Below are 57,671 nucleotides of genomic sequence, written 5' to 3' on the forward strand. Positions count from 1 at the left end.
TCCCATGCCGAACTCAGAAGTGAAACGCGGTAGCGCCGATGGTAGTGTGGCATTCGCCATGCGAGAGTAGGACACTGCCAGGCACCCAATACAAGAAACCCTGCTCAATGAGCGGGGTTTTTTATTGCCTGAAAATCAGCAAATCGTCTGATTATTGACCTTTTATTACCTCTTCTTTTGCTGTTTAGTCTGTTTTCACTCCTCAATTTTCTCCGCAACTGCCATCGCCGCTGGCGGTGGTTGTCGCTATAATGGCCGCCCTCAAGCAAGGTGGTGGTATGAAAGCAGAATATTTACAGCGATTCGGGGGCATTGCCCGTCTTTATGGTCAGAACGCCCTGCGTTCCTTTAGCCAGGCCAAGGTCTGTGTGGTGGGGATCGGCGGTGTGGGCTCTTGGGCGGCCGAGGCGCTGGCCCGTGCCGGTATCAACCAGATCACCCTGATCGACATGGACGATATCTGCATCACCAACATCAATCGCCAGATCCACGCTATGCAGGGTACGGTCGGTCGCCTCAAGACCGAGGTGATGGCCGAGCGTATTCGCGCCATCAACCCGGATTGCGAGGTGATCGAGGTGGATGATTTCGTCACCACCGATAACCTGGCCGAGCATATCAAGCGGGAGTTTGACTATGTGGTGGACGCCATCGACTCGGTCAAGGCCAAGGTGGCGCTGATTGCCTTCTGCAAGCGCAACAAGATCCCGGTGATCGTCGCGGGTGGTGCCGGCGGGCAGATGGATCCGACCCAAATCACCGTGGCCGATCTGGCCAAGACCATTCAGGATCCGCTCGCTGCGAAGGTTCGCTCCGACCTGCGCCGGTTGCACAACTTCAGCAAGAATCCGGCGCGCAAATTCGGGGTGGAGTGTGTCTTCTCAACCGAGCAGCTGAGTTATCCGGATGGCAATGGCGGTACCTGTCAGGCCAAAGCGGCCAGCGATGGCACCATGAAGATGGATTGCGCCTCCGGTTTTGGCGCCGTGACGCCGGTGACGGCAACCTTCGGGATGGTTGCCGCGTCCCGGGTATTGAAGAAGATTGCCGAGCGGGGCGCCCGCGCCGAGAAAGATAGCGGGAATGAAGAAGCTTGATCGATTGGCGAAGCCTAATCGACCGCTGAACAGAGCGGGTTAGACAGCCTGTTCCCGGATCGCCAGCACGATCGCTCTGAGCCCGTTACCCCGTGACGGGCTCAAGTGCTTCTCCAGCCCCAGTTCGGTGAAATAGCCTTCCATATCAAAGGCCTGGATCGCTACAGACGATTGGTGGTTGAGCGCTGCCAGCACGATGACGATAAGGCCCCGCACGATGCGGGCATCGGAATCACAAGCAAAGTGCCAGCAACCATCCTCGCTTTGCTCTCCCTTCAGCCACGCCTGGCTTTCACAACCCTTGAGGCGGAACTCCTCCTGCTGCCATTCGCCGGGTAGCGCTGGCAGCTGTTTGCCGAGCTGGATGATGAGCCGGTACTGGTTCTCCCAGCCGTGAGCGGCGGCAAACTGCTGGCGGATGGTGTCGGCGTTGGGCTCAAGGCCAATCTGGGTATAGCTTGCGAGGTCACTCATTCGGTTGTCTGCCTTAGAAGAAGTCACTGAGTTTGTGCAGGGCGGCCAGCAGGGCGTCGACATCATCCCGATTGTTGTAGCAAGCCAGCGAGGCGCGCATGGTGCCGCCGATCCCGAGCGACTCCATCAGCGGCATGGCGCAGTGATGGCCGACTCGCAGGGCGATCCCCTGCATGTCGAGCAGGGTAGCAGCATCTTGCGGGTGGATGTCGTCGAGCAAGAAAGAGACCGCACCGGCGCGTTGGCTGGGTTCGCCGACCAGACGCAACCCCGGCACCTGTTGCAGGCCAGCGACCAGATAGTCGGTCAGTGCCTGCTCATGTTGGGCGAGCCATTGCCGATCTTGCGCCATCACAAAGTCGATGGCGGCGGCGAGGCCGATAGCGCCAGCGATATGGGGGGTGCCCGCCTCGAATTTGAAAGGCAGGGTGTTGAAGGTGGTGCCGCTGAAACTGACCCGATCGATCATCTCGCCACCTGTTTGCCAGGGCGGCATCCGTTCCAATAGCTCGGTGCGGCCCCACAGCACGCCGATGCCGGTCGGGCCATAGAGCTTGTGGCCGGAGAAGGCATAGAAGTCGCAACCGATGGCCTGTACATCCACCTCGAGATGAGCCACCGCCTGGGCGCCGTCGATCAGCGTCACGGCGCCAACCGTTTTGGCGGCCGCCACCATCTCTTTGACTGGATTGACGGTGCCAAGGGCATTGGATACGTGGGCCACGCTCACCAGCCGGGTGCGTGGCCCCAGCATGGCGTGATAGGCTGCCAGATCGAGATCGCCCCGCTCATCGAGGGGGATAACCCGGATGACTGCGCCGGTGCGCTGGGCGACCAGCTGCCATGGGACGATATTGGCGTGGTGCTCCAGCGTGCTGAGGATGATTTCCTCCCCCGCCTTGAGCTCGCTCATCCCCCAGCTCTGGGCTACCAGATTGATCGCTTCCGTGGTGCCGCGGGTCCAGATCACCTCTTGGCTGCGGGGTGCATTGATGAAGCGGGCGACCGTCTCGCGGGCGGCCTCGAAGGCGCGGGTTGCGCGACCACTCAGCGCATGGGCTGCGCGGTGCACGTTGGCGTTGTCGGCCCCATAGTAGTGAGCGATGGCATCCAGAACCGCTTGCGGCTTCTGGGTGGTGGCGGCGTTGTCCAGATAGACCAGAGGGTGGCCGTTTACCTCCTGCGCCAAGGCCGGAAACTGGCTGCGCAGTTGGTCGTGCTGTTGCTGATTCATGTTCCCCTCATCATCTGGAAAAAGTCATCATCTCGAAAGGTCGGCCATGATCCTGAAAATAGCGCCCGAACACAAGGCGCGATAAGCCAGATGGGCGGTTGCCTGCCGTGCAGCAGGTACGGCTCGTCGGGTGATTTCTGGTACAATGCCGCCCCTCATCATAAGCCAAGAGATCCGGCCCATGAAGCTCAACCCCAATCAGAACGAAGCGGTCAAGTATGTCTCCGGCCCTTGCCTGGTGCTGGCGGGTGCCGGATCGGGCAAGACCCGCGTCATCACCAACAAGATTGCCTATCTGGTGCAGCAGTGCGGCTACAGTGCGCGCAACATCGCTGCGGTCACCTTTACCAACAAGGCGGCGCGGGAGATGAAGGAGCGGGTCGGCCAGACCCTGGGACGTAAGGAGGCGCGGGGGCTGATGGTCTCCACCTTCCATACACTGGGTCTCGATATCATTCGTCGTGAGCACAAGAGCCTGAATCTCAAGGCCAACTTCTCCCTGTTCGATGACACCGACCAGCTGGCGCTGCTGAAAGAATTGACTGAAGACGAGCTCGACAACGACAAGGACAAGCTCTCGGCCCTTATCAGCCAAATCTCCAACTGGAAGAACGACCTTATCCTGCCCGCCCGTGCCATGCGCATCGCCCGCGGGCCGGAAGAGGTGCTGATGGCCCAGCTCTACGAGCGCTATCACCGCCAGATGGTGGCCTATAACGCGCTGGATTTTGACGACCTCATCGTGATGCCGACCCTGCTGCTCAAGAGCAATCAGGAGGTGCGTGAGCGCTGGCAGAACAAGATCCGCTATCTGCTGGTCGATGAGTACCAAGACACCAACACCAGCCAGTACGAGCTGGTGAAGCAGATCGTCGGCGAGCGTGCCCGTTTTACCGTGGTAGGGGACGATGACCAGTCCATCTACTCCTGGCGCGGTGCCAAGCCGCAGAATCTGGTGCTGCTGAGTGAAGATTTCCCCAGCCTCAAGCTGATCAAGCTGGAGCAGAACTACCGCTCCAAGCGGCGGATCCTCAAGTGCGCCAACATCCTGATCGCCAACAACCCGCACGTCTATGACAAGGCGCTCTTCTCCGAGTTGGATGAAGGGGTGAAGCTCAAGGTACTGTTCGCCAAGAACGAGGAGCACGAAGCGGAGCGGATCGCCGCCGAGATGATGGGTCACAAGTTTATGAACCGCACCCGGTTCAAGGATTACGCCATCCTCTATCGGGGCAACCATCAGTCGCGCATCTTCGAGAAGGCGCTGATGACCAACCGGATTCCTTACCGTATCTCCGGCGGCACCTCGTTTTTCTCCCGCACCGAGATCAAGGACATCATGGCCTACCTCAAGCTGCTGGTGAATCCGGATGAGGACACCGCCTTCCTGCGGGTGGTCAACCTGCCGCGCCGCGAGATTGGCCCCACCACCCTCGAAAAACTGGGTCAGTATGCCAATCAGCGTGGCAAGAGCCTGTTTGCCGCCAGCTTCGAGCTGGGGCTGGAGCAACACCTCTCCGGTCGTGGCCTTGCGGCCCTGCAGGCATTTACCAACTGGCTGGTTCGCCTTGGCGATCAGGCGCTGCGTGGCAATCCGGTGGAGGCGGTGCGGGATATGATCAAGGAGATCCACTACGAAGAGTGGCTCTACGAGACCTCCCCCAGCCCGAAAGCGGCCGAGATGCGGATGCAGAACGTTTCTACTCTCTATCGCTGGATCACCGAGATGCTGGAAGGGGATGAGCTTGAGGAGTCGATGACGCTGGCACAGGTGGTCACTCGCCTCACCCTGCGCGATATGATGGAGCGCAACGAGGGGGAGGATGATGCCGATCAGGTGCAGTTGATGACCCTGCACGCCTCCAAGGGGTTGGAGTTCCCCTATGTCTACATGGTGGGGATGGAGGAGGGCTTGCTCCCCCACCAGACCAGCATCGATGAGGACAATGTGGAGGAGGAGCGGCGTCTCGCCTACGTGGGCATCACCCGGGCCCAGACCGAGCTGACCTTTACCCTCTGCAAGGAGCGGCGCCAGTTTGGCGAGTCGGTACGGCCAGAGCCGAGCCGCTTCCTGCTGGAGCTGCCGCAGGATGACCTTGAATGGGAAAACCAGAAGAAGGTGACTGCCGAGGAGCGCCAGCAGAAGGGGCAGATGGCGGTGGCCAATCTGCGCGCCATGTTCAAGAAAGATTAGGAGGTTGCGTTGCCGGGGGATAGCAGTGGAATGATGTCTGCTCCCGGCATGGGGGGAGATATATAGCGTCCTTGCCCCATCCGGCAGCCGATATCTATCAGCTTCTGTAACTGCTGCTGGTTCTCAATGCCTTCAACCACAAGGGTGTAATCGAGATCCTGACAGATATCCCGCATGGCGCGGATCAGCGCCAGATCTTTGGGGGACTGCAGCATCCGCTGGGTAAAGCTGTCATCCACCTTGATGTAATCTACCGGGAAATGGAACAGGGCGTTGAGGGAGGAGAAGCCGGTACCAAAGTCGTCCAGGCTGATCTGAATGCCCTTGGCACGCAGTTCATGCAGGGAGGCCAGCGCATCGGAATCCTGCCGCGACAGCTCCCGCTCGTTGAATTCAAAGATCAGATAGCCTGGTGCTATCCCCTCCTCATCGATAATGTCCACCAACCGCATGATGTGATCATGGTTGACCAGATGTTTGCCGGAGAGGTTGATGGCGACCTTGAACTTGCTCTGGCCCGAGATCGGAAGCCACACTTTCAGTTGCTGGCAGGTGTGGCGCAGGATCTGATAATCCAGCTCCAGAATCAGGCCACATTGCTCCGCCAGCGGAATAAAGTCGAATGCATCCTTCAGAATTCCCTCTTCGGTCAGCCAGCGCGCCATCACCTCCAGACCGGTCAGGCGGCTATCCTGTAGCCGGATCACCGGTTGGTAGTAGGGGACGATACGCCCTTCCCGCAGGGCCCGAGCCAGCATCTCTTCCGGCGAATTCCAGTTCTGGTTGATGCAATCATCCGAGTAGCTGACGATGCGGCTGCGGCCATTGCGTTTGGCCTGGTACATGGCCAGATCGGCCTGGTGGAGTAACTGGCTGATATCCGATGTCTGTTCGGACACACTCGATACCCCCAGGCTGACGGTAATACTCAGCTCATTGCCAAGCAGCCGGAACGGATAGGAGAGGCGGCTGATGATACGGTTGAGCACCGGGCTGATGTCATCTTCATGTTTGCTGCTATCGAGATAGATGACGAACTCGTCGCCCCCCAATCTGGCCACCATATCGTTTTGCCGGATGCAGGTCTGGAGGCGGCGGCTTACCTCCTTGAGCAGCTGATCACCAGCACTGTGGCCCAGGGTGTCATTGATCTGCTTGAAGTGATCCACATCGATGAAGATCACCGCAAACCCCGGTGACTTGTAGCGGTTGTAGTGGGTCATGGCTTGATTGAGGTGGTTCATCAACAGTGCCCGGTTCGGTAGCTGGGTCAGCGGGTCGTGAAGCGCATCGAATTGCAGCCGCCGTTCCAGCTCCTGATGCTGCTTGAGCTGCTTTTGCAGCCTGAGGTTGGTCTGACGCAGCTGTTGCAGCCGCTGGTTGATGGAGTCTTCACTATTGATGTCGTTAAGCTGCTGGCGGATCCGCTTCAGCTCCAACAGCAGGGTGAGCTGACCACGCAGGAAGTCGAGAAACAGCTTGTCGTCTGTCTCCAGCGGTTGCGCGGTGCTGATGATGAAGTGGGCGAAGTACTGTTGTTGCAGCCGTAGCGGCATGCTGTGCCAGTAGGTTGCCTCCCTGTTGACCTCGATATTGCTGGTGCTGTGGCACAAACCGCTGATGAATTCGTCGCTTTGACGAGGATGTGCGGGATAAATCTTCTCAAGCGTATGGCTGTGGAGCCTGACCAGCAGCATATCCTCAATGGCGAGCATCTGGCGCAGCACCGCCTCCAGCTGGGAGAAGAGCGCCTGACCGGGCAGGGTGTTGGCCAGTCGCATGATGCGGCTGATGCTCTCGATTTTCTTTTTCCAGTTCGGGTCTTTGCGGATCAGCGGAGAAGGCAGCTCGGTGAGATGGGAGCCCGCTTGGGTTTCGGTCAGCCGTTTGGATAGACACTCCAGCAGCAGGCGTAATGTGGGCAGGTCGGATGGTTCGCCGCGAGCCAGCAGCCACTGCACCTGACCATGTTCGATAGGAAAGACGCACCACCCTTCGGCCTCATCGAGCTGGGTGAGCTGATCGGTGATGCGGGACTGCTCCCGCCCCAGTTGTTGCTTGAAGGTATCGCTGATTTTGTAGGCGTAGAGCCAGTTCAGACCACTGTCGGAGAGGCCCAGCATGCCGAAATGCTGCAACGGGCAGAGCTGGTTTATCTGCTTTATCAGATCATCATAATCGCTGCTCTGCGCTGTAGGGGGAGCCGGAAAATCCATAATGGCAGAGACCAACGCCAGCAGAGGAGTTGAGTAGTGGGATTCGGTGGAATGGGGCGACATGAGCAACTCCCGACTATGCCTACCCTACAAGAGTAGTCGGAAGCCGATAGATTGAAAGGGCCGCAATTGCGGCCCTTTCAAATACTTAGAGGTTGTCAGTCATGTAGTGAATGGCGTTTTCAATCTCTTCGTCGCTGCAGCTCGCACAAGTGCCGCGTGGAGGCATCATGCCGGACTTGCCGGTGAAGCCTTCGATGGCATGTTTCTTGAGAGTATCAATGCCCTGAGCGATGCGAGGATCCCAGGCGGCCTTGTCACCCCGTTTGGGGGCGCCGGCGGCGCCGGTGTCGTGACAGGCAAAGCAGGCGCCCTTGTATACCGTTTCGCCATCGCGGGGACCGGAAGAGGCGGCCGCCGTCGGTGCAGCACTCGCGCCGGCAATACCTTCCAGATCCTTGGCGGTATAGACCTGACCGATTGGTTTGATCCGCTCGGCAATGGCCTCCGGTGACATCTCATCGGCAGCAAGCACTGCCCCAGACAAGCTGGCGGCCGTCATCCCGACAGCCAGCAAATAGCTCAGTTTTTTCAACACGCTCATATACTCCCAGCAGTCTTTTATTATCCATGTAAACGACGGGATTATAACCGAATAGTTACAGCCATTTAAACGCTTGTGTGTGAAGTGTTAAACACTCTGCGTACAAAGTTTTGGCCGATATCACGGCAATTCGGGCGGTGGAGATAAAAAGAAACCCGGCATTCGCCGGGTTTCGGTTAACCAAGGGGTGAAACGGCCTATTTATCCCAGCTCAGGATCACCTTGCCGGAGTGGCCGGAGCGCATCGCATCGAACCCCTGCTGGAATTCGTCGATGTGGAATCTGTGGGTGATGATGGGGGAGAGATCCAGCCCGGACTGGATCAGGCTGGCCATTTTGTACCAGGTCTCGAACATCTCGCGGCCATAGATCCCTTTGATAAACAGCCCCTTGAAGATCACCTTGTTCCAGTCGATGGCCATGGTGGAGGGGGGAATGCCGAGCATGGCGATCTTGCCGCCATGGTTCATCTTGTCGAGCATCTCCTGGAAGGCGCTCGGGACGCCGGACATCTCCAGCCCCACGTCGAAGCCTTCGGTCATGCCCAGCTCGCTCATCACGTCGGCCAACTTCTCCTTGGCCACGTTGACCGCGCGGGTAGCGCCCATCTTGCGGGCCAGCTCCAGTCGATATTCGTTGACGTCGGTGATCACCACGTGGCGCGCACCCACATGGCGGCAGACGGCGGCGGCCATGATGCCGATGGGGCCTGCCCCGGTAATGAGCACATCTTCACCCACCAGATCGAAGGAGAGGGCGGTGTGCACCGCATTGCCGAACGGGTCGAAGATGGCAGCCAGCTCGTCCGGGATATTGTCCGGCAGCTTGAAGGCGTTGAATGCGGGGATCACCAGATACTCGGCAAAGGCGCCCGGGCGGTTGACGCCAACACCAATGGTGTTGCGGCAGAGGTGAGTGCGGCCAGCGCGGCAGTTACGGCAGTGACCGCAGGTGATATGCCCTTCACCGGAGACCCGATCGCCGATGGCGAAGCCGCGCACCTCCTGACCGATGGCGACCACTTCCCCAACATATTCATGGCCGACCACCATGGGTACCGGAATGGTCTTCTGGGACCACTCGTCCCAGTTGTAGATGTGGATATCGGTGCCGCAGATGGCGGTTTTGCGGATCTTGATCAGCAGGTCGTTGTGGCCGAGCTCGGGGGCCGGCACATCCGTCATCCAGATGCCGACCTCTTTGTGCAGTTTGGAGAGTGCTTTCATGGCTGTTCCTTCAATATGAATGCAGAAAAAAGGGGCTGCAGCCCCTTGATTCAAATCAGATAACGCCGAGTTCACGGCCGATGCGGATAAAGGCGTCGATCGCCTTGTCCAGCTGCTCGCGGGTGTGGGCGGCAGACATCTGGGTGCGAATGCGCGCCTGACCCTTGGGCACGACCGGGAAGGAGAAGCCCACCACATAGATGCCGGCTGCCAGCATGCGGCTTGCCATTTCGGAGGCGAGTTTGGCATCCCCCAGCATCACCGGAATGATGGCGTGGTCGGCGCCTGCCAAGGTGAAACCGGCGGCGCTCATCCGCTCGCGGAAGTAACGGCTGTTCTCTTTCAGGCGGGCGCGCAGGTCGTGACCCTCGGCCAGCATGTCGATCACCTTGATAGTGGCGGCAACGATGGAGGGGGCCAGCGAGTTGGAGAAGAGGTAAGGGCGGGAGCGCTGACGCAGCCAGTCGATCACCTCTTTCTTGCCGGAGGTATAGCCGCCGGATGCGCCGCCGAGCGCCTTGCCCAGAGTGCCGGTGATGATGTCGACCCGATCCATCACGCCACAGTATTCGTGGGTGCCGCGACCGTTTTCGCCGATAAAGCCGACGGCGTGGGAGTCATCCACCATCACCAGCGCATCGTATTTGTCTGCCAGATCGCAGATGGCTTTGAGGTCGGCGATGACCCCATCCATGGAAAAGACGCCGTCGGTGGCGATCAGCTTGAAGCGGGCGCCGTCGGCATCAGCCTGCTTGAGCTGAGCTTCCAGTTCGGCCATGTCGTTGTTGGCGTAGCGATAACGCTTGGCCTTGCACAGCCGCACGCCGTCGATGATGGAGGCGTGGTTGAGGGCATCGGAGATGATGGCATCTTCGGCGCCGAACAGGGTCTCGAACAGGCCGCCATTGGCGTCGAAGCAGGAGGAGTAGAGGATGGTGTCTTCAGTGCCGAGGAAGGCAGACATCTTCTGCTCCAGCGCTTTGTGCTGATCCTGGGTGCCGCAGATGAAGCGTACCGAGGCCATGCCGAAGCCGTGGCTGTCGAGTCCCTGATGGGCGGCGGCGATCAGATCCGGGTGGTTGGCCAATCCCAGATAGTTGTTGGCACAGAAGTTCAGTACCTGCTCACCGCCGACGGCGATGCTGGCCTGTTGGGCGGAGGTGATGATGCGCTCCTGCTTGTACAACCCTTCAGCTTGCACCTGGTTCAGTTGCTCGGTCAGGTGACGATAGAATCCGTTAGACATCCTCGATCCTTAGTGGCTATTTCAGCTGCGTATCAACAGAGGGCGACATTTTACTGCAATCTGTTGCGGTAAATTCAAATGATTGTGCTGATATTCAACAAATGTGAAACAGATCTCACCCAGCTGGTTGGGCCAGCTGACGGTAGTGTTGTTCCAGCTGCTGGATCTGTCCGGCTACCTGGGGTTGCACATAGGGGCGCAGCAGGAACAGCACCTTCAACACGCCCTGATAGAGCAGAGGTTTGGTGATGCGGGTGTTGGGGGCCTGGGCAATCTGGAAGGGGATCCAGCAGGTCACCACCATCTTGATGGTCTGTCCCAGATCCGGCAGGTCTTCATCGCTGACATCGATAATGCCCCCTTCGCGCAGGCTTCTGAGCAGCGCGACCACGGAAGAACGCATCTGCTCCTGGGCCTTGAGGTACTTCTGTTGCAGCGGTTCGTCACGGCTCAGGATGTCCGGCAGGTTGGCGTAGAAGAAGCGGAACTGCCACATCAGATAGAAGATGGCATCGAGATAGCCCATCAGATCCTGCAGGGTGATTTCATGGTTGCGGGTCGGCACGAAGCTCTCGCTCAGGTGACGGGCATACTGGTCGAAGATGGAGTGGATGATGTCTTCTTTATTGCGGAAGTGGTAGTAGAGGTTGCCCGGGCTGATACCCATGTGCGCCGCAATGTGGTTGGTGGTGATGTTGCGTTCACCCTGATCGTTGAACAGCTCGGTCGCGCTGTGAATGATCCTGTCTCTGGTTTTCATCACTCATTCCTCCAACAGGTTCCGCTCGGGGCAGTTTTGAACAAGGTCGAATCCCCGGACGGCCCGTGATAAACTTTTCGGCAATTTCAAATTGGCTCACTATACACAGCTTTAACAAGCAGTCACATGTAGCCATCAACGTACGAGAGGCAAACTCCATGATCGTAGTAACTGGCGGTGCTGGCTTTATCGGCAGCAATCTGGTCAAGCAGCTGAACGCTCAAGGACGGACCGATATCGTGGTCATTGATGACCTGACCGACGGCACCAAGTTCGTCAACCTGGTCGATCTGACCATCGCTGACTACATGGACAAAGATGAGTTTCAGGCGCGCATCGTCTCCGGTGACGAGTTTGAAGAGTGGGACAACGGCATCGAGGTGATCTTCCACGAAGGTGCCTGCTCTGCCACCACCGAGTGGAACGGCAAGTTCATCATGGAGGTCAACTACGAGTACTCCAAGGATCTGTTCCACTACTGCATCGAGCGTGAAATTCCGTTCATCTACGCCTCTTCTGCCGCGACCTACGGTGGCCGCAACGACAACTTCATCGAAGATCCCAAGTTCGAGCAGCCGCTCAACGTCTATGGCTACTCCAAGCAGCTGTTTGACCAGTACGTGCGCCGCTGGATGCCGGAGATCAACTCTCAGGTCGTTGGCCTGAAGTACTTCAACGTCTACGGCCCGCGCGAGCAGCACAAAGGCTCTATGGCTTCCGTCGCCTTCCACCTCAATACCCAGGTGAAGAAGGGCGAGAATCCCAAGCTGTTCGAAGGTTGCGATGGCTTCCCGAACGGTGGTCAGATGCGTGACTTCATCTATATCGACGACGTCTGCAAGGTAAACCTCTGGTTCTGGCAGAACCCGCAGCACTCCGGCATCTTCAACTGTGGTACCGGCCGTGCCGAGCCGTTCCAGAACGTGGCCGAAGCGGTGATCAAGCATCATCAGAAGGGTTCTATCGAATACATCCCCTTCCCGGATCACCTCAAGGGTCGCTACCAGAGCTTTACCCAGGCCGACATGACCAAGCTGCGCAGCGTGGGTTATGACGCCGAGTTCAAAACCGTTGCCGAAGGGGTAGCGGATTACATGGCCTGGCTCAACCGCTAACGGGTGAGCACAACGCGGCAGTTTGAGCGCAAAACCGGAAGTGGGCACTCGCCTGCTTCCGGTTTCTGGTCTCTGTGGCTGCTTGCCGTTCCTCTCTTCTCTACCGGGTAACCACGCGATGAATATATTGATGGCTCTCTCCCAACTCGAGGTAACGGGAGCTGAGGTCTATGCCACCACGGTCGGTAACGAACTGACCCGGCGTGGTCACAACGTCTTTTATGTGTCAGATACCCTGACCAAGCCGACGCTTGGCCCCGTCTTCAAACTGAGATTCAACAAGCGCAGTATTCTGCGCCGCTTCTGGCACGTCTTCTACCTTATCTATCTCATCAAGAAGCACCATATCCAGTTGGTGCATGCTCACTCCCGCGCCTCCGGCTGGAGCAGCTATGTGGCTTGCAAGCTGACTGGCACCCCGATGATCACCACGGTGCATGGTCGCCAGCCAGTGCACGCTTCGCGCAAGGCCTTCCATGCACTCGGCTATCGGGCGGTTGCCGTTTGTGAGGATATTGCCCATCAGATTGTCGACAATCTGGGGGTAGATCCCGCGATCGTGCAGGTGCTGCGCAACGGTATCGAGACCGACAAATTCCAGCCTGTGCTTGTGCCGGACAACCCAAAGCCGGTGATTGCCATCATCGGGCGCCTGAGTGGCCCCAAAGGAGAGCTCTGTTACCGTCTGCTCGATGAAGTGCTCGACCTGGATGCCTGCAAGGTGCGGATTGTCAGCGGTACCAAGGTACCGGAGCGCTTTGCCCGTTTCGAAGGACGCACCGAGTTTGTTGGCTATGTCGATGATGTGCCCGCTCTGCTGGCGAGTTGCGATCTGGTGATTGGTGCCGGTCGGGTAGCGATGGAAGCACTGCTCTGTGGTCGGCCCGCCTTTGCCATTGGTGAAGCCAGGGCCATTGGTCTGGTGACGGAACGAAATCTGGACGAGGCGCTGGCGAGTAATTTTGGCGATATCGGTCCCAAGGATCTGGCTATCGATTTTGCTGCCCTGAAGGGAGAAATCGAATCCGCCCTCGCAAGCAAGGTGGTGCCGGAAGTCATTCGGCAGCGCATTCAGGATGAGTATGGCTTGCAGGGGGTAGTATCCGGCCTCGAAACCATCTATCAGGATGCGGTGGTTGAAACCCTGCGCCGCGAGATGCCGGTCATCATGTACCACCGCTTTATCGAACAGGATAGCGAGAAAGGGGTGCACGGCACCTGGATGCCGATCACCATGTTCGAGAAGCATCTGCGCCTGATGAAGTGGCTCGGCTACGAGACCCTGACTTTCCGCGATTTGGCGGACAAAGGCTTTATCCACCGTCTGCAATACGGCAAGAAGTACCTGATGATCACCGCCGATGACGGCTATCAGGACAACCTGACCCGCATGCTGCCACTGCTGGAAAAATATGGTTACAAAGCTGTGGTGTACGTAGTCACAGGTGAAGGTTATAACCGTTGGGATGTGGAGCATCCGACCAATCCGGATACCAAGGTTTCGCTAATGAGTGGTGAGCAGGTCAAAGCGCTGGCCGCCAGCGGTCATGTGGAAATTGGTGGTCATACCCTGACCCATCCCCGCTTGAGCAAGCTCACACCCGAACAACAAGCCCATGAAATTCAGGAGAATAAACGCCAACTGGAGGCCCTGCTTGGCCATCCGCTGCTCTCGTTTGCCTACCCTTACGGAGATATGGATGAGAGTGCCAAGGAACAGGCTATCACCGCCGGGTATCGTTTTGCTGTCGCTACCAATAGCGGCCCCAAAGCAATGCACCAGGACCCTTTCCAGATCCGCCGGATTGCCATCTTCCCCCGTACCGATGTATTCGGGCTGTGGCGAAAAATTCGTGGGAATTATGTGTTCAGGAAATAACTTGTGAATTTAGATAATAATTGCCTACGACTAAATATTATTGTGCAATTTGCAGCTTTTTTATTTGGCGCAATAGTTTTAACGGTCCCCAGTGGCTATGGATATGGGCCCAGCATTTTAGTTTTGGCAAGTGTTTTTGTCTTTTGGCGTAAAAAATATTATTTGGCAATGAGTTCAGAGGTGAAAATATTATCATATATATTCATCTCTTTTTTTGTCATCCAAGCAGTATCAATCGGGATTGATGGTGGCGCTCTCAAAGAGTTAGACCGACCAAGTCGCTTGTTAATGGCTGCAATGACCTTACCTTTATTAAGTGTGTTCCCCATTAACATAAACGTTCTTATTGCTGGCCTCTCTATAGGAGCAGTGAGTTCAGGTCTAATCGCAATATATGAAAAGTTTTATCTTGGAATGCCTCGAGCTTTTGATGAAAGCATGCCAATTCAGTCAGGAAACATCAGCATGACATTGGCATTGTTATGTCTGTGTGCTTTTTTCTGGTTCCGCCATTTAGGGAAGAAAAACATTGCTGCCTTTATGCTTCTTTCATTTTTAATGGGGGGGATAGGCAGTTTTCTCTCCGGGACCAGAGGTGGCTGGGTTTTACTTCCAATCGTCTTGTTTACAATAGTTTTTTATTTTAGAAAACAGCTATCCCTCAAAGATGGTCTCTATGCAAGCACTGTATGTGCCTTGTTGCTTTTCTTGGCTATGCTTCCGCAAAGTGGCGTAATGGATAGGATATATAATGCAAAAGCGGATGTTGTTCATTATTTTGATGGTGTGAATCCGGATACATCTCTAGGCATTCGATTGCAGTTGTGGGAAAGTGCATATAACTCTTTTTTGGAAAAACCAATTTTTGGTTGGGGAAATAACGGCATTCGCTTATCACAATTAAACCAATATAATAATGGTTCTATATCCGAGTTCATTTATAATTTTAACTCACATGCACATAATCAATTTTTAGATGAATTGGCTAAACGCGGCATTATAGGCTTCTTGATGTTAGCTCTGCTGTACTTTTATCCACTTTGGGTTGCGAGTAAAAATAGAGATAACTTATTGGTCAGTAGTATGTTGGCGGTTTCATCATTAACTCTTGTTGATTATAGCTTGAGTCAAGCATTTATAAGTCATAACTCCGGGATGATATTCTTCATGTTTTTATTTTCGGCTTTAATTACCACAATAAAGGTATCGCCTTTGGAGGGAAGAAAATGATTAAGAAATTGCAATCATGGCGCGATATCATTCGTCGTAAAATAGGGGTTGTGCTTTTTGACCGATCTTTGAAATCAGCTTCAAGTAAAGATGGTGCTATAGTCTTTGTTCGTTGGGATGCCAAATTGGGGGATGCCATAGTATCATCTTGGGTCGCTCGTGAAATAAAAAAGAAGTTTCCAGGCAAAAAAGTAGTTGCAATTACAACCCCTGAGATGAGGTCTTTATTTAAAAACCAATTTCTTTTTGATGAAGTTTATTCTATTCCGAAAAGACCAAGTTATGCAGCACTCGCCTCATTGGCTAGAGATATAGGAGATATTGAATATCTTGTTCATCTTACTAATGAAATGAAGATGAAAGATATTTTCTTTATCTCAAAATTATCTGTAAAAAATGTTATTGGTATAGATGACAAAATAAAATGTGTGAATATTAAAATTGGTCATTTAACCAAGAATATTCACTTCTCACAGAAGTTTGCCTTGGCCGTTAATAAAATGGGGGTTGATAACCCCGATACAGATTATATTGTTCCAGAATATCTTGAAGATGAGTCAAGCGTTAAATCTAGCTGGCCTGATAATCCCACAATCTGTTTTAATCCTTACGGTAGTGGCAGCTCACGAACATTTAATGATGAAAAAATTATCGAGATCCTGAAGGTTATGTTGAGCAAGCCTGGATATAATGTATGTTTGCTCTATCCACCGATAAAGAAAATTGAAACAGAACACAATATCAGGAGAATGCCTGATATCTTAAGGGAAAGAGTTATCACACATGACTCATCCCATTCTTTAGGTGTTCTATTCGCTCAAATAAGAAATAGTATCGGTATCGTGTCTGTAGATACGGCGACAGTACACATTGCCGCAGGGCTGAAAAAACCTATATTTGGAATATATAATGATAATTTTGGTAAAGGTGAAAACCGGGAGTGGTTACCAAATTTTGAGAAAGCCATGGTAATGTATGTTGATGCCAAAAAAGAACAAAATGTAAACTACATTAATATGGAGGAGTTTGAGAATCAATTTAATGATTGGTATGTTCAGTACATAGCACAATAATTTAGATTTCTGCACCATAGCCTGGTGCAGAATAAAAATTAAAGCATCGCCTTTATGTATTTATTTACCCATATATCTAGTCTGTATTGATTTTTTATCTCGTCAGATATGTGATGATAAGGGATCGTTAAAAAGTCAGGTGAGACTTTTAGATCTGTATCTGTTATGCAAAATATATTGTTGGGATGAAAGAACGGAAATGTCTCTGCGGTATTGTTATTTGATATTATTTTTTGTTCATAGGCAAGAGACTCAAAGAATCTAAAAGACAAGCCTTTTTGTGACTGGTATCCTATATCAAGAATACAGTGATAAGCCGATGAGATTGCCAATAGTTCATCACCAGTAATTGGCTTGGTAATTATTTCGATTCTCTTGTCTCTTATTTTTTTGATCTTTCGGTGGTGATCAACATAAATCATGATTTTAATTTTTAAGTCTGGGTTGGCATCCAGAAATGCAGTCATAAAGGCGTAGCGTTCACGATCAAAGCTAAAAATACCAAACACATCACCATCATAGTTTCTGTTTGGTTGGAGTGGGGTTAAATTCTTTTTATAGTAGTTAGTTACTGGTGTAAAGCCATATTTTTTAACATCTTGCGGATCAAAGCTCAAAACTTTATCAAAAAGTGAAATGTTTTTGATATTATTTGGCATTCTGAGAGTACTGTCCCACAGGTGGCAAATCATCCTGTTGGTGCATTTTTTGAGCTGTGTCAGATGTTCTGCCGTGTAAATATCAGGATTAGTGAGGATAGTGATATCAAAGTGGCGGTTTTTTGTAAAACCATTCAAAAACTGGGTGGTCGACAGCCAGCTTCTTTCTTGTTTTAAATTTCTTTTAAACAGAGCCTTTGAAATTAAGTTTGATATTCTCTCTACTGGGTGCAGGTAATCATATCTAGATATTTCTCCATTCTCAATAAATGTAACCACGTGTCCTTGTTGTCGCATCTCTTCAACTATCGGGGTAATGAGCCCTGCGTTATCAATACCTATTAATAGGATATTCATTGGATTAGCTCTCAAAATGACATTTCAATGTTATTTCATTAAATTTAATAAACTAAAGTGACATAAATGATTTTATGGTCTCTGTACTAGAGAATGGGCTGTAAAAATGATCTGGTATATGCATTTTATCAATATCCATACGAGATATTTTTTGCGCTATTTTGGGAATGTCAAAAAGGGAGCAAAGGTTATCTTGCAGTGGCCCAGTAAGAATTTCTGCCGGTCCAGACGGGCAATCCACGCTGATTACCGGGGTATGGCAGATGAGTGCTTCAATAAGCACTGTTGGCAGCCCTTCAGCATCGGATGTCAGGATGAGCGCCTGAGCGGTTTTGATATAGGGGTAGGGGTTCTTCTGAAAGTCGATGATCTTCACCTTGTTGGCAAGGTTCATCTCCTCGATCATGGCTTCAATGTGAGGGCGTCGCTCCCCTTTGCCCATCAGAACGAGTGGCGTAGCAACGCCGCTTAGCTGATATGCCTGCAAGAGACGATCGTGGCGTTTTCGTTCTTCGAAAGTGCCGACATGGATGAAATACTTGTCGAATGGCTTGTTGAAAGGCTCATCGGCCAACGCCTGAATTTTCTCGATATCAAACGGATTGTAGATAACCTGACACGATTTTGGTGTGGCTCTTACATTGTGCAAAATGTCGTCCGCGATGCCTCGAGATACGCAGATCAGTTTCTTGCCATTATAGAAACGCTTGAATTTTTCATATCCTTTGGCATTGTCTTTGGCAAAGCCGGTGACATTTCCGTGGATCCAGTAATAAATATTCAGTGTATCAGGCAGGTGTCTGGTAATTTTGTCACATGAGCATGAGATAATTACGTCAGGCGAGATCTCTTGGACTTTTTTCAAGATCAGAGATGCTTGTATTTTTTCAACCGCAACATTGGATATGGCTTTAGTCAGCTTTGTGACAATGCCAAGATTAATCGGGTGAATGTTGTCAGGTAGCGTATGGTCTATTTTTTCCCGCAAGGTAAACAAGGTAACATCGACACCTGCATCTTTTAGCAAGGATGCGGTATTGAGCAGAACCTTTTCCGCACCACCACCATACAAGTCTTCAACAATGAATAAAAACTTTTTAACTGGTGGGGTCATAACTGCTCCGCGGGTCTCATAACTGACTGGTAAATCTACTAAAAATGTGAATCGTAAACGAGCAAAATCAGGTGGCAACTGTTAAAGTCGTTAGCAATTTTTTCAATAGGTGTAGATCAATGATTGGTCTTAGTGGGCGCTACCATAACGCATTATTCGCGGTCTGTATATTTGCTGGGCTGCTGCTCTCCTGGTTGTTTACTGTTAATCAGCTCCTCACCGGCGACCAGACCCAGATGCTCTACAAGGGTTACCTTGGAGCCTATGAGGGGGTCTGGCTCAGCTATGGCAATGCGGCGAGTGCGGTGGGCAATGTGCCGGGGAGCTTGTCGTCCTGGCTGATTGGTGGGCCGCTGCTACTGTGGGATTCTCCCTATGCCCCCATGGTGTTGCTGCTGGTGATGCGGTTGGTCGGTTTTCTGCTATTTGATGCGGTTATCCGCCAGGTGTTTGTTGACCCCGTATCGAAGGGCAATGCGCGGTTGCTGTTTCTGGTGCTCTGCTGGCTCAACCCCTGGTTCCAGTATGAGAGTTTGCTCTACAACCCCTCCTATCTCTTCCTCTTCTCGGCCATGCACTGCTGGTCGGCTTGGCATATGCGCGAGCGGGCCTCCTTCTGGCACATGATTGTTCATCTGCTGGCTATCGGTATGGCGATGCAGTTGCACTACTCCTGGCCGTTGCTGGCTGTGATCTCCACCTACCTCTTCTGGCGCCGAATCCTCAAGGTGAGCTGGAGCGGGGCGGTGGTCGCAGCCCTGCTGATCGGTGCATCTCTGATCCCTTACGCCATGGAAGTGATGAGCAACAGCCATATCACCCAGAACGTCGATCCCGAAGCGCGTCAGCGCTATATCGGATGGGGGCTGGTGCATGTCTATCCGGTGCTGAAATCGGTGATCTACTGGCTGCGTTACGGCTCCTGGCTGTTTGCCAGCAAGCTGGTCAACGACACCCAGTTCATCTGGCTGGCGGGTCATGAATATTTGCAGATGACAGCAGTCTGGCTGTGGCGGGTGGTGATCTACGGGGTGGGCTCTGCCACCGTGTTGCTGGCGGCCAAGGCCAACTGGCAACTGTGGCGGGATCTCAAGCCGCGTCTGCTGCGCAGCGACCGTGCATCAGTGGACGGCACGAGCTGGCTCGGCCTCTATGCGCTGGCGGCCGTATTGGCTGTGCTGGTGAGTGCGGCGCTCTCGCCCATCATCTTTAACTATTGGCACCTGATGCTGATATTCCCCTATGCCCTGTTCCCGATCCTGCTGTTGCTGGTTAGCTGGAGCCGCAACCATCCTCAGTGGGTTGGCAAGGGGCTGCTGGCAGCCACCCTGTTCTGCACCGCTGTGAACCTGATTGCGGCGAGCGACAGCACCAAGTTCTCCTATCAGGCGGACTACAAGCAGCAGGTGCAGGAGTATTTGCAGGAGATGAAGCTGCAACCCAAGTAACTGGGTTGTGTGATCAGTCGAAGGGAGGCGTAATGCCTCCCTTTGCTTTTTCCGTAGCTCAATAAGCGGGTTGTGGTTGCCGGTTATCGCTGGTGGCGTAGCCGACCTGCTTTGGTTGCCATTGCACCAGCTGCAAAGGCATAGCCGGAATGCAATAATCTACAAGCTTTCAGCTTGTTTGCGGTGTATCTATAACCCATGAATACCACCGATTCCCTCATCCGCTACTGGCAATCCCCGCACCTGCCGGGGGTCGAGCTGTCGCACTCTCACCACAGGGCGTTCAGCTACGGCCGCCATGTCCATCTCGACTACCATATCGGGCTGGTGCAGCGGGGTGGCCAGAAGTTTATCCATAAGGGAAATAGCCACCATCTGGTGCGCGGGGTGCTCTCTACCGTCAACCCGGACGAGGTGCACGACGGCCTCAGCCTGCTGCCGGAAGGGTATGAGGTACGGGTCTTCGCCATCGATCCGCAGCAGCTGGCGCTCTGGCTGCCGGAGCAGCCGGAACCCTTCTTCGACAAGGGATTGCAGAGCCGCCCCGACCTCTATCAGGGCTTTGCCCAACTGCACGGCTATCTCGACAACCCCAAGGCCGATGGCCTGCTGATCGAGAGCCAGCTGCTCGCCCTGCTGGGGGAGCTGCTGCATCTGGCCCCCGAGGTACACCAGCTGGCGGATCCCCAGTTGCGATTTCTGCGCGACTACCTGATGGCGGCCCTCGACGAGCCCCACTCGCTGGAAGAGCTGGCGGGGCTGCTCGGGCTTGACCGTTTCGCCTTCCTACGCCAGTTCAAGAAGCGCAGCGGCATGACCCCTTATGCCTGGCTGAAACGGCTGCGGCTGGAGCAGGGCAAGCGGCTGCTGGCGAGCGGCATGGCGGTGAGCGAGGTGGCGCTGGCGGTCGGTTTCTTCGATCAGAGTCACTTCCATCACGGCTTTCGCCAGGCATTCGGTCTGACACCCGCCGAATTTCGTGCCCAGATGCAATCTTTTACAAGCCGCGCCCCCCGCTGATCCGCCATGCTGGCTCTCCGTCGTTAAAGCGAGAGTTGTTATGCTGACCAGTTTGTTCGTTACCCTCGGCCTGATGCACCTGATTGCACTGGCCAGCCCCGGCCCCGATTTCGCACTGATCCTGCGCACCAGCCTGCACCGGCCGACCGCCCTTGGCGCGGCGCTGGGCATCTCGCTGGCGATCATGGTGCACGCCACCCTGAGCCTGACCGGGATCAGCATGCTGATCGCCAGTCACCCGCTGCTGTTTATGGTGATCAAGTGCTGCGGCGCCCTCTATCTGGGCTGGTTGGGGTGGGGCGCCCTGATGGCGGCTCGCCAGCAGAGCAGCACCCTGATGGCCAGCGCCGCCAACGAGCTGCGCGGCTGGGGCAGGGGCGTGCGCACTGGCCTTGCGACCAATCTGCTTAACCCCAAGGCGCTGGTGTTCTTTATCGGTCTGCTGGCCGCCATGGTGACGCCAGAGGTGGATGGAATGACCCGCAGCCTGCTGGTGGGCGAGCTCTTCATCATTTCCCTCTGCTGGTTCGGGCTGCTGGCGTGGAGCCTCTCCACCGATCGTGCCCAGCGCCTGCTGCTACGGGTACAGCGACCACTCAATCTGGTGACCGGCGTGCTGTTTGCGGTGGTCAGCCTCTCCATTCTGGCGAGCATGGGCGCCGAGCTGATAGTCTGACGAGTCGGCGCATGGGCCTATACTCCAACAAGGTTTACCTGTCAGGAGTACCCGGCCATGCGTCTACTGCCTCTTTGCTGGTTGTTGGGGATGACCCCGGCGCTGGCGGCCCCGGTTCATCTCAAATTGCTGGAGTGGGGCTATCTGCCAGCGGGTTATGAACAACAGTTTGCCGACTATGCCAAAGCCCATGGGGTGGAGGCGACGGTCAGCCGGATCGAGCCGCTGCTGACCGATTTCGACAGCGTCTACCGCGCCCTGCGCACCCGCAGCGCCGATGTGGTGCTGCCGACCAGCTACTTCTACAAGGCCCATCACCAGCCGCTGTTCAAGCTGCTGCTCCCCATCGATTTCAATCGCCTGCAGCACTACCCCGAGGTGAAGCCCGCCCTCAAGAACACCGAGTATGACAAGCAGGGGGAGCGCAACTACTCGGTGCCCTTTTCCTACGCCATGTTCAGCCTCGCCTATGACAGCAAGCAGGTGCCGCAAGCGCCCACCAGTTGGCAGGTGCTCGCCAACAGCTCGCCGCCCGGTCAGTTTGCCGAGTTCTGCGACCAGTTCGAGCCGCTGCTCTTTTCGGTACTGCTCTCGCTGGGCAAGTCGCCCGCCCTGTTTGCCAGCGGCGAGATGCTGGCCGACAAGACCTTGCAGCAAGAGGTGGAGCAGCAGCTCTCGCAGCGGCTGCGAGCCAGTCGCGGCTTCTGGTTCAATCAGGCCAACCGCTGCGAGGATCTGCGCCAGCAGACCTTTGCCACCACCTGGGGGCTGGAGCTGGTGGAGTGCAACAAGCAGAACGAGCAGCAGTGGCGGATCGCCATGGTGCAGGAGGGGGCCATCTATGCCCTCGATGCGATCTCCATCGCCCGCCATGTCGGGGATGATCCCGCACGGCTCAAGGCCGCCTACCTGCTGGTGGATTTTCTGCTGAGCGCGCCGCTGCAACGCCAGATGCTGGTGGGCACGCCCACCATTTCGGCCAGCAATATTGCCTCCCGGCCACCCCTCAGCCCGCAGGAGCAGGCGGTGCTGCCGGATCGCCCGCTGCCGGAGTTTGACGAGCGGCTGCTGGTGCCCGCGTTGCCCGCCCATATCAAGAATCGCTACAAACGGATGGTGCAGCAGGCGATCGTCGCCAGCGGCAAAGAGGGGCTGGTCAAGCAGTGCCCCTGGGATCTCGATAACTGATGGGTGTGCCTGTCGCTTCTCCGGCGGCAGGCAAGTTTGCGCAAGATGGCTGATGATCGGTCATCGCGTGTTCCAGGGAATTCCCCCGTTCAACTCACGCCGCCCGCTGGCTCGCATCGTTTGAAAAAACTGAGCGCTTACCGCAGCCCCATTTAGCCGGATTAAACAACCGAACCCTCGCCAGATTGCCGTTCGTACCTTGGCTGACCCTGTACAAAAGTGCCGCAATTGTGACAACTTGGATGTGAGCTGAACAATCCTGATCTGTCCCTTGTGGGAAGGTGATGAATAGGTTATTTCTCTGTGACATTGGCGGCATCCGGCACGGGTTCTCCAGCCATGTGGTGCGAAATCCACAGCAAAAACAAACAGTAAAATGCAGGAGCAAATATGAAAAAGGTCGTGATGGTTGCCGTGGCTGCAGCCCTTCTGGGTGGCTGCGCCGTCAAGAATCAGGTATCCCACAGCTTGCAGGCGATCCCGCTGACAGCCTTCCAGCAGAGCGAGAGCAACCCCAATCAGCGTGTCTACAAGGAGCCGGGCGTTGACCTGCGCCAATACAATGAGGTGCTGCTCGATCCGCTGCAGTTTATCCGGCAGGAGAACGGTCAGTGGTATCTGCTGACCGCCAACGAACAGAACCAGATTGGCCGCTACTACCACGACAAGTTCCAAAGCGAGCTGATCAAGCAGGGCGTCAAGATCGCCACCGCCCCCGGCCCGAAAGTGATGCGGATCCAGGCCGCCGTCACCAACTTCGACCTGACCCGTCCCGACCCCAAGCTGCGTGACCTGCTGCCGGCCAAGATCGCCATCAACGTCACCCGCGAAGTGATAGGCAAGGAGCCTTACCTGCTCAAGGTGGGCAGCATGGCCCAGTTGCTCGACTCCCAGAGCGGCAAGCTGCTGGTGCGGGTGATGGATGCCCGCGAGAGTACGGATACTACCCACAAGGATGAGCCCATCACCGCCGAGGAGATGGAGAAGATGATCGACCAGTGGGCGGCCAGCCGCGCCAAACAGCTGGCGGACAATCTGGGGCGCTGAACGATTGGTGCGTCCAAGCGGGGCGCAGCGGGAGCCTTTTGGGCTGCAATAATGGCAAGATGTTGATAAGGTGGTCATTTTGCAGGCAGGAGAAAATGATATGAAACGTGTGTTGTTACCCATCCTTGTTGCTGGCCTGTTGAGTGCCTGCAGCACCTCGTCACCCACGCCGGAGTGTGCACCGATGGCGGGTGGCTGGCAGAGTCAGCCGTTGCCCAATGCGGAAGGGGAGGCTGCGCTGGCCAGCGTGCTGGCTCGCATGAACACGGCCGCCAAACTGCAGAGCATCCGCGAGGTGCGCAGCCAGGTGGTCTCCGGGGTCAACTACGACATCGAGTTCCAGCTCGACAACGGAGAGGTGTGGAACACCCGTGTCTATCGGGATCTTGCCGGCAACTACCAGATGACCCGCCCGGCTGCACAGGGCGAGCTTCCTCCCTTGCCTTGCGTCAAGGCCAAGTAATTCCTGCTTGTTGAGCCTCTCGTCAGAGGGGCTCATCTGACCAGAAAATTTCTGCTTTTCTCCCCGCATTCTGGCAGTCAGGATGACCCCTCCCGTGACTGCATCCTCAATAGAAAAGGAACCGCTATGAATCGCCACCCCTGCATCAAACACTGGAGCGAGCTGCAAGAGCAGGAGCCGCGCTACTACTCCGGCAGTCAGGAGCCCCTTTCTCGCGGCTGCGCCCTCGGCAAACACTTCGGCTTTAGCCGCATCGGCATTCACCACGAGATCGTCGAACCCGGCCACCGTACCAGTTGGCCCCACGCCGAGAAGACCGAGGATGAGTTCGTTCACGTGCTGGAGGGGACGCCGGATGTCTGGCTTGACGGCGTGCTCTATCGCCTGCAACCGGGGGACTCGGTCGGTTTCAAGGCCGGTGACGGGCTGTCCCACGCCTTTATCAACAACACCGAAGAGACTGTCCGCCTGCTCTGCATCGGCGATACCGATCGGGAGGACAACCGCATCCACTATGCCGTGCACCCCGAGCGCAATATCACCCTCGGCAAGCTGCACTGGGATGACGTCCCCGAGCGCGAGCTGGGGGATCACGACGGCCTGCCCGACAAGCTGCGCGAGAGCAACGGCCCCTTCTAGGGCGCTTGCCCTTCTGTGCACCAGATCTGCACCACCCGATATAAAAAAGCCTGCCGCTTGGCAGGCTTTTGCTATCTGTTTGCCGCCTGTAGCGAGCGGCGCTTATTGCAGGTTGAGCCCGCCCAGATAGTCACGCTTGCCGAGATCGACCCCGGCGCGGCGCAGCAGGGCGTAGGCCATGGTGAGGTGGAAGTAGAAGTTGGGAATGCCGTACTCATGGACGCAGGTATGGCCATCCATCCCCTTGCCACCCGCCCAGTGGGGCACGTAACGACCGCTGGCATACTGGCTGTAGTCCGCGTCCAGCTTGCCTTGCAGATAGGTGATGGTCTTGCCGATATGGGCGCGCAGATCGGCGATGGTCTTGGGGTCATCGCCCATGGCCGGCAGCTCGCTGTGGCTGGCGGTGGCCACCACGGCGCGGGCCGAATCGCAGCAGATCAGCACCTGCTTGGACAGCGGCAGCATATCGACGATCAGCCGATCGCCGAAGAAGTTCTCCACGTTGAACTGCTTCGCCGCGGCGTGGGCCTCGGCCTTGGCCAGACAGTGATCCAGATTGGTCAGCATCTTGATGAACTGGGCGGTAATGTCGCGATTCATGAGCACTCTCCATCTTGTTGAAACAGCGGCCCGCTTGCGCGGCCACGGTGAATGAGACTGGCTAATCGGCCACCAATATACCCCAACCGCTGCCGGGTTCGAGCCCGCTACGATGAAAAGGGCAGGGCAGCGCTACTTCGCGCGACAACCGCTGGCCAAGGGGCCATGCTCGCTTTCTGAACCTGTGAGTCCCTTATCGCCCCTTTTTTGATCTGTGACATAAATCACCTTTTTTCAGGGGCGTAGGCTGAATGCGGTTGTCCTGGACACGCGCCTGCGCATCCGCCAGGACACATGAAAAGGAGAATGAAATGAAGATCTATGACCGTAACCGCAATGTGCTGACCCCGGGTCAGCGTGTCATGATTGCCGCCACTGGCGCAGTCGATTTTCTGAAAGAGGCCCACACCGACAATATGACCCCCTATCAGGCGGAGCATGAGAAGTGCGTGCTGCTGGCAAACTCCGGTGAGCGCTACGCCCCCATCGAGTTGATTAGACTAGGCTGATCCCTTTCCCTGTCACCCTACTCTTTACAATTCACCCGGCCACCGCGCCCCATCTGGCGGCCGGGTTTCTGATTTCCCCCTTCATCCCACCAAATGTTGAAAAATTGAACCGGGTCACACCCCGCTCGATTTGAGCGATTGTCAGCCAGAGCAGGCTCATGCGAACCTTTAAACCCCGTTAACTCACTAAAAAATAACGACTATGTTCAGGCAAATAATGATGAGTGCCGCCCTGCTGTCGGCGGCGCTGCTTTCCGGTTGTGCTTCCGTGCCCATGGCCGATGCCACCGCAGACGCGCAGGCCAAGCAGTTTGTGGCGCCCAAGGATGCGGCCAACCTCTATATCTATCGCAACGAGACCTTCGGGGCGGCCGTCAAAATGCCGCTGCTGGTGGATGGTATGGCGGTCGGCGATACCGTGGCCCACACCTACATCCTCAAGCAGGTGACACCGGGCAGCCACACCATCACCTCCAAGTCGGAGAACGATGCCACCCTGACCCTCAGCACCGAGGCGGGTAAAAACTACTACGTCTGGCAAGAGGTCAAGATGGGCCTGCTGATGGCCCGCTCCAAGCTGAGTCAGGTCAGTGAAGAGGAAGGCAAACAAGGGGTGATGGAGAGCAAGTTGGTTAAGTAGGTTGAGCCCAGCCATGATATATGGCTGGGATGAATATATTTAGGCACATAGATCTTGGATAGTTTTAATTATGACGTTTAGAGATGGATATGGAACTGCAGTATTATCAATTATAAATAGCCATTATCGCTATGAGATAAAAAAAAGAAATGAGCTAGCTAAACAAAGAGAACGACATATAAACAGTGTGTTCAAGTATATGGTTATTTTTCCATTTTTATTGTCAATGCTGTTTCTATTTATAAAGAGCTTTTTAAACAATGATTTTATTGTGATAGCAGGGTTAGTTTTCCTTACTATTTCATACGTCGGAATTATTGTTCAAAATATCATGATGTTATTTGTGAATAGATTGGATTTTATAGAGTTATTCTCTAGTCCGTTTAGCTTAATAATAAGTAATGCTGTTGCTACCGTTCGTTATGAATCCGTGCTTTATCGAGCACTAATGTATCGTTCAACTCAAGAGATTAAATATATATTGAATAGATTAAAAGCAGAGAGAAATGTACTTAGCAATAAAATTGCATTATTAATAGGCGGCATAGAAAAGATAGGCCTATTCCCAGGGTTGGTTGCGATGTTTATGTCATTTGGGCAGCTTGGAAGTAATAATGTACCATCTTGGGTTGAGCCCATTGCATATGCATCCATAGCGCTGTATATTTTCGGCTTTTTGTTTCATAACGCGATAATCAGAGCTGATGAAAGAATACAGCTCCTTGATTACATTGTCGATTTAAAAGAAAAACAAAGTTAAAATGCATGTGTTAAATATTAAGCAGAGAGTTCCAGGATGAGGTAATAATTTTATAGAGCGAAAAGTGTTAATTCACGTTCTGTTGGGATATGATGAATTTAATATCGTAGCTATGCTCGGTAGTTAATGTTAGGTGTGTGTGGTTTTATACGTTATATTATGATGGGTCTAACAAGCGTTCAATGATAGAAATAAGTCTTTTATCGTAAATATCCTTGCCTATAATTTCGTTGTGGTAATAATCCTCTAGCTCATTTAAGGCAATGTTTTTCCTCAACGATTTATTTGTGGTAGCACTTTTATCCATTGGACAATAATAAAGGTCTACAAAAAAATGTTTTACTGATATGGTGTCGCCAGATAATAATTCATGTACGGACTCTATAGTCCTTGCTGACTGGTCACTCAGTTTTATGACAGATGTTGAAAATATAGATGAGATATTTTCAGAAAAAATATCTTCTTTTTTGTCTGAATAATCAACCCATCCACCATCTTGTTCAATAAATGCAGCCCATTCCTTGTATATTTTCATACAACCTTTTTTCTTTACATATATTAGCATTCCTGCATTTTTGTCTCGCGTAGCATATCTAGTAAGTAGTTGTAACAAACCTTCAAATACTTTCTGACTGTTATAGGCAATCTTTGCTTCTGCAATCCATTTGTATTCACCGTGCTGGACTGTTAGATCGACAGCTCCATTCTGCTTAGTTTGTTCTGCAGCTTTGTAGCCAGCTTCACACAAGCACGCACTAATTAAATGAGTTATTGAATCCTCATCATAAAAACTAAACTTGTCACGTGATGACTCCAGATGTCTTTCAATAATTTCTTGTATTTTAATCTGTAACTTATAAACGAAATCATCATAAGATAGCTTGCCGTCACGAACACTATTGAATTTCGCAAAATCAGCAAGTTGATCACGACCTTCAGCCGTGGATAATAAGTGAGAGAATAGAGAGAGATCATTCATTCGAATATGTCATCAACAGTATTACAATAGAACCCGACTCTCTCTCGAGTATAACAGTCTATTTCTACACCAGTATCTAAGCTAACAGGAACAAATTGTGGATCGCTTATACATTGTAGAAAATCGTCAATAGATATTTCAATGTCACTACCATCCGGATCAAAATAACAGTAAGTTACAGTTATTATCCCATCATCGAGAGAGAAAAAATTAACTATATCTAATGCGATAGCTACAGATTCGCAATTAGTTATCTGTATTATTTTGGACAGATAATAATATGAGGTGGATGGATGGGCCTCAATGTAATCTAAAAAAATATTATAATAAGGCCATAAGGCGCTACGGTCATCTGGAATGACCATACTTAGCGCCTTTATTTTTTCTCTCTTTTTTTCTAGGAGAGACATGTTAATCTAAAATTTTTATAGAATCTTCAATTATTCTTTGCAGCATAATTGAGTTCTCTGGTTTAACAATTTGCATTGACATGCAATATTTCAGCTCCCACGCATTTTTATGTGGGAAAAAACAGTATTCTACTTCATGCTTCCCTTTTGAATAAGGTGCTCTAATCTTTATTGCACGACAGACATATTTATGCTGGTTTTGTGTATCTGCGACAGTTTGAGTACGTGCACAGTATCTTTTATTTCTTATTCCTTTGAGTTCAGCATCATTGCTATCTTCCTCAGTAGTGAGAATCGCATGTGCTACACGCCCAATAGATTTATCTTTATATACTTTTTCAATGCATTGATAAAAGTTATAGTTTTCAGCAGATAATTTAATATCATGAGTGTGCATGCTATCGAGAAATTCTGTACGTAAAGAATACATTGCATCCTCAATACCACGTGATGCAATTTTATCAGTGACCCTCAACTCAAAACGATGATAGTCTCTAGGTACAAATACACAGTTGTAATATTGCACCTTTTGCATTGCGCTATCTACCGCTCTTGCAAACTTATTAACTTTCTCTTTTGTTACATACGCATATACACAACATATCCCATCCCCAAAATCTGAGACCTTACATAAGTGATGACCAAGTGGAAGTTCAGGGTGTTCATCGAATGAAACCCGTTTGGGATAAGCGATAGAAAAAGCATTTGCGATATCTATACCAACTAGTGCTTTAAGTTGCTGGTATACACTCGCATGTTGTTCTTTGGATGTTTGATAAATATAGTAATGATGATTGGCTGAGGCAATTACTCGATCTACCAAAATCTCTAAGTTAGAGAGGGTACATTTTTCTTTTGCAGAGGATTTCAGATCATCTAAGATATACTTAGTTGTCATTTCCCATCTATTCGAAAAAGAAAAACCGTACTGTTCTCCAACAATCTTCGCGAATACCTGTTCTTCTGTTTCTTTTAGTCCTTCAATATAGCGAATAGCTAAGGACTCAATGGTGTTTTTTTGAATACCGCTATTTTGAAGAGCTACCGCTTGATTCATTGAGCATCCTAGTATTTTGAGTACAGTTACAGGCGGACTCATATTATCCTCTATTGCTCATTGATATCAATTAAAACATCAGTTACTCAACTCGAAGGTTGCAAAAACGTACCGTGTAAGTGTTACGCTGCTCAGACAATCAACCCGGCTTAGGCCGGGTTGATTGCATCAAAAGGTAGGAAAAATCAGAGCGCTTCCAATCTGGCATAGGCTGTCACCAGCCACTTGGCGCCGACGTCGTCGAACTGGATCTGAACCCGGCTCTGCTGGCCGACCCCTTCGAAGTTGAGTACCACCCCTTCGCCGAATTTTGGATGGAGCACCCGCTGGCCGAGCTTGATACCGCTGGCGTCGAAGCTCTGCTGCACCTCGTTCTGGCTAAAGCGGCCGTACTGAGTGGGGCGGCTGACCTGGGTGCGCAGCCGGATCTCTTCCAGACACTCGGCGGGCATCTCGCGGATAAAGCGGCTCGGCTTGTGGAACATCTCGCGGCCGTAGATGCGGCGGCTCTCGGCATAACAGATGTAGAGCTTTTCCATGGCGCGGGTCATGCCGACGTAACAGAGGCGGCGCTCCTCTTCCAGCCGGCCCGACTCCTCGGTCGATTGCTGGCTGGGGAACATGCCCTCTTCGACGCCGACCAGCAGCACCAGCGGGAACTCCAAGCCCTTGGCGCTGTGCAGGGTCATCAGCTGTACCGCATCGGCATATTCGTCCGCCTGATTCTCGCCGGACTCCAGCGCCGCATGGGCGAGGAAGGCGGAGAGATCGCTCATATCTTCCAGCTCGTCCGGGCGCTGGTACTGGCGGCAGGCGGTGACCAGTTCGTCCAGGTTCTCTACCCGCGCCTGGGATTTCTCGCCTTTTTCCGCCAGATACATCGCCTTGAGGCCGGAGTTCTGGATGGCGATATCCGCCTGCTGGTGCAGCGGCAGCATGGCGACCTGCTCCTCCAGCGCGTCGATCAGCTCGACAAAGCCGCGCACCGCGTTACCGGCGCGACCGGTCAGCACCTTGTCGTTGAGCAGGGCCTTGGCCGATTGCCACAGGTTGAGCCCCTGATCGCGGGCGTTGCCGCGCAGGATCTCAAGGGTGCGATCGCCGATGCCACGGGTCGGGGTATTGACCACCCGCTCGAAGCTGGCGTCGTCGCCACGGTTGTTGATAAGGCGCAGATAGGCCATGGCGTCTTTAATTTCCTGCCGTTCGAAGAAGCGCAGGCCGCCGTAGATACGATACGGCATGGCGTCCTGCATCAGCGCCTCTTCCAGCACCCGCGACTGGGCATTGGAGCGATAGAGGATGGCGCAGTCGGCCAACAGGCCGCCCTTTTCCTTCCAATCCTTGAGACGGCCGACCACGAAGCGCGCTTCGTCCACCTCGTTGAAGGCGGCGTAGAGGGAGATCGGCTCGCCCTCGGCCCCTTCGGTCCACAGCTCCTTGCCAAGGCGCTCGGCGTTGTTGGCGATGACGCTGTTGGCGGCCTTGAGGATATTGGCGGTGGAGCGGTAGTTCTGCTCGAGGCGGATGGTCTCGGCCCCCTGATAGTCGGTCAGGAAGCGCTGGATGTTCTCGATCTTGGCGCCGCGCCAGCCGTAGATGGACTGGTCATCGTCGCCGACGATCATCACCTTGCCGCTGTTGCCCGCCAGCATCCGCAGCCAGGCGTACTGGATGCCGTTGGTATCCTGAAACTCGTCCACCAGGATGTTCTGGAAGCGGTCGCGGTAGTGCTCGAGGATGTGCGGCTTGTTGAGCCACAGCTCGTGGGCGCGCAGCAAGAGTTCTGCGAAGTCCACCAGACCGGAGCGATCGCAGGTCTCCTGATAGGTCTTGTAGATCTGCTGATAGGTGCGGGTGACGGGGTCGCCGTAGAGGTCGATGTCGCCGGGGCGCAGCCCCTCATCCTTCTTGCCGTTGATGTAGCCCATCACGGCGCGCGGGGCCCAGTGCTTCTCGTCCAGATTGAGCGCCTTGAGCACCCGGCGGATCAGCCGGTACTGGTCGTCGGAGTCGAGGATCTGGAAATCCTGCGGCAAGCCCGCATCCAGATGGTGGGCCCGCAGCAGGCGGTGGGCGATGCCGTGGAAGGTGCCGATCCACATGCCGCGCACGCCGTCGCCGATCACCTTCTCGACCCGACCGCGCATCTCGGCCGCCGCCTTGTTGGTAAAGGTGACCGCGATGATGGAGAAGGGTGAACAGCGTTCCACCTGCATCAGCCAGGCGATACGGTGCACCAGTACCCGGGTCTTGCCCGAACCGGCACCGGCCAGCACCAGCAGGTTGCTGCGGGGCGCCGCAACGGCATCTCTTTGCTTGTCGTTGAGCCCGTCGAGCAGGGTTGAAACGTCCATCACCACTCCTGTTTATTTATACAGGCGGGGATTATACGGCCATCCCCCTGCCAGACCAAATCCAAACTCGGGGGGAGGGGCGAGATGGGGGCTTGCGGGGGCGCCGGTGCGGCCATTTTTGGCTGGCGCAGAGAGAACGGGACGGGGAGGTTTCCAGCTGTAGCCAACTCTTGCTCGTGCGGTTTGTGGGGATTTTGCGAGCCGGATCACGGGCTTGCCGGGGGGCTGGATGAATAAGAGGGGAAAACGGTTTACAGTAACTTGCTGAACAATAAGAGAAATGTCGTTTGGGTCTTTTGGTTGTTAGCATAAAAAACTGAAAAGTAGCTAAAAAACAACTGCTTATAAGGTTATTTGCTTAGAATTCAAACCGTTAACGCAAACGTTTTTCCCTTATCATTTGCTTGACCCGCATCGGGGCTGACTTAGAGTAAGCCTGCGTGCTAGATAGCCTGCTCTGACAGGCAAGCAAGTTCCCTCACTTAATAACAATCAAGGATACGATCGTGACTAAAGTGCTCAAGCTGGCCACTGTGGCCTCCCTCACTCTCGCTGCTCTCTCTGCTCAGGCTGCTTCCGAGCCAGCCGTCATTTATGACACCGCGGGCAAGTATGACAAATCATTCAACGAAGCCGTGTTCCGTAACGGCGTCGAGCTCTATAACAAGGACAAGGGCGTCAAGGTCAAAGAGTTTGAACCCCAGAACGAAGCCCAGCGCGAGCAGGGTCTGCGTCGTCTGGCCAGCCGTGGCAACGGCCCGATCGTGGCGGTCGGTTTCAACATGGGCTCTGCGGTAGAAAAAGTGGCGACCGAGTTCCCGAAAACCCAGTTCACCATCATCGACATGGTGGTCGACAAGCCGAACGTCCAGTCCGTCATCTTCAAGGAGCATGAAGGTTCCTTCCTGGTGGGTGCACTGGCTGCCATCGCTTCCAAGAGCGGTAAGGTCGGCTTCGTGGGCGGCATGGATATCCCGCTGATCCGCAAATTCCAGTGCGGTTACGAGCAGGGTGCCAAGTTCGTCAATCCGAAGATCGAAGTGTTCCAGAACATGGCGGGCTCCACCCCGGCCGCCTTTGCTGACCCGGCGAAAGGTGCCGAGTTGGCCAAGTCCCAGTTCGCCAAGGGCGCTGACGTGGTTTACGCCGCAGCTGGCGGTACCGGTATCGGTGTCTATCAGGCAGCCAAGGACAGCGGCAAGTTCGCCATCGGGGTGGATTCCAACCAGAACCACCTGCAACCGGGCACCATGCTGACCTCCATGGTCAAGTCTGTGGGTCTGGCCGCTTACCAGACCTGGGATGACGCTGCCAAAGGCGAGTGGAAACCGGGTATCAAGAACCTGGGTCTGGCCGAAGGCGGTGTGGATTGGGCGCTCGACAAGGACAACGAGAAGCTGATCACCCCGGAAATGAAAGCCAAGGTAGATGCCATCAAGGCTGAAATCATCGCTGGCAAGGTCAAGGTTCATGACTACATGAGCGATAACACCTGCAAATACTAATTAGATAGTTGCTACGACTCTCAACGCACCACCGGCCCGCACGGGCCGGTTTTTAGTCTTATTTCATGAAACGCAGGGCTGCATCATGGACCAGACAGATCGCTATGCCATCGAATTAAGAGGTATCGATAAGCGGTTCGGCGAAGTGTACGCCAACAAGCTGATCGACCTTAAGGTTCGCAAAGGCAGTATCCACGGCATTGTCGGCGAAAATGGCGCCGGTAAGTCCACCCTGATGAGCATCATTTATGGTTTCTACCATGCCGACAAAGGCGAGATGCTGATCGACGGGAATCCTTTCAAACCCCATGGCTCACAAGATGCGATTGCCGCAGGCGTGGGCATGGTTCACCAGCACTTCATGCTGGTCAATAACTTTACCGTATTGGAAAACGTCATCCTCGGCGCTGAGAACGGCTGGCACCTTCAGCAGAGCGTGGCGTCAGCCGAAAAGTTGCTGGGCGAACTGGCGCGAGATTATGGCCTCGACGTGCCGCTGCACGAGAAGGTCGAAGATCTGCCGGTTGGCTTGCAACAGCGGGTCGAAATACTCAAGGCGCTCTATCGCGGCGCCCGCATCCTGATCCTCGACGAGCCGACCGGGGTACTGACCCCGCAAGAGGCGGATCACCTGTTCGAGGTGCTGAAAAAGCTGCGGGATCAGGGGGCGACCATCATCCTTATCACCCACAAGCTGCGGGAGATCCTGGCCATTACCGATCAGGTCTCCATCATGCGCCGTGGCGAGATGGTGGCCCACGTCGCCACCAAGGATACCGACAAGGAGCAGCTGGCCGAGCTGATGGTGGGCCGCAAGGTGCGCCTCAAGGTCGACAAGGGGCCAACCCAGCCCGGTGAAGCCAAGCTGAAGATCGAAGGGCTCAGCTACGTCGACGCCAGCAAGGTGGAGCGGGTCAAGTCCGTCAGCTTCGAGGTGCGGGCCGGTGAAGTGGTCGGCATTGCTGGGGTCTCCGGCAACGGTCAGTCCGAACTGCTCAGCCTGCTTGGCGGCATTCTCAAGCCGAGCAAGGGCAGCTTCACCATCAGCAGCCGCAGCGGCGTGCACAAGGTGAGTGCTGAGCACCCGGCTGATCCCGAGCTGGTGCGCAACTACGGCCTCGGCCATGTGCCGGAAGATCGCCACAAGATGGGGCTGATCAACCGCTTCGAGGCGAAAGAGGCCTTTATTCTCGGTTATCACCGTCGCCCGCAATACAACAAGGGGTGGCTGCAGAACAAGGAGGCGATCCAGCAGGATTGCCAGGCCAAGATGGAGAAGTGGGACGTGCGCCCGCCCCATCCCGATCACAAGACCGCCAACTTCTCCGGTGGCAACCAGCAGAAGCTGGTGATCGCCCGTGAAGTGGAGCAGGACCCGGATGTGCTGTTGATCGGCCAGCCGACCCGCGGGGTCGACATCGGCGCCATCGAGTATATCCACCAGCAGATCATCGCCATGCGCGACAAGGGCAAGGCGGTGCTGCTGGTGTCGGTGGAGCTGGACGAGATCATGAGCCTCGCAGACCGGATTCTGGTGATTGCCGATGGTCGCATCGTCGGCGAGCTGGATGGTGCCAAGGCGGATGAGCGCACCATTGGTCTGATGATGGCGAACATAGTGCCGGATGAAGTTGCCAAGGAGGCCCACTGATGAGCCAAGTACGTATTCCTGCCTGGGTCTCCGTAGGCGTCTTGTCTGCGGTCAACATCCTGCTGGCCTTCCTGGTGTCGGCCATTCTGTTCTACTACCTCGACATCAACCCGGTCGATGCCGCCAAGATCATGTGGTACGGCGCGTTCGGCACCGGTGAAGGGGTCGGCTTCACCCTCTACTACGCAACCGGCTTTATCTTTACCGGTCTGTCGGTGGCGGTCGCCTTCCACGCCGGTCTGTTCAACATCGGTGGTGAAGGTCAGGCCTATATCGGCGGTCTCGGTGTCGGTCTGGTCTGTCTGATGCTCGGCGATGTGCTGCCGTTTGCCCTGCTGTTGCCGCTCTCCATCATTGCCGGTGGTCTGTTCGGTGCGGCCTGGGCCTTTATTCCGGCCTGGCTGCAAGCCAAGCGCGGCAGCCATATCGTGATCACCACCATCATGTTCAACTTTATCGCCGCCTCGCTGATGGCCTATCTGCTGGTGGAGGTGTTCAAGCCGCCCGGCTCGATGGCGACCGAGAGCAAGGTGTTTGCCGAAGCAAGCTGGCTGCCCAAGATGAGCGGGCTGGCGAACCTGTTCGGGATGGAGATCCCCAACAGCCCCCTTAACATCAGCTTCTTCTGGGCGCTGATCTGTGCGGTGCTGGTGTGGGTCTTTATCTGGCACACCCGCTGGGGTTACGAGATCCGCTCGGTCGGTGCCAGCCAAAGTGCCTCTGCCTACGCCGGTATCTCCTATCCCAAGGTGGTGATCCTGGCGATGGTCATCTCCGGCATGCTGTCGGGCTTCTTTGCCCTCAACGTGCTGCAGGGTGAGCTGCACCAGATCAAGCTCAACTTCGTGGAAGGGTTCGGCTTCACCGGTATCGCGGTGGCGCTGATGGGGCGCAACCATCCGGTCGGCGTCATCATCGCCAGCCTGCTGTTCGGTTTCCTCTATCAGGGGGGCGCAGAGCTCAGCTTCGAGTTCGGTGTCGACCGCAACATCGTGGTGGTGTTGCAGGGTCTGGTGATCCTGTTCTGTGGCGCCCTTGAGCACATGATGCGTCCGCGCATCGAGCAGCTCTATCTGGCGTTTGCCAACCGCTCAGCCGCGCAAGCTAAAGGAGTCTGATCATGTTTGAAATTCTGATCCTGATGCTGGATGCGACCATTCGTACCGCGCCGCCGCTCATTTTGGCCGCCATGGCGGGCATGTTCTGCGAGCGCTCCGGGGTGGTCAACATCGCGCTGGAAGGCAAACTGCTGGCGGCGGCGTTCGCCAGTGGTGCGGCGGCGGCGGTCTCCGGTTCTGCCTGGATAGGTCTGGGTGCCGGGGTGGGTGTCTCCATCCTGTTTGCCCTGATGCACGGCTTTGCCACCATCACCCACCGGGGTGATCAGGTGGTGAGCGGTATGGCCATCAACATTCTGGCGGCCGGTCTGACCGTCACCTTGGGCCGTTACTGGTTCGATCAGGGTGGCCAGACCCCGGCGCTCTCCGGTGATGCCCGTTTCGCCCCCATCGATCTGCCCTATGCCAAGGAGCTGTGGGATGTGCCGGTGATCGGCCAGCTCTACAGCGAGCTGCTGAGCGGCCACTCCCTGCTGGAGTACGTGGCGTTCGCCTGCGTGCCGCTGGCATGGTGGGTGATGTTCCGTACCCGCTTCGGTCTGCGTCTGCGGGCGGTGGGTGAGGCGCCCGCAGCGGTCGATACCGCCGGTATCTCTGTGGTGCGGATGCGCTACACCGCGCTCCTCATTGGCGGCCTGCTGGCCGGTATTGGTGGCACCTATCTGGCGGTGGCCCAGACGGCCCAGTTCATCCCCAACATGAGTGCGGGTAAGGGCTTTATGGCGCTGGCGGCGCTGGTGTTTGGCAAGTGGCGCCCCTGGAATGCCATGGCCGCCTGCCTGCTGTTCGGCTTCCTCGATGCGGTCGCCATCCGCCTGCAAGGGGTCAGCATCGGTGGCTTCGCCATTCCGGTGCAGGCCATCGAGGCACTGCCCTACATCCTGACCGTGTTCCTGCTGGCCGGCTTTATCGGCCGTGCCGTGGCACCCAAGGCACTTGGTACACCTTATGTGAAGGAGCGGGAGTAGCGCCCTCTATCGCGATACTCCCACCCACGCAAATAACTGCAGGCCCACTTCGGTGGGCCTGTTTTTTTATGGGCGGTATGGGGCAGACCAGCCGGGATCTGGATGGTTCGATAGAGGGAGGCGATGGCGTGAAGGGATAAACGGGCTGCGCGATCTGCTGCAGGTCGTGGTTGGCGTACAGGCGCTGACCCTCTGCCTGCACCATCAAAAACCCCCTCGTATCAGGAGGGGGTTGCAGAGGTTATTGCTCGGTTAGCGGTGTGGCTCAGGGGGCCAGCACCAGCTTGTAGACGCCAAAGCCGGGGTGTTTGGCATCGGTGGGTGGCAGGGTCTCCACATAGTTCAGCTTGCCACCGGTCAGGGCTTGCGCCTCGCTGCGTGGCGAGCTGTAGATGCGCAGATCCAGATTGGCGGGCAGGGGGGCCAGCTGCCAGTTGTTGTCTGCCGGGGGCTCGAAACCGGCCGGATTCTTCTCTGCCAGATCCTTGAGGTATTCGGAGAGCACTTCGCGGGTTTCGAACTGATCTTCATGGACGATCACCTTGGCGTTGATGCCCGGGAAGTTGCCACCACCGCTGGCGCGGTAGTTGTTGGTCACAACGTAGAACATCTGGGCCGGGTCGATTGCCTTGCCCTGATAGGTGAGGTTGGTGATGCGATAGCTGTCGCTCACCTTGTTGCCATCCACATCGTAACGGGCAGGTTTGGTCACATCGACCTGATAGTTCACCCCGTCGATCACGTCGAAGTTGTAGGTGCGGTACTTCTCGTTCACCAGCCACTGGGTGGCGGTGCTGGCGGCATCGATCTTGTTGAACTGGACGGCGCTCTTCTCCAGCCACTCCTGTACGGTCGCGCCATTGATGGCGACTACCTGCAGGGTGTTGGGGTAGACATAGAGGTCGGCCACGTTGCGCAGGGAGATATTGCCAGCCGGTACATAGGTGAAGTCGGTCGGGCCGTTGCGACCGCCGCGGAATGGTGCGGCGGCGGAGAGGATGGGCCATTTCTCCTTGAGCTGACCATCCTGTTGCAGCTTCTTGGCATGCCACAGCTGGGCGTCACTGACGATCTGGATGGAGGGGTCATCCTGCACCAGCGCGAAGAAGCTGTGGATTGGCTTGGTGATCTTGCTGAGGGGCTCGTCCAGCCACTGGTTTGCCTGCTCGTGCTCGGCAATGACCTGATCGACCACCGCCTGATCTTCGGTGCTGCTGGCGCTGCTGTCGATCTTGCGCAGCTGGGACTGGCTGGAGGCCACTTCCCAGCGACCCTCTTTCCAGGTCATATGCAGGTCGATGATGCCGAGGTGGTTGCCCCAGACGCCCGGCATCACGGTCGGTACGCCCGCCAGGGTGCCTTTCTCGTTGTCCACGTCGGTCATGTTGGGGTAGTCACCCGGGAAGGTGCGGTGGGCGTGGCCCAGCAGCAGGGCATCGACCCCCTTCACCTTGGCCAGCGGCAGTGCGGCGTTCTCCATCATGGGTTCGCGCGGGTCACCTATGATGCCGGTATGGGCCACGACCACGACGATGTCTGCGCCCTTGGCGCGGATTTCGGGTACATAGTGCTCGGCGGTCTCGACCATATCGGCCACCACCACCTTGCCTTCCAGATTGCGCTTGTCCCACTGGGTGATCTGGGGCGGGGTCAGGCCCAGCACACCGACCTTGATGGTCTGGGTATTGCCGTTGGCATCCTTCACCTGACGATCCAGCACCACATAGGGTTTGAACTTCTGCTTGCTCCAGTCGATGGTGCCCTTGCCATCACGGCTGAAGGCATCGGCCTGGAAGACGTTGGCGTTGATGTAGGGGTAGTTGGCCCCTTTCAGGGTCTCTGAGAGGAAGTCGAGACCGAAGTTGAATTCGTGGTTGCCCAGGTTGCCGACATCATAGCTCATGGTGTTGAGCGCCTTGATGGCGGGGTGGGTCTGCTTGCTCAGCCACTGCTGTTTGACCTGCTGGTCGTGGATATAGTCGGCCAGCGGGGTGCCCTGGATCAGGTCGCCGTTGTCGATCAGCAAGTTGTTGGCGTTCTCTTCGCGGGCCTTGCGGATCAGCACAGCGGTGCGGGCAAAGCCCAGCGAGGCATCCGGCTTGTTCTGGTAGTAGTCGTAGCTCAGCAGGTTGGAGTGGATATCAGAGGTTTCGATCAGCCGCAGGGTGAGATCACCGGGGGCCTGAGAGTTGTTGTCGTCACAGCCGGACAGCAAAAAGATAACTGCCACCGCGCTCAGTTTGAGGGTGGTTTTCATTGTTGAATTCTCTTGTTATGGGTATGCCAGCGTGGAGCATTCTATCGATAGCAAAAGAATCCTATTGTGAGCCGGCTGGCAATTCGGGTTAATTGCCTTCCTGTTAATAGAGTTATGGCTCTGATTTTAATCTCTTTTTTTTTATCTTTCTTCAGGGCCGCCACCCTCAATGCTATTTCACTGTTAGTCACCCTGTTGTCGTCACCGCTGTGCGGTCGGGGCAAGCGGAGCGGTCTGCCGCTCCTGCGAGGCTGTAATGGTTGGTTACAGATCTCCATTCGACTGATAGATGACCTTTCCCTTAAATTCAGCGGCGATTGATTGCATCTAAAAAATTACAAAGCGACAGCAAGGAATAAAACTTCATGAAAATGCACAACAAAGCGCTGCTGGCCATCGCCTGCGCTGCGGCCCTGTCTGCCTGTGACAGCGAAAAAGCTGCCAACAGCATCGCCAAGCGGGTGCCTCTGGCTCTGCCGGAGGCGGGTCTTTACCAAGCGAATCTGATGAGCCGCGACGGTGACAAGGCGACGCCGCGCATGATCAAGGATCTGGATGGTCTGGCGCTGGTCTACCCGAAGGGTGAAACCGTGCAGTACTGGGGTGTCTGGGTGGATCATCAGGTGGGCAAGGTCGAGACCAACAGCCAGTGGCTGGGTCAGGCTGACCAGAAAGCCGACAAAGACGGGATCTACCCGGTGCAGTTGATCCGCAACAGCGAGCGGCTCGGCACCAGCACGGCGCTCAGCTCGGTGACCAACGACCACAACCTCATCACCTTCCAGGATCAGCCGGTCATCGATCTGCAGGGCAAGGAGATCAAGCGCTGGGTTTTTGATTTCACCCGGACCGGCACCAAGTTCTCCGACAACTCCCCCATCTATTCCGGTTTCAGCGGTCATGTGGCGGTGACGGCCCTGACCACCAAAGCGGTGACCACGGCCAGCTGGAGTGCCACGGACAGCGATGGCTTCAGCAGCGACATGGTGGGCAAGGTGGATACCACCAACAACGGCGGCAAGCTGACGGTAGCGATCGAGTTTCCGGCGGCAGGTTGTACGCTGGTGGGCGAGGGGAGTGCCACTGCCGGGTTGAGCAAGCTGACCATGACCGGATTTGGCAAGTGCAACTTCAAGCAATCCGCTGCCGCCACGCCGATCGAAAACCTCTGGAATGCCGCTCTGGCCCGGGCGATGGATAACAGCGTCGCCTATGTCACCACCTATACCACGGATGCCAAAAAAGAGGCGCTGGTCATCGGCTTCCCCGACACCAATGGCCTGCTGATCACCGCTGACAAGCGGTAAGCAGCCCAACGGCAGGGGCGGGCAAACACGCCTGAAACAACAAGGGAGCCAGTGGCTCCCTTGTTGTTTTCAACGCACGGTTTACAGCAGGAACAGGGTCGCCAGCCCGAGGAAGATAAAGAAGCCGCCTGTGTCGGTGATGGCGGTGATCATCACGCTGGCACCGACTGCCGGGTCGCGGCCGAGGCGGGTCATGGTCATGGGGATGATGACCCCCATCAGGGCGGCCACCAGCAGGTTGAGCATCATGGCCAGGGTCATCACGGCGCCGAGCGCCGCATCCTGATAGAGCAGATAGGTGGCGATGCCCATGGTGCCGCCCCACACCAGCCCGTTGATAAAGGCGACGCCAAGTTCCCGCAGCAGCAGGAAGGAGAGGTTGCCTGCCTGAATGTGCTGCAGCGCCAGCGCCCGCACTATCATGGTGATGGTCTGGTTACCGGTGTTGCCGCCGATCCCGGCGACGATGGGCATCAGGGCCGCCAGTGCCACCAGCTGGGAGATGGTGTGCTCGAACAGGCCGATCACCCGCGAGGCGACAAAGGCGGTGCAGAGGTTGATGGCAAGCCAGGCCCAGCGGGTCTTGACCGCCTTGGAGACCGGGGCGAACACGTCTTCATCCTCGCTGATACCCCCCATCCGGCGCAGGTCGGTGTCGCTCTCCTCATAGACCAGATCCACCACCTCTTCGACGGTGAGGCGGCCCATCAGCTTGCCCTTGCCATCCACCACGGCGGCGGAGAGCAGGTCATCCCGTTCGAAGGTGCGGGCCGCCGCTTCGTCGTTATCCTCCGGATCGAAGGTGACCGGATCCCGCTCCATCACGTCGCTCACCAAGGTGGCGGGCTTGTGCAGCAGTACAGTGGTGAGGGCCAGCTCCCCCAGCAGGTGGTTGCGCCGATCGATGACGAACAGCTTGTCGGTGTTGGCGGGGATCTTGCCGCGCAGCCGCAGATAGCGCTGCACCGTGGCGAGCGTCACCTCGGGGCGGATGGTGATGATCTCGAAGTCCATCATGGCGCCGACGGTGTGCTTGCCGTAGCGGATCACCTCCCGCACCCGATCCCGGTCGGCGGGGGCCATATAGGTGAGCAGCCGCCCCATCAGGTTGCGCGGCAGGTACTGGCCCAGATAGATCTGGTCGTCGATATCCAGGGTGCGCAGGGCGTGCAGCAGCTCCTTGTCGCTCATCCCGCTGATGAGGCTGTCCCACACCGTCTCCGACGCTTCGACCAGGATCTGGCCGCGTTTCTCCTCCTCCACCAGCGCCCACAGGGCATGACGCTCATCGGGCGGCAGCGATTCCAGCGCATCGGCGACGTCGGCGGCGGGCAACCCGTTGACCAGCGTGGTGAGTTCGCTGGTCTGATCGCGCTGCTCGGCATCCTGCACCACCTGCGGGTCGAGCAGGCTGTCGGTGAGGGCATCATCGCGCAGCAGCAGGGTGAGAATGCGGGATCTGTCATCCGCGCGCTGCCGGGCGCTGTTCTTGATGGGAAGAGACATGGGATGAATTCCTGAGATGGTAGCCAAGGGCTCAATGCCCATAGGATACCAGACTTAAAACAACAGGTTATGACCGTGATGGGAGAAGAGGGAGGTAAAAGTGAGGCCACCTGCTGGTGGCCTCATGGCGAGTTGCCGAGGATCCCTCAGGCGAGGGCTTGCTGGCGCTGCGGGGCCTCGCCAAACCAGGCGAGCCGGTCGGCCAGGGTCACCACCGAGCCCACCATGATGAGGGCAGGACTCTCGACCCCCACCGCCAGCGCGGGCAGCTCATCAAGGGTGCCGCGAATGACCCGCTGGCAGGGCTGGGTGCCGCGCTCGATCAGCGCCACCGGGGTGTCGCCCCCCTTGCCGTGGGCCAGCAGCTGCTCGCGGATGGTGGCGCAGCTCGATAGCCCCATGTAGAACACTAGGGTTTGTTTGTCTTTGGCCAGCAGCGGCCAGTCGAGATCCCGGGCGCCACCCTTGCCGTGGGCGGTGACGAAACGCACGCTCTGGGCGTGGTCGCGGTGGGTGAGCGGAATGCCGGCGTAGGCGGCGCAGCCGCTGGCCGCGGTGATGCCGGGCACCACCTGAAAGCCGATGCCTGTGCCGACCAGCGTCTCCAGCTCCTCGCCGCCACGGCCGAAGATAAAGGGATCGCCCCCCTTGAGACGCACCACCCGTTGCCCCTTCTTCGCCTCCTCCAGCAAGAGCTGGTTGATCCCCTCCTGCGGCACGCAGTGGTTGCCCGCCTGCTTGCCGACGAAGATGCGTTTGGCGTCGCGGCGCACCAGCGCCATCACTTCGTCCGAGACCAGCCGGTCGTAAACCACCACGTCCGCCTGCTGCATCTGGCGCAGGGCGTGCAGGGTGAGCAGACCCGGATCGCCGGGGCCGGCTCCCACCAGTACCACCTCGCCTCCGGTCTGGCTCCCGTCGGCAAACAGGTTGTCGGCCAATTGGTGGGCAGAGGCACTATCACCGCGGGCCAGCGCTTGACCGAGCCGATCCGCTCCGAGCAGCCGCTCCCAGAAGCGACGCCGCTCCCCCATGCTGGCGAAGCGGGCCTTGACCCGCTCCCGCAGGCTACCGGCAAAGGTCGCCACGGCCCCCAGATGTTGCGGCAGCAGGGCTTCCAGTTTTTCCCGCAGCAGCCGGGCCAGAACAGGTGCCTTGCCGCCGGAGGAGATGGCCACCATCAGCGGCGAGCGGTCGATGATCGACGGCATGATGAAGCTGGAGCGTTTCGGGTCATCCACCACGTTGGCAAAGATCCGCGCCTGATTGGCGCTCTGGTAGACCAGCGCATTCACCTCGCGCCGATCGGTGGCGGCCACCACCAGCCACTTGCCCGCCAGTTGTTCCGGCACAAATTCACCGGCCAGCCACTCGATGCTCCCGTTGGCAGCCAGTTCCGCCAGCTCGGGGTCGAGCTCGGGCGCGACTACTGTGAGGTGGGCACCGGCATCCAGTAGCAGGCGCGCCTTGCGCTCCGCTACCTCGCCGCCGCCGACCAGCAGCACGGGTTTGTTGTCGAGTCGGCAAAAGATGGGCAAGTAGTCCATGGGGCCTCCGGATCAGGCGGTTCGGGTCTGGTTGGCGGTGCTGGTGGTCTCGCTCACTGCAACCGGGCGTTCAGCTTTCGGGGTGGCATACCAGTAGCCGAGGCCCATAAAGAGGACGCCGGAGACGGTGTTGCCCAGGGTCACCCACAGCAGGTTGTGGCCGATGCCGCCCAGGGTGTAGGCCTCGGAGTGGGCGCCAAACCAGGAGAGGGCGAACAGGGTCATGTTGGCGATGGAGTGCTCGTAGCCGGAGGCGATAAAGGCCAGCAGGCACCACCAGATGGCGATGAAGCGGGCGGCCCCTTCGGTGCGCAGCGCCATCCAGATGGCGAGGCAGACCAGCCAGTTGCAGAGGATCCCCTTCATAAACAGGGTCAGGGCCGGAGCCTGGGTCTTGGCCAGCGCCACCTTGTGGGCCAGACTGCCCGCATCCGGCAGCAGGCTGCCGCCGTAGGAGTAGATGAGCGCCACCACAACGGAGCCAATCAGGTTGCCCGCCCAGGTCTGCGGCAGGATACGCAGCAGGTCGGCCATGGTGATTTTGCCCGTCTTCACCCCGAAGGTGAGGAACATGGTGTGGCCGGTAAACAGCTCGGAGCCGGCGATGATCACCAGCGTCAGGGCGATACCGAAGGTGGCCCCCATCACCAGCGGCCGGATGGCGGGATCCACCAGATTGCCGAGGGTGAAGATCAGGATGATGCCGAGGCCCACATAGGCCCCCGCCATGGCGGAGCTGAGCCAGAAGCCGAGCTTGTCGCTGCGCTCGAAGCGGTTGATGCGGGCCGCGTTGGCGGCGCACTTGTTGATGGTTTCCGTGTACATCTTGTGAGTCCTTGAAAGGGCTGCCCACAGGCAGCCCGAAAGAGAGTGAATTTGTCTTTAGACAGCGACCCAGACCTGCTGGTCGCGCACTTCAACGGGGTAGCTTTGAACCGACATGGCGGGGTTGTCGAAACAGTGGCCATCGCTCAGACGAAAGCGCTGCTTCTTGAGCGGGCTGGCGACCCAGAGCTCGCCGTCGTGTTCGCAGATCAAACCCCGCGACAGCACGTTGGCGGCGAAGAAGGGATCCCGGTTGTCGATGGCGAACACCTCGGCGGCCGCGCTCGGGCGGAACAGGGCGATCTGGCGACCCTCAATGAGTGCGCAGACGCCGGTGCCCGGCAGGATGTCGTTGAGTTGGCAGGCGAATTTCATCATTTGGTTTCCACTTCGATCTGGTAGACGGGGATGCGCTCGGCCGGGGTCGCCGGTCGGTGCTGGTCGCGTTCGCTGACGAACTGGACGTCCGGGTCACGCTTGTCGCTGTTGATGAAGTGGCTGAAGCGCTTGAGCGCCTCCTCTTCATTAAGGGTGCGCGACCATTCGCACTCGTAGCTGTCGATGAGGGTCTGGATATCGCGCTCCAGCGTCTCGGCCAGCCCCAGCTTGTCGTCGACGATCACCTCGCGCAGGTAGTCGACACCCCCTTCCAGATTGCCGAGCCAGACCGATGTGCGCTGCAGTTTGTCGGCGCTGGTGACGTAGAACATCATAAAGCGGTCGATCAGCTTGATGAGGGTTTCGCGGTCAAGGTCAGAAGCCAGCAGATCGGCGTGGCGCGGTTTCATGCCGCCGTTGCCGCCCACATAGAGGTTCCAGCCCGCATCGGTGGCGATGATGCCGACATCCTTGCCCTGGGCTTCCGCACATTCGCGGGTACAGCCGGAGACGCCGAACTTCATCTTGTGCGGGGTGCGAATCCCCTTGTAGCGGTTCTCGAGGAAGACCCCGAGGCCAACGCTGTCCTGCACGCCGAAGCGGCACCAGGTGCTGCCGACACAGGTCTTGGCCATACGCAGCGCCTTGGCATAGGCCTGACCTGTCTCGAATCCGGCTGCCAGCAGCTTGCGCCAGATGGCGGGCAGGTCATCCTTCTGAGCCCCGAACAGGCCGATGCGCTGGGCGCCGGTGATCTTGGTGTAGAGCTTGTAGTCGCGGGCCACTTCGGCCACCGCCAGCAGCCCTTCCGGGGTCACTTCACCGCCGGCCATGCGCGGGATGACGGAGTAGCTGCCGTCCTTTTGCATGTTGCCGAGGAAGATGTCGTTGGTGTCCTGCAGTGGGATGTTGCGCGGGCTCAGCACATGCTCGTTCCAGCAGGAGGCGAGGATGGAGCCGACGGTCGGTTTGCACACCTCACAGCCATAGCCCTGACCGTGCTTGGCCAGCAGCTCGTCGAAGCTCTTGATCCCCTCCACCTTGACCAGATGGAACAGCTCCTGACGGGAGTGGGGGAAGTGGGCGCAGAGGTGGTTGTTGACCTCGATGCCCTGCTTCACCAGCTCGGCGTTGAGTACCTGACTGATGAGCGGCACACAGCCGCCGCAGCCGGTTCCGGCCTTGGTGTGCTGCTTGATGGCGGCCAGGGTGGTGTGACCCTCGGCCACCGCCTGAGCGATGTCGCCTTTGGAGACGTCAAAGCAGGAGCAGATCTGGGCGCTTTCCGGCAGGGCATCCACCCCCAGCGTCGGTTTGGCTCCGGCGTAGGCGGGCAGGATCAGGGTGTCCGGGTGGCTCGGCAGCGGCAGGGCGTTGAGCATCATCTGCAGCAGGTTGCCGTAATCTTCCACGTCACCCACCAGCACGGCGCCGAGCAATCGGCTGTTGTCTTCGCTCACCACGATCTTCTTGTAGACGCCAGCCTGATCGTCCTGAAACACATAGCTGTGGCTGCCCGGGGTGCGGCCGTGAGCATCGCCGATGGAGCCGACGGAGACGCCGAGCAGTTTCAGCTTGGCGCTCATGTCCGCCCCTTCGAAGCGGCTGTCGCCGCCCTGCAGATGGTCGACGGTGATCTGGGCCATCTTGTAGCCCGGCGCTACCAGCCCGAAGAAGCGGCCCTGCCAGGCGGCGCACTCGCCGATGGCATAGATGTCGGGGTCTGAGGTGAGGCAGTGATCGTCGATGACGATGCCGCCGCGCTCGGCGATGGCGAGATCACCGTAACGGCCGAGGGTATCTTGCGGGCGAATGCCGGTGGAGAAGACCACCACATCCACTTCCAGCTGGCTGCCATCGGCAAAGGCGAGGCGGTGTTTCGCCTGCTCACCGCCATGCATCAGGATCTCGCTGGTGCTCTTGCTGGTGTGCACCTGCACGCCCATGGATTCAATCTTGCGGCGCAGCAGCTGGCCGCCCTGACCGTCGAGCTGCTCGGCCATCAGTACCGGAGCAAACTCCACAACGTGGGTCTCGAGACCCAGCGCCTTGAGGGCACCGGCCGCTTCGAGGCCAAGCAGGCCGCCCCCGATCACCACCCCGCTCTTGCCACTCCTGGCGGCGCTGCGAATGGCTTTCAGATCCTCGATGGTGCGGTAGACGAAGCACTCGTGGTGCTGACTGCCCGCAATGGGCGGCACCCAGGGGTAGGAGCCGGTGGCCAGCACCAGCTTGTCGTACCCGACCACAGTGCCCTTGTTGGAGTGCACTTCGCGGTTGGCCCTGTCGATTTTTTTCACCGCTTCGCCGAGCAGCAGGCGGATGCCGTGCTTGTCGTAGAAGCCGGGTTTGACGAGGGAGAGATCTTCGCTGGTGTGATGGGAGAAGTAGGAGGAGAGATGGACGCGATCGTAGGCGGGACGGGGTTCTGCACCGAAGACGGTGATCTCGTAGCGGCCCGGCTCGGCCCGCTCGATCAACTCTTCGATGAAGCGGTGCCCCACCATGCCGTTGCCCACAACGACCAGTCTGACTTTGCTCATGATTGCCTCTAGTTTGGAGTAATAAAACATCATTCTGGGGCTAGGCTACCCAGTCAGTCGGGGCGGGCAATTGATGCAAATCAAGTGTCTATTTATATATCTCGTCAGGGGTAATTCGATAAAATTCAAAGATATACAAAAATAGGTATACCAGTTGATGATTTCTGCGCTGGCTTGGAGTGAGGGATGGTGGAGGGAAAGCCCGGTTTACCCACGGCCGGGGAGTGAAAACTTCTGGCGGAAAATGGCCGGCCTCGCACTGGGCGAGACCGGCATCAGCTGAACAAGGTGGCGCGTCAGGCGATATGGCGGCGGAACATGGCGAGCGCCAGCGACAGGGTGACGCCGGCGATGGCGAGCAGCGGCCAGAGCAGGGGCCAGGCGGCCGACCAGTCAAACCCCTTGAGGAAGACCCCCTTGAGCAGCACGATGAAGTGGGTGAGGGGGTCGATGGCCGCCAGCCACTGGAACACCTGCGGCATGTTCTCCACCGGCGAGATGTAGCCCGAGAGGATCACCGCCGGGACGGTGAAGGAGAAGACCCCGAGAAAGGCCTGCTGCTGGGTCGAGCAGAACGACGAGATGAAGAGCCCGATCCCGGCCAGTGCCAGCCCGTAGCAGACCATGCCCGCCATCAGCAGGCTGAGGCTGCCGGCAAAGGGGAGGTGAAAGACAAAACGGGCGGCCAGCGCGACTATGCACCCTTGCCCCACCGCCACCATGATGCCGGGCACCGCCTTGCCCGCCATGATCCAGCCCGCGGTGAGGGGGGAGACCAGCAGCTGATCGAAGGTGCCCTCTTCTCGCTCCCGTGCGACCGAGAGGGCGGTGACAATCAGGCAGCCAGTGGTGGTGATGATGGCCACCAGCGCTGGCAGGATATGCCAGTGGAACTCGACGTTGGGGTTGTAGAGGTTGCGTACCGCCAGCTCGGGTTGCCCCTTGCCCTCACTTTGCCAGCGGGCGATCACCTGACTGATGTAGCCAGCCGCCACCTGACCACCGTTGGAGCGGCGGCCATCGATGATCAGCTGCACCTTGGCCGGTTCGCCCCGCGCCAGCCGACGCGAGAAATCCCCTGGAATAATCAGCCCGAGCAGTGCCTGCTGCCCGGTGATGGCCTCGGTCATGCCCGCCTCGCCTTGCACCGGGATGATGGTGGTGAAGGCGGGCATATGGGTGAGGCGCTCCAGCAGCTCGCGGCTCTGGGCACCGCCATCCTGGTTGTAGATGGCCAGCGTGTTGCCGGTCACCTCCAGAGTGGCGGCGAACGGGAAGAGGGCGGTCTGCAGCAGCACCGGCATGATGAGCAGAAAGCGCCCCTGAGTATTGCCCATCAGGGCCTGCAGCTCTTTTCGGATCAGCCACCAGAGTCGGATCAGCATGGGTTACTCCAGAGTGCGCCGCGTCTTGCGGGCGGTCAGGGCCAGCCAGAAACCGGCCAGCAGCAGCAGACAGAAACCGTTGACCAGCAGGATCGAGAAGACGCTGCCCGCCTGATAGAGGGTCTGCAGCGAGCTTGCGAAGTAACGGGCCGGAATGAGGTGGGTGATGGCCCGAAGCCAAGGCGGCATGCTGGCGATCTCGAACACGAAGCCCGACAGCATCACCGCGGGCAGAAAGGCGGCGATCAGCGCTGCCTGCGCGGCATTGAACTGGCTGCGCATCACGGTGGAGAGGAACAGCCCGAGTCCGAGCGCGCTGCCGAGAAAGACGCTGGTGACCAGAAAGAGCAGCAGCAGGGAGCCGCGCCATGGCACGCCCATTACCGCCACCGAGAAGAGCAGGCAGAGCAGCATGGCGATGATGCCGAGGCCATAGTAGGGTAACAGTTTGGAGAGCAGCAGCTCCCCCTTGGTGACCGGGGTGGCGAGCAGCGCCTCCATGGTGCCGCGCTCCCACTCCCGCGCCACCACCAGCGAGGTGAGCAGGGCGCCTATGATGGTCATCACCACCGCAATGGAGCCCGGTACCAGAAAGTTGCGGCTCACCAGCGCCGGATTGAACCAGGCGCGGCTCTCTATCGACACCGGCATGGCGACCCCCTCGCCAGCGAGCCACCCCTGCCAGATCCCCTGCACATAGTTGGTGACGAAGTTGGCGGTGTTGGGCTCGGAGCCGTCGGTGAGCAGCAGCGCCTGCGGCGTGCCATTGCCCTGACCGGCCAGCGCGCGGGAGAAACCGTCGTCGATCACCAGCAGGCCGCGGATCTCGCCACGGGCCAGACTGGCGAGCAGGGACTCCTTGCTCGGGCCGCTGTGGATCTCCAGTGCGGTAGAGCCGCGCAGGGCCTGCTCCAGCCGCACCGCTGGGGCGCCGCTATCGGTACGCCAGATGCCGAGGCGCAGATGGTCCACATCCAGATTGATGGCGTAACCCATCACCACCAGTAGCACCACCGGCATGATGAAGGCGATGAGGATGCTGCTCGGGTCACGGACGATTTGCAGCGTCTCCTTGCGGCAGAGGGCCAGCAGTCGCCGACGGTTGATGCTCATGCGTCCTCCTCGCTGGCCCGCTCGACCAGGGTGATAAAGGCCTCTTCCATTGTTGGCAAAGAACAGGTCGGCAAGGAGCCGGTTGGCAAAGAGGTCGCCGCCTCTTTGGCGGCCAGCCCTTTGAGATCGTCCGGGGTGCCGAGCGCCAGCAGCTTGCCGCGATAGATGAGGGCGATGCGGTCGCAATACTCCGCCTCGTCCATAAAATGGGTGGTGACCAGCACGGTGACGCCGTGGTCGGCCAGCGCGTTGATGTGCGACCAGAACTCGCGCCGGGTCACCGGATCGACCCCGGAGGTGGGCTCGTCGAGGAACAGCAGCGGCGGCTCGTGCAGCAGGGCGCAGGCCAGCGATAAGCGCTGGCGCAGACCGAGCGGCAGGGATTCCGCCTTTTGATCGAGCCAGGGGGCGAGGGAAAAGGCAGTCACCATGGCGTCGATCCGCGTCTGCTGGTGGCGGCCGAACAGGCCGTAAATACCGGCGAAAAAGGAGAGGTTCTGCGCTACGGTAAGCTGCTTGTAGAGGGAGAACTTCTGCGCCATGTAGCCGAGGCGCTGGCGCGCCGCCGAGGGGCTGTGGGCCAGATCGATGCCGGTCACCAGCGCCTGTCCCTCGCTCGGGCGCAGCAGGCCGCACTCCATCTTGAAGGTGGTGGACTTGCCCGCCCCGTTGGGGCCGAGCAGGCCGAAGATCTCGCCGCGGCGCACTGCAAAGCTGACATCATCGGTGGCGGCAAAATCGCCGAACCGCTTGGTGAGGTGGCGCGCCTCGATCACCGCCTCGGGGGAGACCCCCTGCGGCAGTTCGGCTTCCCGCATCCCGGCTGCCAGACTCGACTCCCCACCGGGGCCGCCGCCGAGCAGGTCGATAAAGGCATCCTCCAGCCGGGGCTGGGCCGGTTGAAAGGTGCCGTTGGCGAGATGCAGCTCCGGGAGCGGCGGGGGCGTCATGCCCGGGTGCAGCAGCAGGCGAACCCGCTCCCCCGCCACCGCGCCATCCATCACTGCCGGGTGAGCCAGTGCCCGGCGCAGCAGGGCGCGCCGCTCGCGGCCATCCAGTTGCCCCGCCTCCAGCAGCCAGCAGCGGCTGGCCATGGCCCCCATCAGATCGGCCGGGGTGCCGCTGGTGCGCACCTCGCCATCCGCCATCAGCAGCACGTGGTCGCACAGCTCCGCCTCATCGAGATAGGCGGTACTCCAGAGCACCGTCATCCCTCCCTTGGCCAGCTCGCGTACCATCTGCCAGAGGGCGCGGCGGGAGATGGGATCGACCCCGACCCCCGGTTCGTCGAGCAGCAGCACATCCGGGGTGCCGAGCAGGGCGCAGGCCAGCCCGAGCTTCTGCTTCATGCCGCCAGAGAGCTTGCCTGCGGGTCGCGCAGTGAAGCGGGCGAGGTCGGTGAAGGCGAGCAGCCGTGCGAAGGTAGGGGTGCGTTCGGGCTCCAGTACGCCGCGCAAGTCAGCGTAGAGGGTGAGGTTCTCCAGCACGCTGAGATCCTCGTAGAGGCCGAACTGCTGGGGCATGTAGCCGAGGCGCTGGCGCAGCAGATCCCCCTCGCTCACCGGGTCCAGCCCCAGCACCCGGATGGTGCCCGCTTCGGGGATCAGCAGACTGGCCAGCAGGCGCAGCAAAGTGCTCTTGCCCGCGCCGTCGGGGCCGACCAGCCCGGTGATGCCGCCAGCCGGAATGGTGGCCGAGATGGCGTTGAGGGCGACCCGCTCGCCAAAGCGTTTGGTGAGCCCCTCAATAGAGATGGCGCAGCTCATGGCGCCAGCCTGACGGTGACCGGCATCCCCTGGCGCAGGGCCGGGTCGGGGTCCTGCACCACGATACGCAGCCGGTAGACGAGGTGAGTGCGCAGATCCGGCGTCTCCACCGATTTCGGGGTGAACTCGGCGGTCGGCGAGACAAAGCCCACTACCCCGTGATAGGGCTGATCCGGCCGCGAGTCGGTGGTGAGGGTCACCTTGGCGCCGCTCGGGAAGTGGCCGAGCCAGGGCTCCTCCACATAGGCGCGCACCCAGACCGGTGCGGTCATGGAGAGGTTGAAGGCGGTTGCACCGCTCTGCACCATGCTGCCGTTTTCGACGGCGCGGCTGATGATGATGCCGTCGCTGGGGGCGGTCAGGCTGGCATCCGCCAGCGCCAGTTCGGCACTGGCGAGCGCCGCTTTGGCCCCTTCCAGTTGGGCATCGGACTGGGCAATCTCTTCCGGGCGGTAGCCGGTTTCGAGCTGGGCGAGCTGCTCGCGGGCGGAGCGCACCTGCGCCCGGGTCTGATCCCGCTGGGAGCGGGCGGTATCGAGCTGACCGCGGGAGATGGCGCCGGTGGCTGCCAATGCGATCTGGCGGCGCCACTGCTGGTCTGCCTCCAGTGCAGCGGCCTCGGCGGCGTCCAGTGCGGCCCGGGCGCGGTCGGTCTCTTCGCTGCGATAGCCTTTGTGGATCAAGGTGTTGGCGGCAGTGAGCGCAGCCAGATTGGCGCGGGCGCTGTCGCGGCTGTGGGTGAGGGGAATCGGATCGAGGCGGGCCAGCAGTTGACCGGCTTTTACGCTATCGCCCTCATCGACCAGCACCTGATCGACGCGACCGCCGACTCGAAAGGCCAGATTGACGTCGCGAATATCGACATTGCCGTAAAGGATGGAGCCGTCGGCGGGGCGCCCCTGCCACCAGAGGTAGCCACCGATAACGGTTAGCAGCAGGGCTGCGATGGCAATGCGTTGCTTCATACCGTTTCTCCTTGAAGAGGACACTGCAACCAGAGGTAACCACTGAGAGCGGCCAGCAGCAGAGCTGCCATCGCGATGCGTTGTTTCATGCAGCGTCTCCTTCTTTGATGTCGGTGGGGCGCAGGCCGCGCAGGGCCCATACCAGCCGCTGTCTGGCGGCCTCGGGGTTGTCTATCTGGCTGAGAAAGGGGGCTGCCTGTTCGGGCAGCCAGCCGAGCTGACGACCGCTGCCTGCGATCACCAACGGCAGGCCGACCGACCCCATGATGAAGATCATCAGCTGGAGCGGGTGACCCGCGACCAGCGACCCTTCCGCCTGTGCCATCCGTACCTGCTCGATCAGCAGCAGGGGATGGCGGCGCGGCAGGCTGAGCAGAAAGCGCTGGGCCGCCCCTTCGCCCGCCAGCGCATCGCCAAACAGGTGGTTGATAAAGCCGCGCTGGCGCGCCACCAGCCCGATCAGCGCCTCCATGGTCGCCTCGAACATGGCGATGGCGGAGGGGTAGGAGCCTTTGGCTGCCACCGCCTTGAGCTCGTCATAGAGGGGGGCGTACCAGAGCTCCACCAGCTCGTCGATAAAGGCGTCGCGGTTGCCGAAGTGGTAGACGAAGGAGCCGAGGTTCACCTCGGCCGCCGCCGCCAGCTCGCGCACCGTCAGGCCGCGCAGCCCTTTCTCGGTAGCGATGGCGAGGCCGGTATCGAGCAGTTTCTGCCGGGTTGGATTCATCTTTCGGGTTCCTGTTGCGCAGCTTTCGATCTGATTTATACGTATGTATAAATCAATCACACAGAAGTTGATAGATCTTTTTTTGAGCAGATTTCAGCAGGGATGAAAAACGGTGGGCTTTCGTAAGGGGAGGTATGAAAGCGCCTTGGGATTGAATGGATCGCCGCAGATAGGGCTAGAGTCCGGGCGACGGAGGCGGGATGAAATGGGTGGCAGGGAAATAAAAACGCCTCCACAAGGGAGGCGTTTTCAGGTCCATCGATCGCGCTTACAGAATAAAGCGGCTCAGGTCCTCGTCTTCAATCAGCTTGCCGAGGTGGGCGTTGACGTAGTCGGTGTCGATGACAAAGGTCTCACCGGACTTCTCGGAGGCGTCATAGGAGATATCTTCCATCAGGCGCTCCATCACGGTGTGCAGACGACGGGCACCGATGTTCTCGGTACGCTCGTTGACCTGCCAGGCCGCTTCGGCCAGACGGCGGATGCCATCCTGGGTGAACTCGATGTTGACCCCTTCGGTGGCCATCAGCGCCTTGTACTGATCGGTCAGGGAGGCGTTCGGTTCGGTCAGGATACGCTCGAAGTCATCTGTGGTCAGGGCGGTCAGCTCGACGCGGATCGGCAGACGGCCCTGCAGCTCGGGGATGAGGTCGGACGGCTTGGCGATCTGGAAGGCGCCGGAGGCGACAAACAGGATGTGGTCGGTCTTGACCATGCCGTGCTTGGTGTTGACGGTGCAACCTTCAACCAGCGGCAGCAGGTCGCGCTGTACCCCTTCACGGGAGACGTCGGGGCCCGAGCTCTCGCCACGCTTGCAGATCTTGTCGATCTCGTCGAGGAAGACGATGCCGTTGTTCTCGACCGCGGCGATCGCTTTCTGCTTCAGCTCTTCCGGATTGACCAGACGGGCAGCTTCCTCTTCGATCAGCGCTTTCATGGCCTCTTTGACCTTGATCTTGCGCTTCTTCTTCTGGCTCTGGCCCAGGTTCTGGAACAGCCCCTGCAACTGGTTGGCCATCTCTTCCATGCCCGGCGGGGTCATGATTTCGACGCCCATCGGGGAGGCGGAGAGTTCCAGCTCGATCTCCTTGTCATCCAGCTGACCTTCCCGCAGTTTCTTGCGGAAGATCTGGCGGGTGTTGGAGTTGTCGGCTTTCTCTTCCTCACCCCAGGTGTTGCGCGGGTTGGGCAGCAGGGCGTCGAGGATGCGCTCTTCGGCGGCTTCCTCGGCGCGATATTTCATCTTCTCCATCTCGGTTTCGCGCACCAGCTTGATGGCGGCATCGGTCAGATCGCGGATGATGCTGTCTACTTCCTTGCCGACATAGCCCACTTCGGTGAACTTGGTCGCTTCCACCTTGATGAAGGGGGCGTTGGCCAGTTTGGCCAGACGACGGGCGATTTCGGTCTTGCCGACACCGGTCGGGCCGATCATCAGGATGTTTTTCGGGGTCACTTCATGGCGCATCTCTTCGTTGAGTTGCATCCGGCGCCAGCGGTTGCGCAGGGCAACGGCAACGGCACGCTTGGCATCGGCCTGACCAATGATGTGACGATCCAGCTCGTGGACGATTTCTCTCGGGGTCATCTCGGACATGATGGTGTTCCTGTATCCGGGGCGGGCAGTGCCCACCCCTTGGGAAATTGGGTTGGCTGGCGCCTTATTTGGCAACGTAGTCCAGCACTTCGATGGTGTGGTTGCCGTTGGTGAAGACGCAGATGTCGCCCGCAATCTTGAGGGACTTCTCGACAATGCTCCTGGCATCCAGCTCGGTGTTTTCCAGCAGCGCGATGGCGGCGGACTGGGCGAAGTTGCCACCGCTGCCGATGGCGATGAGATCGTGCTCCGGCTGCACCACGTCACCGTTGCCGGTGATGATGAAGGATTTGTGTTCGTCGGCCACGGCCAGCAGTGCTTCGAGGCGGCGCAGGGCGCGATCGGTGCGCCAATCTTTGGCCAGCGCCACGGCGGCGCGCTCCAGATTACCCTGATGGGCCTGCAGTTTTGCTTCGAAACGTTCGAGCAGGGTGAAGGCGTCGGCGGTACCGCCAGCGAAACCTGCCAGCACCTTGCCGTTATAGAGGCGATGAACCTTGCGGGCGTTGCCCTTCATGACGGTGTTGCCAAGAGAGACCTGGCCATCGCCACCGATGACGACCTGACCGTTGCGGCGAACTGAAACTATGGTAGTCACTTTACTTACCTCGCTTGAGCCGAATGACGGCCTGACTGTGCATGGCAAGAAAGATGGGGATGGCAAACGGGCTTTTCAACCCTGCCTTTGGTCGGGATAAACGGGGTAGCAATCAGGGTGGGTGCGAGTGACACCAAAAGAACAGGGCCGGGTGTTGCCACCCGGCCCTGCTGCAAACTGTCCGCATTATGTTGTTTCAGACCAGACTACCGCTTGGCACACGATCACAGTTTGGCCATTGAACGTCGCCGAGGGAGAACCATACAGCGTGTAGCCTTGAGCTAGTGCTTCGCTGACACGAAAACAAAATGCCGCGTCATCAGGCCCAGTAATCAAGCGGTAAACCGGAAGGCCATTTGGTGGCTGTTTCGAATTTGTCATGTTCTGGTTCTCTGCTGGTTCAGCCTGACAGTATGCTAACCCTTCTTGGCAATGCAGCCGCTGATGCCGGAGCTCTGCAGCTTGCCGTTGGCCGCGTCGGCGGCCGCCTTGCCGTTGAAGGGGCCCACCATCACCTTGTAGACCGTGCCGTTGGCCGTGTTGACCACCTGCAGGCTGGAAGAGAGACCGGCGGTGAAGGCGATACGTGCCTTTAGCGACTCTGCGGAATCCTGCGAGCGCAGAGCCGCGCACTGCATCATATAGCGACTGCTGTCGGCGGCTGCGGTCTGGGCTGGCGGGTTAGCCGCTTTGGCCTTGGCCGCTTCGGCCCGCTCCCGCTCCAGCTCGGCACGGATCTCCCGCTCCATTCGCTCCCGTTCGGCCTGGCGATCGATCACCTGTTCCCGAGCGCTGGCAACGGGCGCACCGTTGTCAGGCGTGGTCGCCGGATTGGTCTGATAGGGTTTGGACTGGCCGATGGGCGTCCCCGGTTGGGGAATGTCGGTCGGTACCGGTTGCGGCAGCTTTTCCGGCTGCAGGGTCAGAGTATCGGCGGGGGGCGGTGGCAGCACGCCCGGCTGGGGCGGTGGCTCGATAACATCGACCTGCTTGTTCTCAAGCCGTTCGATATAGCTCCACTTCTCCTGTGGCAACCCGTTGTTCTGTGGTTTTGGCTTGTTGGCCTTTACCTGCTCTTCGATGGTGGGGGCGTCGCTGCCCTTGCCATTGATCATGTAAAGGAAGCCACCAAAGCCTGCCAGCAGTGCCACGACCAGCAGCACTGGAATAACAGGAAAGCGGCGCGGAGCCGCTTTCTTGGTATTGCGGCCACCCGCCCGACGTCGTGGGCGGCTGCCGACATAATCCCGGGTTGCCATCTATTACATGCGCTCCAGGGGATGGATGCCCAGTACGCCGAGGCCCAGTTTCAGCACCTTGGCGGTGGCGGCGCACAGCAGCAGACGGCTCTGACGGGTTGCCTCGTCCACGCCATCCTTGTTGATCGGGCAGGCTTCATAGAAGGTCATGAAGTTGCCGGACAACTCGTACAGGTAGGTACAGAGCAGGTGTGGCATGCCTTTGTCGGCCACGCCGTTGACCGCGTCGGAGAACTGGATCAGCTTCTGGGCCAGCACCTCTTCGGCTTCCTCGTTCAGGGTCACATTGCCGGTAAGGGTAGCGGCATCGACGCCAGCCTTGCGGAAGATGGACTGGATACGGGTGTAGGCATACTGCAGGTAAGGGGCGGTGTTGCCTTCA

General features: G+C 57.5%; 51 protein-coding genes (1 of these 51 running past the window's edge). 21 read left to right on the top strand and 30 right to left on the bottom strand.

Features of this window, described 5'->3' with window-relative positions:
- Positions 1-278: 278 nt before the first annotated feature.
- Positions 279-1,097 carry a tRNA cyclic N6-threonylcarbamoyladenosine(37) synthase TcdA gene (gene tcdA, locus G5182_RS16525; RefSeq protein ID WP_227341643.1) on the top strand — a complete coding sequence of 273 codons (819 nt, stop codon included), beginning with the start codon at positions 279-281 and terminating at the stop codon, positions 1,095-1,097.
- Between the two features lie 39 nt (positions 1,098-1,136).
- Here the strand turns inward: tcdA and G5182_RS16530 are convergent, their stop codons facing one another.
- Positions 1,137-1,571 carry a SufE family protein gene (locus tag G5182_RS16530; protein ID WP_227341642.1) on the bottom strand — a complete coding sequence of 145 codons (435 nt, stop codon included), beginning with the start codon at positions 1,569-1,571 and terminating at the stop codon, positions 1,137-1,139.
- A 13-nt stretch (positions 1,572-1,584) separates the two neighbouring features.
- Positions 1,585-2,805, bottom strand: coding sequence for an aminotransferase class V-fold PLP-dependent enzyme (locus G5182_RS16535; protein ID WP_227341641.1), 1,221 nt, complete (start codon positions 2,803-2,805; stop codon positions 1,585-1,587).
- Between the two features lie 181 nt (positions 2,806-2,986).
- Between G5182_RS16535 and rep the strand changes: the two genes are divergently transcribed.
- Positions 2,987-4,999: a DNA helicase Rep gene (gene rep / locus G5182_RS16540; RefSeq protein WP_227341640.1), complete on the top strand. Its 2,013-nt coding sequence runs from the start codon at positions 2,987-2,989 to the stop codon at positions 4,997-4,999.
- Here the strand turns inward: rep and G5182_RS16545 are convergent.
- The 5 genes from G5182_RS16545 to G5182_RS16565 all read right to left on the bottom strand — a co-directional run bounded on the left by G5182_RS16545 (position 4,996) and on the right by G5182_RS16565 (position 11,051).
- Positions 4,996-7,278, bottom strand: a complete 2,283-nt coding sequence (locus G5182_RS16545) for a putative bifunctional diguanylate cyclase/phosphodiesterase (protein WP_216979758.1) — start codon at positions 7,276-7,278, stop codon at positions 4,996-4,998. The two genes, rep and G5182_RS16545, sit on opposite strands and share 4 nt — an antisense overlap.
- A gap of 85 nt (positions 7,279-7,363) precedes the next feature.
- Positions 7,364-7,819, bottom strand: a complete 456-nt coding sequence (locus G5182_RS16550; RefSeq protein ID WP_227341639.1) for a c-type cytochrome — start codon at positions 7,817-7,819, stop codon at positions 7,364-7,366.
- 197 nt (positions 7,820-8,016) lie between these two features.
- On the bottom strand, positions 8,017-9,045 hold the full coding sequence (gene tdh / locus G5182_RS16555; RefSeq protein WP_005340852.1) for an L-threonine 3-dehydrogenase: 1,029 nt from the start codon (positions 9,043-9,045) through the stop codon (positions 8,017-8,019).
- A gap of 55 nt (positions 9,046-9,100) precedes the next feature.
- The gene (locus G5182_RS16560; RefSeq protein WP_227341637.1) at positions 9,101-10,291 is read right to left on the bottom strand and encodes a glycine C-acetyltransferase; all 1,191 of its coding nucleotides are present in this window, start codon (positions 10,289-10,291) and stop codon (positions 9,101-9,103) included.
- A gap of 115 nt (positions 10,292-10,406) precedes the next feature.
- On the bottom strand, positions 10,407-11,051 hold the full coding sequence (locus G5182_RS16565; protein ID WP_227341636.1) for a TetR/AcrR family transcriptional regulator: 645 nt from the start codon (positions 11,049-11,051) through the stop codon (positions 10,407-10,409).
- A gap of 158 nt (positions 11,052-11,209) precedes the next feature.
- On the opposite strand from G5182_RS16565, the gene rfaD reads away from it, so the two are divergent.
- The 4 genes from rfaD (at position 11,210) to G5182_RS16585 (ending at position 16,348) form a co-directional block, all read left to right on the top strand.
- Entirely contained in the window at positions 11,210-12,166 is a 957-nt protein-coding gene (gene rfaD, locus G5182_RS16570) for an ADP-glyceromanno-heptose 6-epimerase (protein WP_040069912.1), read from the top strand.
- Between the two features lie 118 nt (positions 12,167-12,284).
- Positions 12,285-14,045: a polysaccharide deacetylase family protein gene (locus tag G5182_RS16575; RefSeq protein ID WP_227341635.1), complete on the top strand. Its 1,761-nt coding sequence runs from the start codon at positions 12,285-12,287 to the stop codon at positions 14,043-14,045.
- Positions 14,046-14,048: 3 nt separating this feature from the next.
- Entirely contained in the window at positions 14,049-15,275 is a 1,227-nt protein-coding gene (locus G5182_RS16580; protein WP_227341634.1) for an O-antigen ligase family protein, read from the top strand.
- On the top strand, positions 15,272-16,348 hold the full coding sequence (locus G5182_RS16585; RefSeq protein WP_227341633.1) for a glycosyltransferase family 9 protein: 1,077 nt from the start codon (positions 15,272-15,274) through the stop codon (positions 16,346-16,348). The genes G5182_RS16580 and G5182_RS16585 overlap by 4 nt, the downstream gene beginning before the upstream one ends.
- Before the next feature lie 38 nt (positions 16,349-16,386).
- Here G5182_RS16585 and G5182_RS16590 read toward each other — a convergent pair whose 3' ends face one another.
- Positions 16,387-17,364 carry a hypothetical protein gene (locus G5182_RS16590; RefSeq protein ID WP_216952610.1) on the bottom strand — a complete coding sequence of 326 codons (978 nt, stop codon included), beginning with the start codon at positions 17,362-17,364 and terminating at the stop codon, positions 16,387-16,389.
- 52 nt (positions 17,365-17,416) lie between these two features.
- Entirely contained in the window at positions 17,417-18,478 is a 1,062-nt protein-coding gene (locus G5182_RS16595) for a glycosyltransferase (RefSeq protein ID WP_216952611.1), read from the bottom strand.
- Positions 18,479-18,714: 236 nt separating this feature from the next.
- Here G5182_RS16595 and G5182_RS16600 point away from each other — a divergent pair, with 236 nt between their 5' ends.
- The 7 genes from G5182_RS16600 (at position 18,715) to G5182_RS16630 (ending at position 24,959) form a co-directional block, all read left to right on the top strand.
- Entirely contained in the window at positions 18,715-19,926 is a 1,212-nt protein-coding gene (locus tag G5182_RS16600) for a 3-deoxy-D-manno-octulosonic acid transferase (protein ID WP_321537298.1), read from the top strand.
- Between the two features lie 198 nt (positions 19,927-20,124).
- Positions 20,125-20,946 carry a helix-turn-helix transcriptional regulator gene (locus tag G5182_RS16605; RefSeq protein WP_005357044.1) on the top strand — a complete coding sequence of 274 codons (822 nt, stop codon included), beginning with the start codon at positions 20,125-20,127 and terminating at the stop codon, positions 20,944-20,946.
- 40 nt (positions 20,947-20,986) lie between these two features.
- Positions 20,987-21,622, top strand: coding sequence for a LysE family translocator (locus G5182_RS16610; protein WP_227341631.1), 636 nt, complete (start codon positions 20,987-20,989; stop codon positions 21,620-21,622).
- Between the two features lie 57 nt (positions 21,623-21,679).
- Positions 21,680-22,810 carry an ABC transporter substrate-binding protein gene (locus tag G5182_RS16615; protein WP_227341630.1) on the top strand — a complete coding sequence of 377 codons (1,131 nt, stop codon included), beginning with the start codon at positions 21,680-21,682 and terminating at the stop codon, positions 22,808-22,810.
- 390 nt (positions 22,811-23,200) lie between these two features.
- On the top strand, positions 23,201-23,857 hold the full coding sequence (locus G5182_RS16620; RefSeq protein WP_040069930.1) for a DUF3313 domain-containing protein: 657 nt from the start codon (positions 23,201-23,203) through the stop codon (positions 23,855-23,857).
- Between the two features lie 100 nt (positions 23,858-23,957).
- Positions 23,958-24,320: a cystatin domain-containing protein gene (locus G5182_RS16625; RefSeq protein WP_042054283.1), complete on the top strand. Its 363-nt coding sequence runs from the start codon at positions 23,958-23,960 to the stop codon at positions 24,318-24,320.
- A 126-nt stretch (positions 24,321-24,446) separates the two neighbouring features.
- A complete protein-coding gene (locus G5182_RS16630) occupies positions 24,447-24,959 on the top strand; it encodes a cupin domain-containing protein (RefSeq protein ID WP_158114114.1) in 513 nt (170 codons plus the stop codon).
- Positions 24,960-25,061: 102 nt separating this feature from the next.
- Here the strand turns inward: G5182_RS16630 and G5182_RS16635 are convergent, their stop codons facing one another.
- Positions 25,062-25,562 (bottom strand): DUF1993 domain-containing protein, encoded by a 501-nt coding sequence (locus G5182_RS16635; protein ID WP_158114113.1) that lies wholly within the window; start codon positions 25,560-25,562, stop codon positions 25,062-25,064.
- A 311-nt stretch (positions 25,563-25,873) separates the two neighbouring features.
- On the opposite strand from G5182_RS16635, the gene ydfZ reads away from it, so the two are divergent.
- The 3 genes from ydfZ (at position 25,874) to G5182_RS16650 (ending at position 27,471) form a co-directional block, all read left to right on the top strand.
- Positions 25,874-26,071, top strand: a complete 198-nt coding sequence (gene ydfZ, locus G5182_RS16640; RefSeq protein WP_158114112.1) for a putative selenium delivery protein YdfZ — start codon at positions 25,874-25,876, stop codon at positions 26,069-26,071.
- Positions 26,072-26,273: 202 nt separating this feature from the next.
- On the top strand, positions 26,274-26,711 hold the full coding sequence (locus G5182_RS16645; protein WP_017788673.1) for a DUF2846 domain-containing protein: 438 nt from the start codon (positions 26,274-26,276) through the stop codon (positions 26,709-26,711).
- A 70-nt stretch (positions 26,712-26,781) separates the two neighbouring features.
- On the top strand, positions 26,782-27,471 hold the full coding sequence (locus tag G5182_RS16650) for a hypothetical protein (RefSeq protein ID WP_227341629.1): 690 nt from the start codon (positions 26,782-26,784) through the stop codon (positions 27,469-27,471).
- A gap of 157 nt (positions 27,472-27,628) precedes the next feature.
- Here the strand turns inward: G5182_RS16650 and G5182_RS16655 are convergent, their stop codons facing one another.
- From G5182_RS16655 to uvrD, 4 genes are all read right to left on the bottom strand, one after another.
- The gene (locus tag G5182_RS16655; protein ID WP_227341628.1) at positions 27,629-28,450 is read right to left on the bottom strand and encodes a hypothetical protein; all 822 of its coding nucleotides are present in this window, start codon (positions 28,448-28,450) and stop codon (positions 27,629-27,631) included.
- Positions 28,447-28,815 (bottom strand): hypothetical protein, encoded by a 369-nt coding sequence (locus G5182_RS16660; RefSeq protein ID WP_227341627.1) that lies wholly within the window; start codon positions 28,813-28,815, stop codon positions 28,447-28,449. The genes G5182_RS16655 and G5182_RS16660 overlap by 4 nt, the downstream gene beginning before the upstream one ends.
- A gap of 46 nt (positions 28,816-28,861) precedes the next feature.
- Entirely contained in the window at positions 28,862-29,917 is a 1,056-nt protein-coding gene (locus G5182_RS16665; RefSeq protein ID WP_227341626.1) for a hypothetical protein, read from the bottom strand.
- Between the two features lie 185 nt (positions 29,918-30,102).
- Positions 30,103-32,274, bottom strand: a complete 2,172-nt coding sequence (gene uvrD, locus G5182_RS16670) for a DNA helicase II (protein WP_041209786.1) — start codon at positions 32,272-32,274, stop codon at positions 30,103-30,105.
- Positions 32,275-32,780: 506 nt separating this feature from the next.
- Here uvrD and G5182_RS16675 point away from each other — a divergent pair.
- The 4 genes from G5182_RS16675 to G5182_RS16690 all read left to right on the top strand — a co-directional run bounded on the left by G5182_RS16675 (position 32,781) and on the right by G5182_RS16690 (position 37,516).
- Positions 32,781-33,779, top strand: a complete 999-nt coding sequence (locus G5182_RS16675) for a BMP family lipoprotein (RefSeq protein ID WP_005340803.1) — start codon at positions 32,781-32,783, stop codon at positions 33,777-33,779.
- Between the two features lie 85 nt (positions 33,780-33,864).
- Positions 33,865-35,430, top strand: a complete 1,566-nt coding sequence (locus G5182_RS16680; protein WP_069555542.1) for an ABC transporter ATP-binding protein — start codon at positions 33,865-33,867, stop codon at positions 35,428-35,430.
- The gene (locus G5182_RS16685; RefSeq protein ID WP_179902910.1) at positions 35,430-36,548 is read left to right on the top strand and encodes an ABC transporter permease; all 1,119 of its coding nucleotides are present in this window, start codon (positions 35,430-35,432) and stop codon (positions 36,546-36,548) included. The genes G5182_RS16680 and G5182_RS16685 overlap by 1 nt, the downstream gene beginning before the upstream one ends.
- A gap of 2 nt (positions 36,549-36,550) precedes the next feature.
- Entirely contained in the window at positions 36,551-37,516 is a 966-nt protein-coding gene (locus tag G5182_RS16690) for an ABC transporter permease (RefSeq protein ID WP_021230728.1), read from the top strand.
- Positions 37,517-37,781: 265 nt separating this feature from the next.
- On the opposite strand, the gene G5182_RS16695 is transcribed toward G5182_RS16690, so the two are convergent.
- The gene (locus G5182_RS16695; protein ID WP_227341625.1) at positions 37,782-39,773 is read right to left on the bottom strand and encodes a bifunctional 2',3'-cyclic-nucleotide 2'-phosphodiesterase/3'-nucleotidase; all 1,992 of its coding nucleotides are present in this window, start codon (positions 39,771-39,773) and stop codon (positions 37,782-37,784) included.
- Positions 39,774-40,138: 365 nt separating this feature from the next.
- Between G5182_RS16695 and G5182_RS16700 the strand changes: the two genes are divergently transcribed.
- The gene (locus G5182_RS16700; protein WP_216952623.1) at positions 40,139-41,080 is read left to right on the top strand and encodes a hypothetical protein; all 942 of its coding nucleotides are present in this window, start codon (positions 40,139-40,141) and stop codon (positions 41,078-41,080) included.
- Positions 41,081-41,161: 81 nt separating this feature from the next.
- Here the strand turns inward: G5182_RS16700 and mgtE are convergent, their stop codons facing one another.
- The 15 genes from mgtE to argS form a co-directional block, all read right to left on the bottom strand.
- Complete coding sequence (gene mgtE, locus G5182_RS16705; RefSeq protein WP_219296754.1) at positions 41,162-42,586, bottom strand: magnesium transporter; 1,425 nt, start codon at positions 42,584-42,586, stop codon at positions 41,162-41,164.
- Positions 42,587-42,732: 146 nt separating this feature from the next.
- Complete coding sequence (gene cysG / locus G5182_RS16710) at positions 42,733-44,133, bottom strand: siroheme synthase CysG (protein WP_227341624.1); 1,401 nt, start codon at positions 44,131-44,133, stop codon at positions 42,733-42,735.
- A gap of 12 nt (positions 44,134-44,145) precedes the next feature.
- Positions 44,146-44,958: a nitrite transporter NirC gene (nirC, locus tag G5182_RS16715; protein WP_005340778.1), complete on the bottom strand. Its 813-nt coding sequence runs from the start codon at positions 44,956-44,958 to the stop codon at positions 44,146-44,148.
- A 57-nt stretch (positions 44,959-45,015) separates the two neighbouring features.
- On the bottom strand, positions 45,016-45,333 hold the full coding sequence (nirD, locus tag G5182_RS16720; protein WP_039039697.1) for a nitrite reductase small subunit NirD: 318 nt from the start codon (positions 45,331-45,333) through the stop codon (positions 45,016-45,018).
- Positions 45,333-47,879, bottom strand: a complete 2,547-nt coding sequence (nirB, locus tag G5182_RS16725) for a nitrite reductase large subunit NirB (protein WP_421231162.1) — start codon at positions 47,877-47,879, stop codon at positions 45,333-45,335. The genes nirD and nirB overlap by 1 nt, the downstream gene beginning before the upstream one ends.
- A 296-nt stretch (positions 47,880-48,175) precedes the next feature.
- Entirely contained in the window at positions 48,176-49,264 is a 1,089-nt protein-coding gene (locus tag G5182_RS16730; RefSeq protein ID WP_005355575.1) for an ABC transporter permease, read from the bottom strand.
- A gap of 3 nt (positions 49,265-49,267) precedes the next feature.
- Entirely contained in the window at positions 49,268-50,377 is a 1,110-nt protein-coding gene (locus tag G5182_RS16735) for an ABC transporter permease (protein ID WP_213320503.1), read from the bottom strand.
- A complete protein-coding gene (locus G5182_RS16740; RefSeq protein WP_421231161.1) occupies positions 50,374-52,143 on the bottom strand; it encodes an ATP-binding cassette domain-containing protein in 1,770 nt (589 codons plus the stop codon). The genes G5182_RS16735 and G5182_RS16740 overlap by 4 nt, the downstream gene beginning before the upstream one ends.
- Positions 52,140-53,108 (bottom strand): secretion protein HlyD, encoded by a 969-nt coding sequence (hlyD, locus tag G5182_RS16745; protein ID WP_421231160.1) that lies wholly within the window; start codon positions 53,106-53,108, stop codon positions 52,140-52,142. Before hlyD ends, G5182_RS16740 begins: the two co-directional genes overlap by 4 nt.
- Positions 53,109-53,193: 85 nt before the next feature.
- Positions 53,194-53,835 (bottom strand): TetR/AcrR family transcriptional regulator, encoded by a 642-nt coding sequence (locus G5182_RS16750; protein WP_201995017.1) that lies wholly within the window; start codon positions 53,833-53,835, stop codon positions 53,194-53,196.
- Positions 53,836-54,103: 268 nt separating this feature from the next.
- Positions 54,104-55,432 (bottom strand): HslU--HslV peptidase ATPase subunit, encoded by a 1,329-nt coding sequence (gene hslU / locus G5182_RS16755; RefSeq protein ID WP_227341621.1) that lies wholly within the window; start codon positions 55,430-55,432, stop codon positions 54,104-54,106.
- 64 nt (positions 55,433-55,496) lie between these two features.
- Positions 55,497-56,030 (bottom strand): ATP-dependent protease subunit HslV, encoded by a 534-nt coding sequence (gene hslV, locus G5182_RS16760; RefSeq protein ID WP_204384878.1) that lies wholly within the window; start codon positions 56,028-56,030, stop codon positions 55,497-55,499.
- 186 nt (positions 56,031-56,216) lie between these two features.
- Positions 56,217-56,411: a DUF1737 domain-containing protein gene (locus G5182_RS16765; protein ID WP_227341620.1), complete on the bottom strand. Its 195-nt coding sequence runs from the start codon at positions 56,409-56,411 to the stop codon at positions 56,217-56,219.
- Between the two features lie 35 nt (positions 56,412-56,446).
- Positions 56,447-57,289: an SPOR domain-containing protein gene (locus G5182_RS16770; RefSeq protein ID WP_227341619.1), complete on the bottom strand. Its 843-nt coding sequence runs from the start codon at positions 57,287-57,289 to the stop codon at positions 56,447-56,449.
- Between the two features lie 3 nt (positions 57,290-57,292).
- Positions 57,293-57,671 carry the end of an arginine--tRNA ligase gene (gene argS, locus G5182_RS16775; protein WP_227341618.1) on the bottom strand. Its footprint extends 1,367 nt past the window's final position, so the window shows 379 of its 1,746 coding nt (coding positions 1,368-1,746); the start codon falls outside the window, past its right edge; its stop codon occupies positions 57,293-57,295.

It is taken from the genome of Aeromonas sp. 600948, assembly GCF_049174875.1.
GTDB lineage: Bacteria > Pseudomonadota > Gammaproteobacteria > Enterobacterales > Aeromonadaceae > Aeromonas > Aeromonas veronii_A.

Bases quoted from the DNA above. Each gene is read 5' to 3' on its own strand.
- tcdA (WP_227341643.1), top strand. From the start codon at position 279: ATGAAAGCAGAATATTTACAGCGATTCGGGGGCATTGCCCGTCTTTAT.
- G5182_RS16530 (WP_227341642.1), bottom strand. From the start codon at position 1,571: ATGAGTGACCTCGCAAGCTATACCCAGATTGGCCTTGAGCCCAACGCC.
- G5182_RS16535 (WP_227341641.1), bottom strand. From the start codon at position 2,805: ATGAATCAGCAACAGCACGACCAACTGCGCAGCCAGTTTCCGGCCTTG.
- rep (WP_227341640.1), top strand. From the start codon at position 2,987: ATGAAGCTCAACCCCAATCAGAACGAAGCGGTCAAGTATGTCTCCGGC.
- G5182_RS16545 (WP_216979758.1), bottom strand. From the start codon at position 7,278: ATGTCGCCCCATTCCACCGAATCCCACTACTCAACTCCTCTGCTGGCG.
- G5182_RS16550 (WP_227341639.1), bottom strand. From the start codon at position 7,819: ATGAGCGTGTTGAAAAAACTGAGCTATTTGCTGGCTGTCGGGATGACG.
- tdh (WP_005340852.1), bottom strand. From the start codon at position 9,045: ATGAAAGCACTCTCCAAACTGCACAAAGAGGTCGGCATCTGGATGACG.
- G5182_RS16560 (WP_227341637.1), bottom strand. From the start codon at position 10,291: ATGTCTAACGGATTCTATCGTCACCTGACCGAGCAACTGAACCAGGTG.
- G5182_RS16565 (WP_227341636.1), bottom strand. From the start codon at position 11,051: ATGAAAACCAGAGACAGGATCATTCACAGCGCGACCGAGCTGTTCAAC.
- rfaD (WP_040069912.1), top strand. From the start codon at position 11,210: ATGATCGTAGTAACTGGCGGTGCTGGCTTTATCGGCAGCAATCTGGTC.
- G5182_RS16575 (WP_227341635.1), top strand. From the start codon at position 12,285: ATGAATATATTGATGGCTCTCTCCCAACTCGAGGTAACGGGAGCTGAG.
- G5182_RS16585 (WP_227341633.1), top strand. From the start codon at position 15,272: ATGATTAAGAAATTGCAATCATGGCGCGATATCATTCGTCGTAAAATA.
- G5182_RS16590 (WP_216952610.1), bottom strand. From the start codon at position 17,364: ATGAATATCCTATTAATAGGTATTGATAACGCAGGGCTCATTACCCCG.
- G5182_RS16595 (WP_216952611.1), bottom strand. From the start codon at position 18,478: ATGACCCCACCAGTTAAAAAGTTTTTATTCATTGTTGAAGACTTGTAT.
- G5182_RS16600 (WP_321537298.1), top strand. From the start codon at position 18,715: ATGCTCTACAAGGGTTACCTTGGAGCCTATGAGGGGGTCTGGCTCAGC.
- G5182_RS16605 (WP_005357044.1), top strand. From the start codon at position 20,125: ATGAATACCACCGATTCCCTCATCCGCTACTGGCAATCCCCGCACCTG.
- G5182_RS16610 (WP_227341631.1), top strand. From the start codon at position 20,987: ATGCTGACCAGTTTGTTCGTTACCCTCGGCCTGATGCACCTGATTGCA.
- G5182_RS16615 (WP_227341630.1), top strand. From the start codon at position 21,680: ATGCGTCTACTGCCTCTTTGCTGGTTGTTGGGGATGACCCCGGCGCTG.
- G5182_RS16620 (WP_040069930.1), top strand. From the start codon at position 23,201: ATGAAAAAGGTCGTGATGGTTGCCGTGGCTGCAGCCCTTCTGGGTGGC.
- G5182_RS16625 (WP_042054283.1), top strand. From the start codon at position 23,958: ATGAAACGTGTGTTGTTACCCATCCTTGTTGCTGGCCTGTTGAGTGCC.
- G5182_RS16630 (WP_158114114.1), top strand. From the start codon at position 24,447: ATGAATCGCCACCCCTGCATCAAACACTGGAGCGAGCTGCAAGAGCAG.
- G5182_RS16635 (WP_158114113.1), bottom strand. From the start codon at position 25,562: ATGAATCGCGACATTACCGCCCAGTTCATCAAGATGCTGACCAATCTG.
- ydfZ (WP_158114112.1), top strand. From the start codon at position 25,874: ATGAAGATCTATGACCGTAACCGCAATGTGCTGACCCCGGGTCAGCGT.
- G5182_RS16645 (WP_017788673.1), top strand. From the start codon at position 26,274: ATGTTCAGGCAAATAATGATGAGTGCCGCCCTGCTGTCGGCGGCGCTG.
- G5182_RS16650 (WP_227341629.1), top strand. From the start codon at position 26,782: ATGACGTTTAGAGATGGATATGGAACTGCAGTATTATCAATTATAAAT.
- G5182_RS16655 (WP_227341628.1), bottom strand. From the start codon at position 28,450: ATGAATGATCTCTCTCTATTCTCTCACTTATTATCCACGGCTGAAGGT.
- G5182_RS16660 (WP_227341627.1), bottom strand. From the start codon at position 28,815: ATGGTCATTCCAGATGACCGTAGCGCCTTATGGCCTTATTATAATATT.
- G5182_RS16665 (WP_227341626.1), bottom strand. From the start codon at position 29,917: ATGAATCAAGCGGTAGCTCTTCAAAATAGCGGTATTCAAAAAAACACC.
- uvrD (WP_041209786.1), bottom strand. From the start codon at position 32,274: ATGGACGTTTCAACCCTGCTCGACGGGCTCAACGACAAGCAAAGAGAT.
- G5182_RS16680 (WP_069555542.1), top strand. From the start codon at position 33,865: ATGGACCAGACAGATCGCTATGCCATCGAATTAAGAGGTATCGATAAG.
- G5182_RS16685 (WP_179902910.1), top strand. From the start codon at position 35,430: ATGAGCCAAGTACGTATTCCTGCCTGGGTCTCCGTAGGCGTCTTGTCT.
- G5182_RS16690 (WP_021230728.1), top strand. From the start codon at position 36,551: ATGTTTGAAATTCTGATCCTGATGCTGGATGCGACCATTCGTACCGCG.
- G5182_RS16695 (WP_227341625.1), bottom strand. From the start codon at position 39,773: ATGAAAACCACCCTCAAACTGAGCGCGGTGGCAGTTATCTTTTTGCTG.
- G5182_RS16700 (WP_216952623.1), top strand. From the start codon at position 40,139: ATGAAAATGCACAACAAAGCGCTGCTGGCCATCGCCTGCGCTGCGGCC.
- mgtE (WP_219296754.1), bottom strand. From the start codon at position 42,586: ATGTCTCTTCCCATCAAGAACAGCGCCCGGCAGCGCGCGGATGACAGA.
- cysG (WP_227341624.1), bottom strand. From the start codon at position 44,133: ATGGACTACTTGCCCATCTTTTGCCGACTCGACAACAAACCCGTGCTG.
- nirC (WP_005340778.1), bottom strand. From the start codon at position 44,958: ATGTACACGGAAACCATCAACAAGTGCGCCGCCAACGCGGCCCGCATC.
- nirD (WP_039039697.1), bottom strand. From the start codon at position 45,333: ATGAAATTCGCCTGCCAACTCAACGACATCCTGCCGGGCACCGGCGTC.
- nirB (WP_421231162.1), bottom strand. From the start codon at position 47,879: ATGAGCAAAGTCAGACTGGTCGTTGTGGGCAACGGCATGGTGGGGCAC.
- G5182_RS16730 (WP_005355575.1), bottom strand. From the start codon at position 49,264: ATGCTGATCCGACTCTGGTGGCTGATCCGAAAAGAGCTGCAGGCCCTG.
- G5182_RS16735 (WP_213320503.1), bottom strand. From the start codon at position 50,377: ATGAGCATCAACCGTCGGCGACTGCTGGCCCTCTGCCGCAAGGAGACG.
- G5182_RS16740 (WP_421231161.1), bottom strand. From the start codon at position 52,143: ATGAGCTGCGCCATCTCTATTGAGGGGCTCACCAAACGCTTTGGCGAG.
- hlyD (WP_421231160.1), bottom strand. From the start codon at position 53,108: ATGAAGCAACGCATTGCCATCGCAGCCCTGCTGCTAACCGTTATCGGT.
- G5182_RS16750 (WP_201995017.1), bottom strand. From the start codon at position 53,835: ATGAATCCAACCCGGCAGAAACTGCTCGATACCGGCCTCGCCATCGCT.
- hslU (WP_227341621.1), bottom strand. From the start codon at position 55,432: ATGTCCGAGATGACCCCGAGAGAAATCGTCCACGAGCTGGATCGTCAC.
- G5182_RS16765 (WP_227341620.1), bottom strand. From the start codon at position 56,411: ATGACAAATTCGAAACAGCCACCAAATGGCCTTCCGGTTTACCGCTTG.
- G5182_RS16770 (WP_227341619.1), bottom strand. From the start codon at position 57,289: ATGGCAACCCGGGATTATGTCGGCAGCCGCCCACGACGTCGGGCGGGT.